Raw genomic sequence first — 57,671 nt, forward strand, 5'->3', positions numbered from 1 at the left:
GAAGAAGGGCGGTCGATAGATGAGATGGTGAAGAATACATTTAAGATATATACTCCTGATCAGGAAAAAGAGTGGGGCACTTTGGCAATTACGATAAAGGTTCAAGGGGGTGATTTTTAGCATGGATATTAATGGCTATTTATACGCAGCAAATATGACGAATTTACTAACGACGAACTCAAGATTGTAATATGAGCTGATAGTACATAAAAAGATAAATTTGTTAAGGAGATACAGATAGCAACTTTCTGTAAAGGAAGGAGAACTTCAAATGAATATAATACCACTTATCATATTTATTTTCCCCATAGGGTCCATTATATTAGGGGCCATTGGATATTTTATCTTCAAGAATATTTATATGACACCATTGATAGTAGCATTTATTTCTATTATTTTGACCTTTACGACATTTAATTCGTCGTTTTGGTTTTGGGTATTTATTTATACATTTCTTGCGTTTGTATCAGGGTTTATTGCTAAGGTGCTATTTTCAAAGAGAATGTATGAAGGAGATTGAATCCAATGGAAAACTCACCTGTTTTAAGCACCGAAAGATTAAACTTAAGAAAAATGAATAAAAATGATGTACAACATTTAATGGAAATATTTTCAGATCCGGTAGCTATGAAGTATTATCCCTCCACCAAAGATGAGCAGGAGACGAAGAAATGGATTAACTGGACGTTACGTAATTATACGGGTTATGGCGCTGGCCTCTGGATCGTTGAAGAAAAAGATACAGGCAAGTTTCTCGGGCAATGTGGGATTGTTTTACAAAAAGTTGACGGTGTAGTCGAAATGGAGATTGGATACTTGTTTGCTAGACGTGTATGGGGAAACGGATATGCCACCGAGGCTGCATTAGCTTGTAAAAAATATGGATTTGAAGAACTGGGATTGACAAGGATGGTTTCATTAATCGATGTAAATAATGAACCATCGATAAGAGTAGCGGAACGGATTGGGATGAAATGGGAAAAGCATATTAATAAATGGGATAAGGAGATAGCTGTTTATTCAGTGTGAGAGGAATATTAGAAATGAGAGTTAAAATACTGGAATCATATGCGGGTGCAACTTTCTGCAGTTCTTTTGGATGTGATGGCATTAATTGAGTATGAAGAAAACGATTCTAGTTAGTTCAATATGACAGAAAGGTTGAAAAGAATGGAAGGAAAAACTATATTTCAGAGATTCGGTTTTTATACGGAAGAGGAGCCGACTAGTATTTACCCTTTTTCACCTGTATACCGGATTACGCATGAAAAAGATGATGTAATTGTTAAGAAAACACAGCGTCCTATTGAGCGAGCGCACCGTTTGATTGAATATACAACCTATTTAAGAGATAATGGAATCCAAGTAGTTACACCTGTGAAATTGAATAGGCATAACCCCCAAACCATTGATGGAGAAATATACGTAGTTTATCCTTATATTGAAGGAACTACATATGCAGGGAAGGCTAGCGAAATTTATGAAGCTGGCAAGTTTCTCGGGAGAATTCACAGTCTTTCACCCGACGAAAATGTGTACCAATTGGAAGCATATAATGTCTATGACTTTACCATTGAAGAAGTGGAAGAAAGCATACAAAACATAGAAAAAAATGCATCCAAGCATGATTTTGAAATGGATAGTATCCAGCTCAAAGAGAAGTTAATCCAAATCGTATCCCAGCAGGAAGAATTGCAAAATAGCGGCTTGCTAAATATCGAAACACCCCATGATTTTAAGGCGAATAATTTAATTTACACACCAGAACCTTATTTGATAGATCCGGATAATGCTGCATGGATCCCGCGGATTTTTGATCTAGCATTGACCTTGCTTTTGTTTCATAATGAGTTGTCGTCTGCGCCTGATAATATATTTACCCCTGAGCAATGGCAGTTATTCCTGAAGGGCTACAAAGAGTCCGTTCATCTGACTGATTTAGAACGTTCGTACTGGGAAAAGGCAATAGAGCATGTCTTTTTAGATGAAGTGATGTGGTTGTTGGATGAAGCTGAAGAGGACTGGGCGGATTCGTCACAGCGGATGTTATTTGAGAGTCTAATCCGGGTCTTGCTTGATGCTTCAGATTATATGCTGGAATAAAATAAACCGCTAACTTAACCTAGGGGGCATCTGAAATGGAATTAATTTTATTTGGATTGGCAGCGTTTCTAGTGGTTTTCTGTCCATTATTGCTATTTTTAGAGGAGTGTTACAAAGATTCAAAGAACCTGAAGAGCTGCTAAAGAAACGAATAGAAGACTTGGAAAGCAGAGTGAGTGAGCTGGAGAACGGGAGGAAATAGTAAATCATGTTCTGAAAAATTGTCTGTAGCATGCTGAAAGTAACGAAGGGGGATTTCATATGCCAACTTGCCAGAATTGCGACCATGAATGGAGTTGGAAACAAACATGTAAAAAATATTTCACATTAGATACTGGAATGACCTGTCCGTATTGCGGGGAGAAGCAATATGTTACTTCGCGTACAAGAAAAAAATCCAATATGTTACTCTTTATACCACCTGCCTTAATGCTTCTTAATATCTTTTTTGGTCCTTCACTTGTTGTTTTATTTATGTTGTTAGGCTCTTTTCCGTTAATGGTTGGGCTTTATCCCTTTTTGATCGAACTAACCAGTAAAGAAGAACTTCCTTGGTAGGACTTATGTAGCTAGAGGAGGTACGTTGAATATCCAAAGAGAATACCCCAATTTGTGGAGGGAAAACCATGTTAAGAGTCCCACTGGAATTATTACGCATTGTTTTTATATTTTTACTATTAGGCGGTCTGTTATGGGTTCTAATTGGTAATATCTATCAATTTGATGGGGTAGAAAATTATCAATGGCTTCCGGGTATTGGCATTTACATAGCGCTTTTCGTTTTATATCGTAATAGATTGCAATTTTCTGGATGGTACGTTGGAAAGGGCAGAAGGAAACTGTCGGTGAAAATTTCGAGGACGTTAATTGGAGTAGTTATCTTTTTGTTGGTTGTTCCGTTTATTATGCATGCTATTAATCTAAATTTATAGATGGAGAGGGGAGAACTTGATGTCAAGTAAAGCAAGGAAACGAATTGAAAATGAAGAATTTGAGAAGGCGCAGGAAATTTTACTACAATTATTAAATGAAAATCCGGATGAGGCAGAAGCTAATCACCTCTTTGCTGAAACATTTGATGCACAAGGTTTTGAAAGAGAAGCAATCCCATATTATGAAAATGCGCTCGCCAATAATATTGAAGGAGAACTTCGCGAAGCAGTATTTATACAACTGGGGAGCAGCTATAGATGTATTGGCGAATACGAGAAGGCAAAGGAAATATTATTAAAAGGATTAGAAGAGTTCCCTGATAATTTAGCTTTGAAAGCCTTTTTAGCAATGGCACTTTATAATCTGAGTGAGGAGGAAGATGCTGTAACGATGCTTTTACAAATGATAGCAGAATCGTCGGATGACCCCTGGTTGAAAAAATACCAAAGAGCCATAAAATTCTATGCAGTGAATTTGAATGAAACATGGTAGATACAGAATGCATCCAGTGGATTCGTGAATTGAGATTTAGTTGCATTAATTCTTGTTGTTTAAAAACCTCTATTTAATGGAAATATAGACATATGCAAGTACAATCCAGTGAAATGGAGGAGACAGCGATGGGACGATTGCTAAGAAGAATTATAAGATATGGACCACTTATATATCCTTTTGTAAGGAAGTTTTTAAATAAGAGAAAACAGAAGAAGGATGATAATCGATAGTATATAAAAGAGGTTAGAATCAAGAGAATATAAGGAGTGACTTCATATGATAACCATTCAAAAAGCAACACCGGAACATGCGGATGGAATTGCAAAAGTTTGTATTGATAGTTATTGGGCTACATACGGTGAACTGCTTTCAAGTGAATACATAAATAGGATGATAAAAGAATTTTATACTCGTGAAAGAATAATAAAAGAAGTTACAACAACGAGCAAAGGTTGGAATGGATGGTTTGTTGCTGTTGATGATGAGGAAGTTGTTGGTGCTGGTGCGGGCGGGATGATCAGCGAAAATCACGGGGAATTATTTGTATTGTATTTGGATCCCGAGCGCAAAGGTGAAGGATTAGGAACGAAGCTTCTTGACGCTGTTACGAATGAACTGAAAGAATATGGTGCCAAAGAACAATGGGTAAGTGTTACAAAATGGAATAATAAAGGGATTCCATTTTATGAAGCAAAAGGGTTTATTTATATACATGAGCAGGACGAGTACGGAATTATTGAAGGAGAAGATTATCAGGCGTTGAGGTATCATAGGGTGCTTTAAGGAGGCATGTTCTGAGGAAAGAAAAAGGAAGAATGTATTTAGAGCGTTGCTGATGACCAAAAAATATGATTCGACAAAAACCGGGAAGTGACAGGCACCTACCTACCTGTTTCAATTTTAAAGTTAATGTAAGAAATAGAGACTTATATTGCGTAAATGGAATTGTAAGGCTATTTATATTCTCAAATGACTGAATAATCGATTTTAGTTAAATAGTAATGTTTGGTATTATTTTAATATTAGTTTAAAGAGAGTACAAAAAGTTTAGGGGGAAATCGTAATGAAAACAAGTAAATGGAGACTACAGGTAATTATATTTTTAGCACTTGCGCTTATGTTTGTTTTGGCAGCTTGTGGAACGGATGGTAATGGTAATGGTAATGGTGACGGTGATAATGCAGAAGGAAGCGATGATGAAGGCGGTGATGTGGAAGAGAGCGAATTGGAAGATACATATACGGTTGTATCCGATAATTCCTTTGTGCCTTTTGAATTTATGGAAGACGGAGAACTTGTAGGGTTTGATATTGACCTGATCAATGCCGTTGCAGATGAGGCTGGTTTTGAAATAGATATGGAAACAACCAACTTTGACGGTATTATTCCTGGATTACAGACAGGACAATTTGATATTGCTATTGCGGGGATCGGTATAACGGAAGAAAGAAAAGAAGTAATCGATTATAGTGATCCATACTTCGAATCCGGCCTGGCAATCGGAGTGCCTGCAGACAATGAAGATATCGAAGGAATTGAAGACTTGGAAGGAAAGGAAATTGCGACTCGTCTAGGTTCAACAAGCGCAACTTATATAGAAGAGAACATTGACGGAGCAGAGGGTAATGAATTTGAACAGTTGGACCAAGCGTACTTGTCAGTAGAAAATGGTAGTACAGATGCTGTTTTGTATGATGACCCGAACGTCCGGTACTATATTCAAACCGCAGGAGATGACTTAAAAGTAGTTGGTGATCTGTATCAAGCGGAAGATTATGGTATTGCAATTACCCCAGGTAACGAGGAATTAGTAGAAGCCATCAACGAATCCTTAGCAACATTACGTGAAAACGGCACATACGAAGAAATCTATGAAGAATGGTTTGGCTCAGCAGAATAACTAAGATAGATACAGTTATATACAACAACTCAGAGGTATGCTTCAATGAAAATAACGGACAGACTAAGGCTTATCTCCGAATATATAGATAGGCCTTAGTTTTATTTTATTGATTTATTACCATGCCTTCTTTGTTGGATGAGAAATGCCGAGTTTATCTCATGTGGTGTGCGAATATTTTTAAAGAGAGGTGAAAATTTATGACGAATTTTAATTGGGCAGGTGTAGTTGACTTCTTACCACAATTAGGAACTGGCTTGTACTACACCCTGTTAATATCTGTCGCTGGTCTATTAATCGGATTTATTTTAGGTGCTATCTTTGGACTTGGCCGGATTTCCAACAATAAAATTATTTATGGTATTGCCAGTGTATATATTGAAGTTGTTCGAGGTACCCCAGTGCTGGTACAAGCAATCTGGATATTCTTTGCGCTACCGTTAATTACCCAATACAATATGGATTCCATCACGGCAGGTATCTTAGTTATTGCGTTGAACTCAGGGGCTTACATTGCTGAAATTGTACGTGGTGCCGTGCAGTCTGTTGACAAAGGTCAGATGGAAGCGGGACGCTCTCTGGGGTTAAATGAAAATCAGACGATGCGTCACATCGTTTGGCCACAAGCATTTAAACGTATGATTCCACCACTAGGGAACCAGTTTATTATAAGTATAAAAGATACATCCTTACTATCCGTTATTCTTGTTCCAGAACTTATGTTTCAGGGAAGAAATATAGCAGCCAATCATTTTAACGCGGTTGAGATTTACACAGCGGTGGCTGTATTTTATCTTGCAATAACATTAACCTTATCCCTTGTGTTGCGGGTTATAGAAAGAAGGTTGGATATCCAATGATTAAAGTACAGGATTTACACAAAAGCTTTGGAAAAAATGAAGTGTTAAAAGGAATCAATTGTCAGATTGAACCATCGGAAGTTGTCTGTGTAATTGGTCCAAGTGGATCTGGCAAAAGTACGTTTCTCCGTTGTTTAAATATGTTGGAATCAATTACGAGCGGTGATGTAATTGTAGACGGTGAGAACTTGAAAGATTCGAAAACAAATATTAATTTGATCCGTGCAGAAGTGGGTATGGTATTTCAACAGTTCAACTTGTTTCCACATAAAAAAGTAATTGAAAATATCATGCTTGCTCCGCAAAAAGTTCGGAAACTTAGTAGTGAAGAAGCGCGCGAACGCGGGGAGAAGCTGCTTGAAAAGGTAGGCTTAGCTGAAAAAGCTGATCAGTATCCTAGTCAGCTTTCAGGAGGGCAACAACAACGTGTTGCAATTGCCCGAGCGCTTGCAATGGAACCTAAAATGATGTTGTTTGATGAACCGACTTCGGCTCTAGATCCTGAACTAATCGGAGAGGTTCTTGAAGTTATGAAACAGTTGGCTAACGAAGGAATGACAATGTTTGTCGTAACACATGAAATGGGTTTTGCCAGGGAAGTAGGCGACCGTGTTTTGTTTATGGATGATGGGTATATAGTTGAAGAAGGAAAACCCGAAGAGTTGTTTACAAACCCACAATCCGATAGAACAAAGGAATTTCTGCATAAAGTATTATAAAGTAATTAAGGCAAGCGTTCAGCATAAAACGCTTGTCTTTATTTGCAGTTAACAAAGTATAAAAACTTTCTTACTGCATAAGTGCAACTAAGGTTGTCACCTAAAGGCTTGGTGACAACCAAGTTTTCTAAATCTAACTTATTAGAAGGCATATCTAAAGCATAAATGTTAAGCTTAAATGAATGAGAGGTGTTTTTAATGAATACTATTCAATTGGGAAAAAATAATTTAGAAGTCTCTGAAATCTCTCTTGGATGTATGCGAATGAGTGGGCTTTCAGATATAGATGCAGCGAATGTGATTCAACGTGCAATGGAACTTGAAATTAACTTCTTTGACCATGCCGATATTTATGGTGGGGGAGAATCTGAGAAAAAATTTGCAAAAGCGATTGAAATGAAACCTTCGATTCGAGAGCGTATGTTCCTACAATCAAAAGTTGGTATTCGGGAGGGGTTCTTTGATTTTTCTAAAGAACATATTCAAAGAGGGGTCGAAGGTAGTCTGGATAGGTTGAAGACAGATTATATCGATGTATTATTGCTTCACCGTCCTGATACATTGGTTGAACCAGAAGAAGTTGCTGAGGCCTTTAAAGAATTGAAAGAAAGCGGTAAAGTGCGTCATTTCGGGGTCAGTAACCATAATCCAATGCAAATTGAACTCTTGAAAAAGTATGTGGATCAGGATTTGATCGTAAATCAGATGCAACTCAGTGTCATGCATACTGGTATGATTGATGCAGGTCTACAGGTTAATACGAAAGCTGAAAATGCTATTAATCGTGACGGGAGTATTCTGGACTACAGTCGTTTGAATGATTTGACGATTCAAGCATGGTCACCATTTCAACACGGTAACTTCGGTGGTGTATTTATAGATAATGATGCGTTTCCAGAAATCAATGCGAAATTGCAGGAAATTGCTGATAAAAAAGGTACAAATAAATCGGCGATCGCCGCTGCATGGATATTGCGTCATCCAGCAAAAATACAAACCGTTGTAGGAACAATGAATCCGAATCGTTTAGCAGAAATTGCAGAAGCTTCTAATACAAGTCTTACGAGGGAAGAATGGTACGAAGTGTATCGTGCTGCGGGAAATGAACTGCCTTAATAGCTGAAATAGGCATCAAAGTGTTATTTGTTTTAATCGTGGCTTTAATATGTTATTATATAATCTTGTGTGTAATATGTGTGGACGAAAAATCACTTGAAATTATAGGGGTTTACCCTAGTGATCAAACTGCTATGTACTCGTGTAATAGAGTGTTGAACACGCACTAAATAGTTATTTATATTATAGAAAGAAGGAAGAATATGGTTCATAATCAAGTGCCTCCACGATCAGGGGAACCCAGTATCAATAGAGTACCACTAATGATCGTATTAATTTCAGGTGCATTTGTCGCTATCCTGAATCAGACTTTATTAGGCACGGCATTGCCCCATATTATGGCTGATTTGAATTTGAATGCCAATACGGCTCAGTGGCTTCAGTCTATTTTCATGCTTGTTAATGGAATTATGATACCAGTCACTGCTTTTTTGATCGGACGATTTACAACAAGAGGATTGTTTCTCACGGCCATGACTATTTTCGGTCTAGGGACGTTGATTTGCGCAATTGCACCAACTTTTTCCGTATTAATGGCAGGAAGAGTTCTTCAAGCAGCTGGTGCAGGTATTATCATGCCGCTGATGCAAACGATACTGTTTCTTGTCTTTCCTGTTGAAAAACGCGGAACAGCTATGGGAATGTTTGGATTAGTTATTGCTTTTGCTCCAGCAATAGGCCCTACTCTATCTGGTTATCTAGTACAGAATTTTCCATGGAGAAGCTTATTTTATGTAATCATGCCAATTGTTATCATTGATATTATCGTAGCTTATTTCATTCTTAAAAATGTTACAAAACAGACGAATCCAAAAGTAGATGTTTTATCAATTATGCTTTCGACCTTAGGGTTTGGTGGTTTGTTATATGGATTTAGTACTGCAGGTGATAGTGGATGGACGAGTGCGCAAGTTATTATTTCCATGTTTGTTGGTGCTATCACGCTTACATGGTTTATTTTGAGGCAGCTGAAATTAGAAACACCAATACTTGAATTTAGGATATTTAAATATAAAGTATTTACAATCACAACCATTTTAGGTATGACTGTGTTTATTGCTATGATTGGAGCGGCAGTTGTTTTACCGTTACTCATGCAAAATATGCTTGGCTTTACCGCATTGGAATCTGGGTTAGCGTTAATGCCAGGTGCGATCTTAATGGGAATCATGAATCCTATTACAGGAAGATTATTTGATAAATTTGGTGCCAGATGGCTATCGATTATTGGATTGTCTATTTTGACCATTACAACGTTCATGTTTACAAATCTAACGGTTCAGACAACGTTTAGTTATATCGCAATTGTCAATGCCGTGAGGATGCTCGGGGTTGCAATGGTAATGATGCCAGTAACCACAGCTGGATTAAATCAGCTTCCAGAAGATTTAATCCCACATGGGACAGCGATGAACAATACGATGCGTCAAGTAGCAGGTGCAGTTGGGACAGCGTTGCTTGTAACGGTAATGTCATCTGCAGCTATACCTGATGAGGGTGTACAAGGAGCGATACATGGCGTTAATGTATCCTTTATCGTTGCAGGAGTCACTGCTATTGTCGGTCTTGTATTAGCTTTCTTTATTAAAGGTAAAAGTCGAGCAGCAGAGTCGAACTAAATAATCGGTGAAAAAACGAGCATATCATTATGCTTGTTTTTTTTACCAGTCTTCTTCTTTTTTTACTTTATCTTTATCCTTTCCTTCTTTTTTCAAGGAACGAACGATGGCTAGCATCATCAAAATCATAATGATAGAAAATGGGAGGGCGGTTATTGTTGAGATTGCTTGCATACCATCCAATCCGCCACTAAGTAATAGCACGGACGCAATGGAAGAAATGAGCAGACCCCAAACGACGAGAACTGTATTTTTGGGATTTAGATCCCCTGATGAAGAAAACACACCAAGTACGTATGTTGCGGAATTTGCCGATGTAATGAAAAAAATACCTATTAGTACAAGGGAAGCCAGATTAAGAATAAATCCTCCCGGTAATTGTTCAAGCACAAGAAATAAACCAACTTCAGGTGTCTCATATATATCTGAGGCAAAATTAGCATTTTCATTCATTTCCATGTGAAGACCTGTTCCTCCAAACGCAACAAACCATAGAGCGGTTACCAATGTAGGGACAAACAACACACCTAGGATAAATTCTCCCAGCGTACGACCTTTAGATACTCTCGCTATAAATGTTCCGACAAACGGGCTCCAGGATATAATCCATGCCCAGTAAAATAATGTCCATTCTCCCATCCATTCATTACCTGAATAAGGTGTGGTGTTGAAACTGAGATTGATAAAACTGGAAGTATAATTCCCTAATGTTTTTGAAAAATGTTCAAAAATAAAGACAGTTGGGCCGATGATAATAATCGTTAGTAATAAGATTGCTCCAAGACCAAGATTGGAAACACTTAAATATTTCATTCCCTTATTTAATCCAGATACAACAGATAATAGAAAGATAATAGTTACGACAACGATAATCGCCATTTGAACGACTGCATTATTTGGGAGACCAAAAATTTCAGTTAATCCACTACCGAATTGGAGGGTGCTCAGCCCAAAAGAGGTCGCAATACCAACAGTTGTAGCTACAATCGCAATAATGTCAACCATTTTCCCGGGCCACTTATGTATGTTTTCCCCGATTAATGGGTAGAAGGACGAACTAATTAAGCCAGGAAGGTTTTTCCGGTACTTGGCAAAAGCTAAACCGAGTGCAACCACTGCATAAATCGCCCATGGATGAAATCCCCAGTGAAATATACTCCATAATAATCCAGATTCCGCAGCTTCTTGCGTTCCTTCTTCTATATCGCCAGGAGGATTTGCGAAATGAGATAAAGGTTCTCCAATACCCCAAAATACAAGCCCAACTCCCATTCCAGCAGCAAAAAGCATCCCAATCCAAGTGAAGTAGGAGTATTCAGGTTTTTCATCCTTTCTTCCTAACTTCATGTGACGATAGGGGCCAAATCCTAAATAGAAGCAAAAACCGACGAATAAAGCGGTAGAAAGTACATAAAACCAGCCAAGATTTTCTGAAATTTGATCCATAAGACTTGTTGTCATTACGGTCATGGATTCAGCTGAGAGCATCCCCCATAACACAACACTAAAAACAATAATAGCTGCTAGTATGAATACGATATTGGATTTTGCCAAATTTATTAGTTTTTTCATGTCTTCCACTCCTTGATACTATATTAAGGGACTTCCACAATTTACGGGAAAGAAAACATGAAATTAGTAGGGCATATCTATTGTTTTAATAATCTTCTATCACAGAAGGCTAAGTTTTCTAAATGTAACTCAAATTATTGTATGGACGTAATATCAATCTTTTGACAGAACCTATATGAAATGATATATTTATATTTAATTAAAGATATCTTAATTAAAACAGTTTCGTTTTTAGTTGGAAATAGTAAGCGAAGTTTGATACTCAATTGGAGGGACTTATAATGAACGAACTAAAAGGAATGCACCACGTAACAGCGATTACGAGTAATGCGGAGAAGAACTATGAATTTTTTACGTATGTTTTAGGCATGCGTTTAGTAAAGAAAACAGTGAATCAGGATGATATTCATACCTATCATTTATTTTTTGCAGATGACACAGGCAGTCCAGGTACAGACATGACGTTCTTTGACTTCCCAGGCGCTCCCAAAGGAGTGCATGGTACGAATGAGATTTCAAAAACGTCATTCCGAGTACCAAGTAATGAGGCATTAGATTATTGGGTGGCCCGTTTCGATCGTTTAGAAGTAAATCATACCGGCATTAAAGAGCAATTTGGTAAAAAAGTGCTTTCGTTCGTCGATTTCGATGATCAGCAGTATCAATTGATTTCAGATGAGGGCAATGAAGGAGTTGCTGCTGGTACGCCGTGGCAAAAAGGGCCAATTCCACTTGAGTACGCCATTACCGGATTAGGGCCAATTTTTGTTCGTATCGCTAATTTTGATTACTTTAAAGAAGTAATGGAAAAAGTGCTGTTATATAAAGAAATCGATAAGGAAGGCTCCTTCCATTTATTTGAAGGCGGTGAAGGAGGAAACGGTGCGCAAGTGGTAGTAGAATATAATGCAGTCCTTCCACAAGCTAAACAAGGGTTCGGTACCGTTCATCATGCGGCATTTCGTGTTGAGGATCGTTCCGTTCTAGAAGAATGGAATAAACGCATGAAAGATTTCGGATTTCAAACATCAGGGTTTGTCGATCGCTTCTTTTTCGGTTCCTTGTATACACAAGTTGCACCACAAATTTTATTTGAATTTGCAACAGATGGTCCAGGGTTTATGGATGACGAACCTTATGAAACACTTGGTGAAAAATTATCATTACCGCCAATGTTAGAACCAAAACGTGATGAAATCGAAAAATCAGTTCGTCCGATTGATACAGTGAGAAGTACGATTGAATTCACCAAAGAATAATTGAAAAATAGATAGGCATGAAAAAGGCGCTTTCCTCTAATGGGGGAGCGCCTTTTCTTTTTAATGATCAAACTTTGTTTTCATCAATCTTAGTGAATTGAGTATAACAATCAACGTGGCGCCGATATCAGCAAATATAGCCAGCCATAGCGTCAGCCATCCTGGAATGACAAGCAGAAGTGCAGCCGCCTTTATTACAATTGAAAAAGTGACATTTTGTTTGATAATGGCTAATGTTTTTCGGCTCAGGGCAATGGTATATGGAAGATTCGCCAAATCGTCAGCCATTAGTGCAATATCAGCCGTTTCGAGCGCTGTATCGGTTCCGGCTCCACCCATGGCAATGCCGACTGTTGAAGTTGCTAATGCAGGTGCGTCGTTTATACCATCACCAATCATTGCAACATTTCCATTTTGTTCGTTTAATTTTTTAATCGAATCTAATTTATCCTGTGGTAAAAGTTCCGCTTTGGTCTCACTTATGCCTAACTGCTTTCCAATTGCTTTTCCTGTTGCAACATTATCACCTGTTAGCATAACTGTTTTTTCAATGCCGAGTTTATGGAGTTTTTGAATGACAGAAAGGCTACTTTTTCGAACTTGGTCTGCTACCGCAATTAATCCCTTTATTTCTTGCTCGGTTCCGAGTAGCATAACCGTCTTACCCTGTGTTTGTAGTTCTATAATTTCTTGATTGAGATCAGTTGGAATCGAAACCATCTCTTCAAATAAGTTGGGTTTACCAATAAAGTACACCGTATTATTTATCGATGCTCTTGCTCCTTTTCCTGTAATGGATTGGAAGTATTCTGCCGTGTACATATTAGCATGACTTGCTTCAGCTTTACGAGTTATGGCTGAGGCAAGCGGGTGTTGTGAAAAGGATTCAATCGCTGTTGCAACGCTTAAAAGTTCCTTGTTCGACATTTCAGATACATTTACTATATCCGTAACTTCTGGTTTTCCTTCTGTTAGTGTTCCGGTTTTATCAAAAGCGACTACTTTCAATTTGCCTGTTTCTTCTAAATGGATTCCACCTTTAATTAAAACACCTTTACGTGCCGCATTTCCTATTGCGGTTACAATGGCAACTGGTGTTGAAATAACCAATGCACAAGGGCAACCCACAACCAGCACGGCTAATCCACTATAGACCCACGGATACCAATCCGCTCCGAATAAAAGTGGGGGGATAATGGCAACCAACAAAGCAACCACCATGATGGCTGGTGTGTAATATCTCGCAAATTTATCAACAAATGCTTGAGATGGTGCCCGTTCAGCTTGAGCTTCTTCTACTAAGTGAATAATTTTAGCGATGGTAGTGTCTTTCGCAAGTTTAGTAACACGAACCTCTAGGGCACCTTCTTCGTTTAAGGTTCCCGCAAAAACTTCATCACCAATCACTTTATGGGCAGGGATGGATTCGCCTGTTATCGAAGCCTGATTAATGGAGGATTGACCGTTAATGACTTCACCGTCCATCGCAAGCTTCTGTCCAGGTTTGATCAGCATAATATCATCAATTTGTACATCTTCCACATCGATTTCCATCGTTTCATTTCCACGTCTTATCGTTGCCTTATTCGGGGCAATATCCATCAAAGACTTAATGGACTGGCGGGCTTTATCCATCGAATATCCCTCTAAAGCTTCACTCACTGCAAATAGGAATACAACGACCGCACCTTCAGCCCATTCCCCAATAATAGCTGCACCAATAATAGCGACAGTCATTAATGTTTTCATATCAAATTCAAGTTTTGTCAGATTCTTTAATCCAATTTTGAATAAGTCATAACCGCCAATAATGATAGATAATCCAAACGTTCCAATGGTTAGAGGGCTATTTTCTCCATATTGAACGAGAAAAATAAATCCAATCACGATAAAGACTAAAGAAATCATGGCCGTACTATTTTCCCTTTTTTTCCAAAAGGAGTTCTTTTCCTCTGGTTGTCTTTGTCGCTCCGGAAACACTTTAATCCCGTCGAATGCACCTGCTTGTTCCAACTGGTCGATGGACGCTTCTCCTTTAACAGTGATTTTAGCTGCACCAAAATTAAGCTGTACATCATCAACCGTATGAATATTACGTATGTTTTTCTCAAATTTAGCTGCACAATTTGTACAGGATAAACCCTGCAAACGATATACGTTATTTTTATCCATCATGCTTTTCACCTTCTTGGGCATGTATAATTGCTATCGATACAAGTTGTCGAACATGGTCATCCTCAAGCGAATAGAAAACTAACTTTCCTTCTTTTCGAAATTTGGCTAATCCCATATTACGTAGTAACCGTAAATGATGAGAAGCTGTTGCAGTAGTAGAATCAATAATATTGGCAACATCGCACACACATAATTCCCTTTCTAACGTAAGAGCGTAGGCAATTTTTAAGCGGGTTGCGTCTGCTAATGCCTTGAAAATCATTTCTACTCCATGAACTTGTTCCATCTTTGGTTGAATGTGATTTACTTTTTCCACATCAAAACAAAAGGTGTCGCATGTATCGTTGGATTTAGTTAATACTTTTTCTCTGCTCATCCTTTTCACCTTCATTCAAATGATTGTTTGATTATAGTGTATAGGATGTAAAAATAAAAAACAATCAAATGAAAGTTTGAGTGAGAGGTTTTATTGATATATTTTCGTTGAAGCAATATTATCTCTCACTGGGTGAGTTTTATTACAGTTTAACGGGCAATCAATCATGAATGAAAACTTCACCAATAATGATGAAACAAAGCTAAGTGTGGAATAATTTTCATCTGAATCTACTCAAGCAATCAGCGTCGTGAATCGAATAATTCCTACCGTGAAGGGGAGAATAATTGCAAAAGTTTTACATTGGTGGAACATGAAATGGAAAGTAAAATAACCGCTTCAGAACTTAATAACCTCAGCAACACCTATCTTGGAAACTCAACGGCTGTCGTGGATTGCTGATATTTATTAAAATAATTGAGGTTACTTTATACTTTGCTAAATATGAGATGAAGGAAGTTGGTAATTTGTTGAGTCAAGCAGGTTACCCGCATTCTGAAGGTTTTACAAATGAGGATTTCACGTATACAGCACGGGCTCTTTGCCTCAATGTGGTGGGAAGTTATCCTTCATTGAGGCAATTTTGTGCCGTGTTATTTGTATCGTCATGGGGTTACAAATCACACCATGCACCAATTTCATAATAGTTGAGTGGCCGAGGTTTTACAAATACGGATAGAATATGTAGCCCCTCTATTGCATTGGTCATAGAGGAGCTACATGCGAACGTTACTTCGCCTCAGGAACTCCAATTAATTCTGGTACCGTAACAAATTCAATACCATCCGCCTGTAATTTGGATATGATTTCATCTAACGCGCGAGCCGTGGATGATAGGTCCTCATCCTCAAAACCAGAATCCCCCGCGTCATGCATGAGAATAATGGATCCTGGCCCTGTGTTGCTTAATACATTATCGATGATTACTTCTGTACTAATTTGTTTCCAGTCTAAGGAATCTACATTCCAACCAACTACTGTGTGATTCATTTCGCCTAATGCTTCTACCAACTCTTCATTCAACATGCCATAGGGAGATCGGAAATGCCTGGGTTGAAATCCGATAACATCTGCAATCGCATCTTCTGTCTCTCTTACTTCCCACTGTAATCGTCCTATCCCTTCTTCCTCTTCTGGCAAGTTAGGGTGCGAATACGTATGATTTCCTATTGCATGGCCTTCTTCATGAATCCGGTTTACAAGATCGGGATGCTCTTCTACTCTTGAGCCTACGAGGAAAAAGGTAGCCGGAACGTCATACTCTTCCAAAACATCTAGTACTTCAGGCGTAAATCGTGGATCTGGTCCATCATCAAATGTTAGGGCGACCCGATCTTCTTCAAGAGTACCACGTAATACTAATATATCAGGGTACAGCCTTTGTAGTTTCTCATTAGAAACAGGATGAGGTTCCCGTACCTCTTCCTCAGTTCCACCTTCAAGCGGGGGTTGATTCTGTACGAAATCAATGTTTTCTTGTTCATTTTGCTCTTCTTGTTGATCCTGCAATGGCGCTGTTTTCGGCTGATCAGGAGTTGCATCTTCATCAGGTGTCGATTGATCGTCTTGTGCACAAGCACTCACGAAAAGAACTAGCGCAGCGATGAAGAATATTTTATATGGTTTTATTTTACAAAGCATTTTAACCTATACCTCCAAATTTTAAAAAATAGTTGTTATAGGCTGTGTAACCTTTGGATAAAACATACAGTATCTGTGTTAGTTAGGAGTTTTAATATGATTAAAACCTCTAATGGAGATTCCAATAGAGGTTTTATCGTAGTTTAATGGGCAGGTTGACTAAATACGCGATGTCCTAGGAATGCGCGTGAATGCTCGTCCCACTCTGAATGAGGTTTTTTATATTAGTTTAGCGTTATTTTTCCTCGGGAATTCCAAGTAACTCTGGAACGGTAACAAATTCAATACCGTCCGCCTGTAATTGCGGAATGATTTCATCTAATGAGCGGGGCGTATCGGATAAGTCCACTTCCTCTGTGTCCACGTCACCTCCATCATGCATGAGAATAATGGATCCTGGAACGGTATTGCTTAACACATTGTCGGATATCTCTTCTACACCAAGCTCTTTCCAGTCCAAGGAATCTACATCCCAGCCGACGACTGAATAATTCATTTCGCCTAATGGTTCTACTAATTCTTCATTTAATGCACCATAGGGTGATCGAAAATGTTTAGGTCTGAAACCAATAATATCGTTAATTACATCTTCTGTATCCTGTACTTCTGACTGCAATCTCTCCACGGCTTCATCCGCTTCTGGTAAATTCGGATGCGTGTACGTATGGTTACCTATTGCATGACCTTCTTCATGAATCCGGGTTGCAAGCTCTGGATTTGCTTCTACTCTTTCTCCCATTAGGAAAAAAGTAGCTTTGACGTCATGTTCTTCTAATTTGTCCAGTACATCTGGCGTAAAGCGAGGATCCGGCCCATCATCAAATGTTAAAGCCACTCGATCGTCATCAGGAGAACCTCGTAAAACTAAAATATCGGGATACTCATCTGCCAACTTCTCATTAGAAACAGGATTCGGTTCCCTGATTATTTTCTCTGGACCCCCATCAAGTTTAGGTGGATCCTGTACGAATTCTTGTTCATCCTCTTGATCGGGTTGGAACTGCATTGGCAGCAAGGTGTTCGGTTGATCATGAATAACATTTGGTTGCGTTTGCTCTTCTTGTCCACATGCGCTTATGAAAAGAAACAGCGCAATGATGCATAAAATGTGATAGCTTCTTATTTTAAATTGCAATTTGACCTATACCTCCCATAGGAACTTAGTTGCTATAGGTTGTGCTGTTTTTGGGATAAACATACAGCATCTTTTCTAGGGGGGACTCATTATGCTTTACTATCTGATAAAAAAGGAAGGATTAGCTCTATGGCTATTCCTTCCAATAAAAACGCTTGTTCATTTATGGCTCTTCACCAAAATCTATGGTTGACAAACTAGGTGTAATTATGAATTATAGTGCCGCTGCGGAAAAACACTACGCTTTCCGTGGGCTTGAGCTCAGCCTTCGACGCACAGGACGTGCTAGTGCAGGTGTTGCGACAGGACGTCGCGAACTTAACCTGCCTCAGAAAAAAGAAGTTCACTTTTTTCCTGTGGGGTCTTCCCACTGCGCATTCCCACAGGACAAGGAAGGCTACGGCAGCATTGCATCGCACGAAGAAAATTGGTCCTGAATTTTCGAGGAGTCTACGTGTTTTTCCTCCGCTAGATAGTCCTATTACCATAATTATTCATTAATTTCAACCATTAATTTTGGTGTTGACCCTCATTTATTTTGCAAAATTATTTTACTGCTGCGTTATTTTCATCTTTCGTAACGACATCTACTTTTCCTGTACCTGGATCAATGACTAATCCGTGGACGTTAACTTCTTTTGGTAGAAGCGGGTGGTTGCGTATGATTGCTACACTTTGTGCGATAGATTCTTCGACGGTATCGAATCCATGGAATTCTTCATGTAAATCTATCCCACCGTGTGAAAGTGTATGTATGGTTTCTTCTGTAATACCGCGGTCTGTCATACCTTTTGTTAACGCCTCTGTATCAACTTGCGACATGCCACAATCATGATGGCCAATGACGATAATCTCTTCTGCTTTTAATTTAAATACTGCAACCAGAATACTTTTCATAATGCTATCAAATGGTTTACGGATTATCGCACCCGCATTTTTTAACATTTTCACATCGCCGTTTTGAATGTTTAAAGCTCTTGGGAGTAATTCGACTAGACGTGATTCCATACAGGTAAATACAACCATTCGCTTATTTGGATAGGTATCTGTTTCATACATCTCATATTTTTTTCCTGCTACAAATTCTCTGTTGTATTCGATCATTTCTTCAAGGGGCATCGAATTCATCTCCTTTTGCGAATTTTTATTGGCAGTAAAGAAAGTATATCCATACTTCTTTCTGCATAAGTGCAACTAAGTCAACTTGCGAAAGGGCTTGGCAAGTTGCCAAGTTTTCTAATACAAACTATACCAGTTTTCTTCTAATTTAGGAAGATTCCTTCACTACACTCCTAGCGATGATAATGTACAAATAGGTTATCAATGCTGGATAGATCCGTGTTATGCTTGAAAGGAGAAAGTAACCCTTTCTGATTGTGACTCTTAAGAATTAATACCACTCTTCATTTTCTTAAAAAAATGAGGTAAGATAAAATGGCTTAGTATGGAGCATTAGTGTCTTATATATATGTTGTTAGTAGGAGGGATGGCATGGCTAAGAAAAAATATTATGTTGTATGGTCAGGGAACAAGACGGGGATCTTTGATACTTGGGAAGAATGTAAAAAACAGGTTCTAGGAGTAAAAGGTGCAAGGTACAAATCCTTCCCTTCAAAAGAGGAAGCAGAAATTGCCTTTAAAAATGGATCTGCTCCAATGAAAAAATCCATTCACAAAAAGGAATCATCAAGTAAGAAGCAGTCAGCAACATTTATTGAAGAAAGTATAAGTGTGGATGCTGCGTGTAGCGGGAACCCAGGAGTCATGGAATATAAGGGGGTTTATACAAAAGACGGAAAAGAGATTTTTCATTTTGGTCCTGTTTCTAATGGCACAAACAATATAGGGGAGTTCCTAGCAATTGTACATGCGCTCGCTTTAATGAAGGAAAAAGATAGTACGTTGCCTGTTTATTCAGATTCCAGAACAGCCATCAGTTGGGTTCGAAAAAAACATGTGAATACAACTATACCAAGGAATGAGTCTACAGAATACTTGTGGAAAGTAATTGACCGCGCGATAACCTGGTTAAACCACAATACATATTCGAATAAAATACTTAAATGGGAAACAAAATTATGGGGGGAGAGTAAAGCTGACTTCGGGCGGAAGACCCCGCGGTAATATCGGGGTAAAACTCCAAAACTATTGATATTAGTTGTCTTACCTAGTTTTACCCTCAAATATAAGGGTAAAACTATTATAACACCAAAAATACACTTTCAAACAGTAACGGATTCAGTTTAGGGAGAGAAAATATAAAATAATATGAAATTCAGGGATACAAATCGCAAATGATTTTAGTATCCTCTTTTTTATACAGTCTTTATTTCAATTTATATAATGAAACAGCATACCAATTAACATACAAATTATCAGATGTACATAAATTTATGTACACTTGTTAATGTGTCTGCCAAAATGCTTGTTATTTTCGATGCTATTTACCGATATAATTAAAGTGTTAATTCGCAAAACCTTAAATGAAATTTCTGATTTTTTAGAGGGAGCGAAGTCATTATGTTACAATGAATATAAAGTATTGGTATACAACAAACGGGCCAGATTGTTGAAAAATTACTAATGGAATGGAGGGTTCAATTTTGAACAAAAGAACAAAAAGTATATTAGGATTCTTATCTATATTGACCGTAATAATAAGTGTAATCTTTTTCTTTATAATTAGAGGACCTAACGCGAATTTGACATTGGGCATTAGCGTGTTTACGGTGCTTTCCGTACTTGGAATTATTTTTGCCATAGTATCTAGAAAACTATGGTTTGTTATAACAGGAATTGTTCTGAATGGTGCAGTGTTGGTTTTCGCATATTTCCTTTTGCTTGCTGTAGGAATTAGTGAACCGTAAAAGATTGTTCCTGAATAGGAGCGCCATTCCGGAATAAAACCTGGTGCCTAATCCTGTGGAAAAGGGCCAGTTAACTTTAAAGGGGGGTTAAAGAAATGAATAAGTATGACCAAAATATCATTGCAATATTTTTCATTGTGATTATCACCTTATTTTTATTTGCATATTGGCTTGATATAAACTTTGGATATGGTCAAATGTTTTTAATTTTAGCTGGAGGATATGGTATATACCTCAACTTTAAAGCAATAAAAAAAGAGCAAAAACCAACGTAAGGAATCTACCGCAAACGGGCGCGATAATGGAACAAGGTTGTGCCTCAAACGGGCCATTTAATGGAACAATTAACAGAATAAAATGGTTAAGTATTCTTGTGAAAATTGTGCGGGAAGGAGGGGAAATTGTGAAAAGGTTAGTGATTATAACAGTTGGTAAGACCCACAGTGGAAAAAGTACTTTTGCAAAGGATTTAGAAAATGAGTTAGATAATTCTTTTGTTATGGACCAAGATAACAATGCTGAATTTATAAATACATATTACAAAAAGTTGCAACCCAAATCGGGACCTAATACTCTTAAACATTCTATCTCAAAGTTAATTGTTGATTATGCTAAAGAACACACTGATTTGCATATTATTGCTAGTAGTGCAAATCGAACTAAAAAAGGGAGAAAGTATTTACTGGAAGAAATTTATCCTAAAGATGAGTTTGTCCGTATCATAGTTCATTTTGATATTCCAGATAAAGTTCTGCATTGGCGAGTTACTAATAGTAAACGTAGTACAGATATATTTAGAGGTGCTTATTCTAATTTTGAGGAAGTGTTATTAAGGCAACAAGCTGAATCTCAATTAGAAGATGTTGTGGATCCAGTGGAAGGGGAATCGGACAGTTTATTCGTAATTAAGGATAACTTAGAGGTTGATTCTGTAATAAAAGAAATTGTTCATATTTCCAAAAGCTATAATTGATTACTTCCCGTTTTACGTCTAGCTATACCAGTAATATTAGAAAGGACAATTCCATTATCGGGCGCTTTTCTGTAATAAAAATCAGTACGGTGGGGTGGGGATATGAAAAAGTTGTGGATTTTTTGGTGGAGTGCTAATGCTTTTTGGATTGTCATTTTTGCTGCAGGTACAGCTTTTGTTTGGCTTCGAGATGTTGATGGTGCTGGTGTTACTCAAACACCTGAGTTAAAATTAGTGGCTTTTATAGTATTATTGGTTGCGTTTATAATTCCACTAATTATTCAGATTGTATGGCTAATTGTTAATTTGAAAAAGGGCAGAGAGAATTAAGTAATCGGGCGAAATAACCGAGTAAATGTCTGCCGCAATAGGGTCATTTCGTGGAATAACTAAAGCCCAATTTATCTCCTTAGATTAAGGGTAAATTGGACTTAATAACAAAGAGCGTTGTTCCATTTCTCTTTTAATTAGCCTAATAAAATCTGGAGCTAAATTTAATGCCTTTGCTTGATGGTAGGCTTCAACTAGCAAATCATCAGATAGGTTATTCATCCTGCACCTAATTTCCTAATCAGTCTTTGTTTATACACCATATCGCTAGGAATTATTTTTCGCAACCCATTTAAGAAAATCCCTTGTTCCGTTATAGGGCCATTTAACAGAATAACTCATTGTGAAAGTGATGGTAATTTGACATAATTGTTATTAAGTTAAATGGCAGAATTGTTCAATAGGAAAAGAGGGGATTTCTGATAGGAGCAAAAACAAATAAGATTTACATTTGGTTATATTTCATAACATTTTACGCTTTATGGTGCATTAGAGAATTATGGTTGGTTCAATATTTGGATTTAATGGATCCGGTTCCAAGGGCATTATTATCAGCTATTATTAAAATAATTATTTGGCTTATTCCTGTATTTTTATTAGTTATAATGGTTGAACAACGCAATCCATTTTCCTATTTAGGGTTACGTCATAACTTGGGAAAAGGGTTAAAATGGGCAGGATGGACATCATTAGCCTTCTTATTATATTTTGTTATTTTAAATCTTGTAGTATTAAAAAAAGAGATTGATTTTAATATTGGATTCAATGAATGGCTTAATACTATTTTATTAGTCGGCATAATTGAAGAAATTGTTTTCAGGGGCTTTCTGTTAAGAAAATTTATTGAATACTTTAACTTCTGGAAAGCAAATATAATTGTCTCATTACTTTTTGTGTCCATTCATTTTCCTATTTGGTTTTATAAAGGATTGTTTGAATACCCTTATATTCTAAACTCCATAATAACGGCTTTTGTTTTGAGTGTTATATTTGGATTTGTATATAAGAAAACTAATTCTCTTTGGTCAGTAATTATCATACATTCTTTGTATAATTTGTTAGTTTCAATATTTTATTAACGGGTGCGATTGTTTAGTAATACATTCAAGAAAATGGCCAATTGTTGAACAATGTAACTTACAAATGGGTTGGGGAGCCCGAATTAAATTAATTTTTTAATATAATGCATTAATTCCAAAGGAGAGGAGATTCTTATGAAAAGGATTTTTGTTGGCTTCTTAATTATATTTATATTAAGCGCGTGTTCCAAAGGAAAAGTTGATACTACTGAAGAGGAAGATGATGAAATTATTGATATGGAGGACGTAGAGGTTCCTAGTGAAATATTTACATCTGAAAAGCAAAATAATAAAATTGACGAAGAAGAAATGAAATTAAGCATAAAAACATATCTAGACAGCCATAACGAATTAGATGAGGCTAGTTATCCATTTCAAGATGCTATGTATGAAGAGAAAGGATTAAATAAAAATGAATTAGAAAAGTTAGCTAAAATTACCGAACTTACTAAAGAAAATGATGAAAATTTTTCTAACTATATCTCAAATAACACTTTGCCTGAAGGTTATCAAGGAGAGTCTGTAAGAATTAGCCAGTACATTACAGCTTACAATGTGCTTCTTTATGAGGTAGATGAAATGTTCAATAATCTTATGGATGACGCAAATAAAGGCGAATTACCAGAAATAAACATTACATCAATAATGAATAAAGCTGATGTGGTGAATGGAAGAGAACAGAAAAAAATAGAAGAGTTTCTTGATGAGAAAAATATTAAAACAAAAGCATTTGGACGGGAAGGTTCAGAAGAATAAGAATGAGTTACTAGAATATCTTATTTTTTTCCAGAATAGGGTGCGATAACCGAATAAATTTGTTAAGCAAAAAGGCCATATTGTTGAAGAAAGTTTTCACGTATTCCTGTAGAATAATAACTAAAAATATGGAGAATTACATCTAAACTAGCGTAGCAAATGAGTTGAAATAAGTTGAATTGGAGGGGATTGAATGGAAATAGAGGTCTCTGGTTTAGGCACTGGTTTAATTTTGTTATCTGTTGGATTAACACTTATGGGATATTTTATAGGAAAAGGTTTGCAGAATTTGGGTCGTTCTGAAAAAGATTATAATTATAATCTTTTTATAAAAGAAAGTGATTTGGAATTTTATTTTAACCTAAATAAAAATGAGATCGAAGAATTATTAAGTAAATATCCTAATGCTCCTAAGATAGAGTTGAAAGGAACAACATATTATCCGTATAAGCAATTTATGGAATGGATTTCTTCAAATGAAACTTACAAATAATGAGTTTATTTAATTATCTGATGTTTAACTGCAATATCTATAGAGATGAACGGTGAAGAACGATCTTCCTTAATCGGGCCATTTTGTTAAATAGACGGGTATCGAAAAAACGTTAAAAGAATTAGATTTAGAAAATATATTAAATGAATCAAGTAAATTTATATATCGGGGTGGGCAAATGAAGAAAGTCTATTACACTTTTAGAGAATGTGGTGGTTTAAGTATAGGATTAACTATTTTAGGTTTGATATCATTTGCTGTTTCAACAGTGTTTTTCTTCATCGGGGGTGGGAAGTGTTAACCAGATCCTGGGCGTCTGCAAGTAGTACCTATTCCATTTAGTGTGTTTTTTTCTTGTTATTAGGGATTGTTTTGTTTCTAATTAACATATGTATTCATAAAATTTGTAAGGACGTAGCAACGCTGTTAAAAGAGATTGAGGATAATAAATCAATGACGGCAAAAGTTAGTAATAACTCTTAATAATTCATTGGATTATTCATTTATCGGGCCATTTAATTGAATAACTCCTTGTGAAAACAACAGGGGGCTGAAATAACTATTATGATAAGGGTAGGATTATGGAAGATTAAGAAAAGGTGTAGAAAAGCATTTCACTGAAAGGAGTGATTATTTAGGTTGGGTATAATAAGACACGAATCATCTTATGGTGCTTACGTTGTTACTGCCTTATTCTCTTTTATTACTTTTAAAACGATTAAAAAAATCGAAGCAAAAAAATTGGAATTGAAAGATGAGATTCAACTGCAAAAGGAATATAAGAATGGTATCTAAACAATCTTATAAGAATTATCTTGTCTTTTAATTTTCTATATGAGGGCGTGATAACCGAAAAAAACATTGCCGTAATCGGGCCAGATTGTTTAACAAAAAATATTGAGCTAATCTACAAAAGGGGTGAGTTCAATTCTCGCAAAAAATATCCCTAATGTTTATACAATACTTATTGTACTTTACGTTGCAGTATTTATATTGGATAAATTAGTATTTAAAGATACTCTTTTGGAATGGGCTGGCGGGAAGAGTTTTAATAATATGCAGGGTAAAGAATGGTATCGAATGCTTACAGGCTCACTTTTCCATCAAAACATATTGCACCTATTAGGTAATGCCTATGGTATATATTTTGTTGGTATTATTCTTGAGGATAAAATTGGGAGTTGGAAATTCCTAGCTATTTATTTAATCGGAAATATAGCTGCCTATATCGTTTATGCTATATTCTCAAACTACACAGAAGGCACTGGAGCGTCTCCAGGAATTTATGCACTTATTGCTTGTATAATTATCTTACACCTGTATAACAGAGATTTTCTTAATTTACAATTTGGCAATTGGCCCGTGAATTATACTTTTGCTTATTTAATATTGGGTAACCTTTATGGGATGGGCGCATTTATTGTACATATACTTGGTTTCAGCTTTGGTATAATTATTACGTTAATACTTTTGATTTTAAGAGTACTTATCTAGCAATTTAGTTCCATAATAGGGCGCGATTGTGGAATAAAAATGTTCAGAAAAAGGGTGCTTTAGTTTAAGGCGGACAGTGTTAATAAGTTGAAAAAACGCTCAGATTAAATTCTGAGCGTTTTTGCTTGTTATTTATACTACTATTTCGCTGCCATTAGATATGTTAATGGGTGTTTATTTAATCTGTTATTCACATTTTTCTCCCCCGTAACTGAACCCGTTATTCAAACAGATGTATTTTTTTAATCACAAATCCCACTCATCATCTTTCGAGATAGTGGGGAGGGGGACGATGTTTTCTTGGTTTGTTTTGTTGACTTTCTCTGGAAATAATTCTAGGAACTCAGTTGGATCATCGAATGCTTTTTCAAAGGCGTTTTCCACTCTTTTAGTCCGGGAAGTTCCTGTGTTTAATAAATTATCAAGTTTAAATCCAGATCCGCTGTATGAAAACAATTGATACAATAACGTTTGCAGTTTGTCACTTTTAGCTTTTTCTTTTGAAAGTGAATCATTGTTTTTTTGTTTTGCACTGGTTAAATTTACAATTTTAATATCTTTTTCTTGTATAACATCCAATAAAGCTCTAAGCTGCTTTTCCATTGGAACTAAATACTTAGATAACTCTTCTGGATTGTTTGCGTATTTATCAATTAAGTCCTGAACGTCGACAATATCAATGTTATCTAATTCACTTATTTGATAGCTTCTTTTTTTCACCGTGTTAAATTCATCAATTAATTGTCTTCCACGACGGTAACTTCGTTTCCAATAATCGTGACTTAATTTGTAAGGGAATAAACCATTTTTATATTCTTCCAAGGCGTAGTGGTACATATCAATAGGTTTCACCAGAGAATTTGGACTTTTATTTTTTTGATATTCTACGATTAACTTTTTAACAACGGAGTCATCATAATCGGATTTGGGTCTGGCCATTTATTTATCCCACCTTATTGAGTTATAAATCTGGTTTAGTCTTGCTACATCGTTTATTTCTTTTTCAATTCTATTAGAAGTCGTTTTAATTTCTCTTTTGGTATTAGGTTCAATGTTAATTTCTGATGTAACATCAGAGTGTTTATTCAATTGAATGAGGAAATTTACACTTTTCTGTAGCGATCTACTGGATTCTTCTAACTCCTCTTTTATCAAAGCTTCGTTTTCTTCCAACTCGATCATATCAATTTTCCAAAAAGGGCAATGGTAGCACCCGCTAAATTTTGGCTCAAAACCGTTAGGACAAGATACTTCGGGATCTGTGCAATAGCCCAATTTTAGTTTGTTTTCCGAATTGCAATCACCAGTAGCCCAAGTGTCCAAATACAATTCGTTTAGTTGTTCGGTTCCGCCTAAATCATTGGTTTCACCATACATCGATGTTAAAAAAAAATTATCAGCTAAACGCTTCACTTCAGAATCAACCCAAAATTGTACGTGATTGTAATAAGTGTATTGAGAGTATAATGATGTGTGTCCAGACAAGCGAGCAATTTCTATTCGATCATAACCTTGCAGCATCATAGATATAATTGAAATGTGCCTCGTATCATTCAAGCGTAATATTCTGTATATGTCATAATTATCTTCTTTACTTGGTACCTCTGCATTAAAGTTGATAATTAAATTATATTTTTTAAAAAGAACATCTTTATAAAATTTTTCAAGCAAGCTTTTTAATGCACTAGAATTTGTTTTCATCTTATCTATTTTTAAATAGTAGCCTCTGAAATTAACCTTTTTTAAAGACTTATAAGAAATAAGTGTCTTTGTATCACCTGATGACTCAGTTATTTGGATATAATGCTTTATATATTCAAATATTTCCTCCGAAACACTGATTTCATCTATAATTTGGATGTTATTAATGTTTTTTTGTTTCAATCTAGGGATGCTTAGATAATACTTGCCATCTCTTTTATCAATGCAATCGCGCTTTATATTAGTGAATTCAGAAGGCCTCATAGGAATAATGCTTGTTATTTTCCACCATAAAAAAACCGGATAATATAAAATTAATTCGTTCTCTTTATTGGAGTCATTCTTTGCTTCATTATACCATTCATCCAAATAATAAGAGAAGGTGTAAACGTCTTTAGAAGAAGGTATCTTTCTGACGTTTTTATTTTTTTCAGGCTGCTTAATACTTTGTACAGAAGAATAATATTTTTCAATTTCTGAAATAGGATAAAAGTGGTAGAAATTCTCTAATGATATTAAAAAATTTGATAAGGTAAATTCAGATATTGCTTGAATGTCTCCATTTACTTTTATCGTTCTGTCATCCATATTATTAACGAATTCTTCAAGTAAATTAGGTGAAAATCCTTTCGTAGATATAATTATTTGTTTCAGTTTGCTTAAAAAGGCATCTGCTGTTCTAGGAGATTGTTCAACAAAAATATCGCAACACCAACATTTTATAACATCTACTATTGAATCAGATATATGTCTATTGTTAAATTGAAAAAACGATTCAATATCATCGAATTTTAAATTAATGTTACTTTGTTGTAAGTTATAAAAAAATGACCAATCATCATTTTCATATTTTATGCTTTTTGCGGCATACCTGTAATCATAATTACCATTATTCATATCCTCTAATATATTTTTAGCTTGCTCTACGGAGTTTTTTACATCGAATATGTCATTTGGCAAAACTTCTAATTCTTCTACATCCATTTCATCGATATCAAGGTTTATATTCAATTATTTTTCTCCTAACTTTATTGTTTTATAAGATTCAACCAATTTTTTAGGTGGTAATTGTTCTTGCATTTTTTTAATACGTTCTCTTCCACCAGGTAAGAAATCATAAATAATATCTTTTCCGAACTTTTCTTTCGCGTATTTAATCGTATCAGAAATCACATATAATTGATTTGCTTGTCTTTTCTTTTCGCCAGAGCTCATTTCATCAAAAGAAATGATGTTTTCAATCTGTGATACATATTTATCTAATAATTCAGCTAATGCATATACATTTGGAATGCTAAAAGGGCAATCGCTACAATTTAAAGTAGGATTAACACATTCTCGCTTAATACATTGATAATTCTTTTCTTTCGAAGGCAATTGATTTGTTAACATATCATAGTAATCTCTTTGCAATTCTTCATTGTCTTTAGAAAGCATCCAATTCGCTACATCTTTTTTTTCCTTAGATATTCTATTCACAAAACCAGCAGTTGCTTCTAATTTATAAACATCGCCAAAATTTTGTTTTAGGTCTAATATTTTATTTGTTTCTTCTTCTTTATCGGCAGAAGAGGAGAATATAACATCACTGAATATTTTATATACATAACCAAATTGATCCCTTGAAAATAATTGTTCTGTTAACTCATCTATTTGTTTTCTACTCAACTTAATATAAATGTTAGTTGTACTTTCATTAAAGTGACTCCTGGATTGTTTCGCAGCGGACAGCCCATCCTTAAATTCATTATTTGAGTTACTATTGATCACGGACCAAATAAGGGTAGTCAAGGTACGGTTCATTTTTCTATTTTTGAATTTCAATTTATTGTTAGGAAAATGACTAAAAAATGCACCTTTGGAAACACTGTTAACTGTTTTGTCACTAGAAAGATATATTAAATTTCCATCGTCAGAATTGATGTTCTCCAGCCTTAATTCACAAATGGCCATTGCAGTAGCAAAAGGGATTTCCAACTGCTTGGAAATGTTAAACACACCCTCAGCACCGGTTTTATTGATGTTAATAATATGTCTTCCCACTTGATAAATAATATCTTTCGCTTCACTTTCAGATAAGTTATTGTCGTAAAACCATTCCAAACCGGTGATACTAGTTCTAGATAAATTGATCCTGGGAAGTTCCTCAATAACTGTTTCGTGCCTCCAATTGTTATTCAAAAGCGTTAAAATATAAAGCCATACACTAGCGTAATGATAAGAATTTTTACCTTTTAGAAAGTTTATTGTATCCTTGGATGCTGCTCTCTTGTGAGTTTCAACATCTTTGGCGAAGTTATAAAACTCTTTATATTCATCTAATGAATAACGATCTTTATCCAATTCTCGCTTTGGTTCATACGTATGATACGGATTGTTCAATCTACTAAAAATAAATTTTGTGTGTTTATCATTTTCTTGAAAAGATTCGTGTATCGATTTCAAAAATTGATACATATGAAATCGATGAGATACATTTAATTGGTGATTCAACAAATTTAAATTAATTTCATTTGTTGTCATAGCGTATATCTCTTTATCAATATTATCAAAGATGGATTTTGTTATTTCACTGAAATTGCTAACCCGATCAGCTATCGTTTTTTTACTTCCTTCACTTTGAATAAGATAATTTCTTACATAGCTAAACCAAAGTTCTTTTGTGTTTTGTGCATAAAGGTAATCATTTTTGTAGTTGATGTCTAAACGATAAATGAACGTTTCGAAAGGTGTATCTAACTCAACTTTGTTCATCTCTCTTATTTCTCGTTGTTTTAAATAATAATGGACATCTTCTTTATTCCACAAAAAGGCGTTTTTATCAGCTGGTATAGACGCTTTTAAAATAGGAGGGAATGGGATTCTTTTAATTCCCACCTCATCCTTTTTAAAACTCCTTTTGAGTAATTCTTTTGCTTCGCTTGCTAAATAATAATAGTTAAATAGATTTTCCATTTCCGATTGTTTTTTTGATAGGAATTCCATATCTTTTATGAGGACAAAACGGCTTCTACCACCCTCGGTTACATTAACATCAAAGTCATCAAGTGCTTTATTTAAACTTGTTAAATTAAGCCCTAATTGTTTTTGAACAAAAGACTTGGTCACATAATCAGAGTTATTTTTTAATTCTACTTCAGTCATCAACTTCTTAAAGGCTTCATTTTTAAAGATAACTTCTTTTTCAATGAAAAAACCGTCTGCTGTTGTTTCTTTTAGTTTGATGACTTCTATATTATTTCTTTCTATAATCCTATTTAAAGCTGTTTTAGAAGCTTTATTTCGAAGTGTGGACAAAGATATATATTTTTGCTTAAAAGGCTCTATACACCGCTTATTTATTCCTATTTTGGTCTTTAATCCGTCTTGTAACAGTTTTTTATTCTTAAAATAAATAGGCTGAATATTTAATTCAGGGTAACTGGATTCTAATTTTTCGGCTACAAACAAAGGAGTGGTGCTTGTATATTTCATCCCTATTTCTTTCAAGAAAGTTTCAATGGAAACTAAACTATCTAATTTTCCCAAAGTTAACCACTTCTTTCCACGTTTTACTGAATTCAGGCAAATTTATATTATTCATTGAATCATTGTCCAATGTGAGAGTTTCTATTGCTTTATTTATATTATCTAAAGCAGTCATTGAGTCTGTATAATCTAAAGCAGAATTAATGTTCGAATCTCCTCTCGTGATTGCTGTTTGTTCGGCTGTGAAGTTTGCTGCTACTAACATATTGGTGAAGGTACCTCTTCCTATATGCGTACTCCATTTTGTTTCTTTTAAGTCTAAATAATCTTGTAATCTACCTGATGTCCTGCTTAGGTTTTCCAAATACCTTCCTTTCACTTTGTTGAATTTTTTAGAGAATGTAGCGCCTGAGAGTGCAAGCCCGTTGTTTTCATTAATAAACAAGGCTTTTGGGTTTGATAATTTATTTTGTTTTTCTAACTTATCAAGGTAATCAAGATGTTTTTTGTAAAGCCAGGTAATGACTGGATCCAATAAAACAACTTGATCACGAGGCTTTTTCACATCGATATTTGCAGATTTTGTTAAATGAGAGAACAATTCATCTTGATTATCTCGAATTTCTAAAACAATCCCTTCTTCTCCATATAAACTATTACCTTGCGGTTTCACTGAAGATCTTTTTAAATTCACACATTCGCCAAGACGTAGGCCGCCATAAAACAAAAACCCAATACCTAATGCAATAGATGGTTCATTCAAATAAGCAGTCATAATGAATTCACGAGTTAACTGAACCCTATTTTTATTTGAACTAGTAATGATGTCTTTTTTCTTTTTCAGCTTTTTAGTTGACCCATCACCTGGTAAAACAACGTCTTTAAATTTCGAGATTAAAACCGGCTTGTTGTTAACATCTTTGTGTTTAAATTTTATTTTGGTGTTCAAAATTTCATTTTCGTTTAAAAAATGAAACAATCTCGTCAAATACATCATTTTAGATTCTATGGTTTTCTTTGAAATATCTTTTTCTTCAGTTAGAGAACTTAAAAATGAACTTCCGTGTTTTAGTTCTAGTCCAGGAATACCTTCTTTTTCTAATTGTGCAAAATCACCATCTCCATCTGCTACTCTGTCTAAAACGAAGTTCAAGAACTGGGTGACAGCAATTGCTGGATGTTTCTGATGGCTTAATGATTTTCCTGTATTAAAATACTCCTTATTAATGAAATCTGTGATAGGGTGTGGGTAAACTATGTCTACGCTTTCTTTGTAATATCCAATCAGTATTTTTCGCGTATTCTCAAGTTTTTCTCCTCTTCGCAATTCAATATTCGTTTCTCTCACAACAAAACGATCTTTTCTCAACAATTATCACCCGCAATTCAAAAGTTGTATATGTAAATCATAAACGTTCTAACTCATTACTTATTACTATTTTGTTAACAACTAGAGAGGGTGACCACCCTAATAATAAATCCACCTAGAATAGAAACTAATGTAGCTATTGAAGTAATAATGGCTAATGTTTGTGTAAATTGAAACAAGTTGTTATTCTTAAATTAAGAAACAGGTATATATCTTTGTTAAGAGATGTATAATAAAATGATGGTTCTTGTCTTTATGGTCAGGCACTATATTTGAAAAAAGTCCTCTCGGTTTGGTCTCCGAGGGGATTTTTATTTTTAAATACTTCATTCTAAAAAACTATCCTATCCTGTAACCATACTAAATTGCCATTGATACCAATTGCACAATTGTAGCAAAAGAACAAATCCTTATTCCAGATAAGAGCTGATTGTTTAAGAATATATGAGTCGACCCGTTTTTAACCTTTTTCCGCTAGAGACCGCTTTATATCAAAAATTCCTATCGTTCCATTGATCAAAACACCTAATCCTAAAATGCCTGTAAGAATCCAATTATTTTCCCAACTTATGATTAAACTGCATAAACAAGTTAACGAAATTATTAATGCTCCATACTTCGCCCGCCATTTTTTTGATTTTGGGGAACTCCCATTACTCAAAATAACTCACCTCCAAACTCTACAGAGAAGCGAATGACCTATTCCGCAATCGTCCTGATTCTACATCAATTTAGATGCTATAATTAACAAAGTATCCCACAAACATAAATATAAAAAAGCTGAAAAACATAATCGTATTGGCAATTATTAACCAATGTTTTTTTATCAATGCAGCGAACACTATCCCGATTGGGGCAATAACAAAAGTTATCATCCATAATGGACTTGAAATCTGAAAAGCTATATTGGGAATCCAAACAAGAACACAAATAATTAAACAAATTATAGATAACACTTTAAACCTCTTGTTTTTGACCAACTTACCTCCCCCCCTTTTATGAAATACCTGTTCAGCAATCGCGCCCGTTTGTTTAAGTATAATTCATCACAATACCTCTTTATATTTAACAACATATGGTGTGAGCAAAAAACCAATAATTCCTATAAGAAATCCTATACCAACCATTACAAAGGTGTTACCTAAAGGATAAAGAACATAACCAAATATAAATATTGGCAAAAGACTCATAGCTCCAACTGTACTTTTACCCAAATTGGTTATCTTATGTTTCGTACCACAGTTGTCACATTCAATTGGTTCATATGCCGGCCAAAACGATTTAAAGATTTTACTCCAACTAAATTGTGAATTACAGTTTTTACATTTTTGCAAATTACTCCTCCTTAATACGTAAAACTTTCGCCGTGGCCCTATTGCGGCACATTTTATTCGATTATCGCGCCCTTTTGTGGAAGAGATCATTAATCTTTCCGCTGCTTTTTATTTAATCCTTTTCTATTCAGAAATTGATCGACATCTTCAGCTTTTTCTCCAGCTTTTATATGATAAGTAAGATCGCTTTTATTAATATAGATTAAAAAATGATCTTCATCCCTATTGTAGAAATCAAATTCATCCCATTTATTAGTCATATTTCGTTGTCTTCTTGGATCATTAGGAAGATATGTTATATGGACTTCATCATCAGTTAATAGAGCTTTATATTCTCCTAAAACACCTAAATCTCTTGAAGTATGTCTTTTATTAATGCTTTTTATAGTATCTTTTTTATGTTCTCTAAGAGCAGGAATTGGGCAAGCAATTAACAGAATAAGAACCAAGATCAGATAAGAGAGTATTCCTTCTTCAAATATTTTATTGAGAAGGTAAGCAACAATTAATGATACTATTAAAACCGAAAGAAGGGTCCATCTTCGGCTCTTTTTGATATTTTGGCTGAAATAATAATAATTCCCTGCGAACTTTTGTATATCTCCTTCGTTCTTTACATAATCCAATTCAATTTCCATATATAATCCTCCATTAGAACAAATACATCATTCCACAAAATGGCCATACAATGGCAAATTTAGCGGTACCTTTTATTCCAGAAATACGCCCGATTGCTTAATCCTCGAATAAACATATTACACTAACCCTTATGATCATTTTTTGTCCTTTTGAGAGATCGTACAACCAACCAGGTGACGAAACCAACCAAGGAGACAAAAATGATCAGCGAAACATTGGCAGTACCTATGATTTCCACTCTATCCCTCCTGTTATTGCTGTCCTACGATATATGATTATTCCAGATTAGCGCCCGTTAGCGAAAGAAAACAGCATATATTATAAAACCTACAATGAGTACAAGGATTAGTATTCCAGTTCCTTTCCAACCAAGTCCTCCAACTAAATCAACAAGACTTCCATTACTTGTTCTATTTGTCGCATCATTAAAAACACCGCCTGGGTTATTGTTTTTCCATTCTTCTTGCCTTAGTCTTTCTCTTCTTTCTTCAGGAGTTTCGTTATCACTGCTCATTTTATACCCCCCTAAAATAATTTATGTCTTATTCCGCAATATGGCCCGTTTGTTGCATAAAGCTTGAAACCCAGAATGTTTAATTCAATACCACCATTATTACAATCTTTAGATTTATTTTAACATAAATATTTAGAATACCTGGTTAAAATTATTAAAATACGTCTCACTTTTTGCTTTTGCGCAATGATGATAAATTAGCTTTGATATTAGATGGGTGAAAATTTTTATTGTCACCTGTTATTGATCGTGCTAATAAGAATATAAAATATTAACCTTTTCATTCAAACGTTGTTATTCCAGAAAAAAATAACGTACCAAATCACATTACATTTAGTAAGCTATTTATTATGTGATTTTATATTTTCTTCACCGTAAGTGAACTACTTAATTTTTATAGATTTCCTCTTTTTTTGTTTTTACCCCAAATTATATATCAGGGTATAACCTATGACCTTTGCTACACAAGGTAAGGAAGTATATTTCACCATTATTTTTCTAGTTTCACCCTGAAGTGAGAGGTTAAGGGCGGAAGGGTTAGAATATTCCGTTATCTTATGAGAATTATGTATCTAAAGAAGATGGATATATTTTCTTAGGCACATTAAAGGAGGTACTGAAGTAATGTCAAGATATATGAAGGAAATTCAAATCTATGAAGAAGATATTTTTGATTTTGAAGTCAGTCCTTTTGAAATGCACCACGGTCTATTCCTTAGAAGTGAATTAGAAAAACACTGGGAGAAAATGGACAGCAACGAGCAATTGCAATTATTATCAGCAGATCTTAAAGTTATTAAAAATGCTGATAAGATTGTTAATCATCTAAGAGAAATATACGACTTTTCCTCGTCTAATAAACCAGAATCAGAGTGGTGGTGGCATTTAGATAAGGTTTCGAATTGAAAATTAAAAGTAAAAAGCCATCCACTTTATACCAAGAGGGATGTCGATTTATAATTTAAAAACTGTAAGAGATCTACTTTTGTGGATTTCCTCTTTTTTATTTCACCCTGAAGTGAGGGGGCAAGGACGAAAGTAAGTGAAAGTCATTTACACAGGATAGTCTGGTGTCTATATTGGATGCCATTCTGCCTACAGAAGTCGCCGAAATTTGAAAGCCTGTTAAATAGGGGCAACATAAAAATGGAAGGAATAGCTCCATAGCTATTCCTTCCATACGTCTGTTTAGTCAAAAGATTTTGCGCCAATATAGCTGTCTTGCCAATAATCATAACTCATGGTTGTTACTTCTACACCAGTCTCTGCAGTACCGGCGTGGATCATTTCGTTGTTACCAATATAGATCCCGCTATGAGAGACGCCATCTTGATACGTATTTTCAAAAAATACAACATCGCCAACGCTTGGATCGTCAACATGTGTGCCATTATTAGCCCACATATCCGCATGCGTTCTATCTAAATCTATGCCCGCTTCTGCGAACACATAATTGATAAATCCACTGCTGTCAAAGCCTGTTTCAGGGTCTGTTCCGCCCCATGTGTAGGGAGTACCTACTAAGCTTTCTGCAATAGATACAATTTCAGATTGGGAAGATGTTGTTGTTGTATCTACTTCTTGGTCAGGTGCTTCTTCGATTGTTAAATCACCATCGTTAGAAGCAGTGTTTAATGATAGAGCGTTCGTCGTTTCTGGTCCCACTATCCCATCAACTAAAAGGTCTCTATCTGTCTGGAAATCTCTAACTGCTCCGTCTGTGTTCGGACCAAAAATCCCATCCTCATTTAGATCATATCCTTGGTCATTTAACGCTGTTTGTACATCTCTAACAGCTTCCCCACGATCTTCTATGGATACTAAATCAATAGTAACGTTGCTCGTTTCCTTTTTATCAACTTGTTCATTTACTGGTGTATTATTCTGGTCTGCTTCTGCATCTGCATCTGGCCCTCCATAAGCAAAGACACTTCCTGACAAAATCGGTGTAAAAACGAGTGAAGTAACAATAGCGGTCGAAACTATATACTTTCGTACTGAGTGATTACTTTTTAACATTATGTAGCCTCCTAGTTGAATTTCTATCACGTCTTCTATTCTAGCAAATAAAATAGGTTTATAGATTATGGGGAGGCTACATATAAATAACAAATAGTTACAAAATATGACGATATGTAATGTTGTGATTTGAAACTACTTATATTATGGAGCTATTATCAAAACTAAAGTTCTATCATCTTAAGAGCGACAAGACCCAATGAGTAAGAGGGATGAATCCGGGATTGAAAAAGGTACATATAAATTCAAAAATACAAGTTTCCTTCCATTGTTAAAAAATGATAACCTATATAATAATAGATACCTAAAAAGAGGGCTGTTTAATGAAAAACATTGATGCTATTTTAGAAGCGTTTTTAGAAGAACAGAGTAACCGGCTGAAGCAAAAAACATACCGAGATTATGATGATGTGATACATTTTTTTCAGGTTTATCTAAACAGTTATGCCGCTAATTATTTAGATGAAGATGAATGGAAGAAATGGGAGGCAAAATTTGATGAGGATGAGGATGCTTTTACCAAGATGTTTGGAGTTGAAAAGCTGTCGTCTACCAAGTTTAGCGAATTTCTGGATTACTTTATCATTCGTAAAGTGATGAGTGGCGAATCATTTATGGAAATTGCTGTACGTGTAATGAAGAAATTGAATAAGTGGCTGTATGATAACAATTATACTGATCTAGCTACTTATAACGATTTAAGAGAATATTTTGGTGAGGCAAAAGACCTTCCTAAAGTTGAAAAAATGGCTGATTTGATATTTCAACAAGCGAGGAAAACTCAGGAAAAACAATTTGATGAGATAGAGGAAGGTTATTTTTCTGTAAAGGCTATTGAGCAGGGGGAAATTTGGTTGGATGAAACGTTTGGAGATAAAACGAATATAGGACCAGTTAATGTTTCAAAACAAATTTCAGATTTATACCAGAAAGGGTGGCAGATAAACTTAGTCATCGGTAAAGATCAGGGGAAATGGCATATTTTAGAGAGCGAAAATGTCTACCCTTATTAAGGTGGTTGTGCAATCAGTGAATTTTTTTACAAAGTAAATATATTTTCATGAAAAAGCTTCTTTTGCGCAAAATAATAAGAGAAAACGAAATGGAGGTTTTTTCATGAAGGAAAATAAGCAAACCAATGATAAATACACGGTTGCAGGAACGGATATTGAGGCAATTACAGAACAAAGTCGGCGTTCTGGGCTGTCTTATAATGAAGCAAAGGAATTCATTGCTAAATCATCAGGAGGTCATGGCACGAATATCTATAGCGATACCGATGTAGAAGCGGTTAAGAGGAAAAATCAGCAATCCGGGGATAGGTAAAGTGCTATCTATTGTGACTAGATTACGTATACAAAAGTTTTGGGCACTTGGGCACACTGTCATTTGAATTGTTAATTTCATGATGAAGTGATTCTTTCATGGAAGCAATGATTGAAAAATGTGCTGGAGAAACATCAAAAAAACAGCCCCCACGTGAAAAGGGGGCTGCATATATCTATTTGTGTTTATAACCTTTCTCCATTTTGGATACTAATAAAGGGCTTATTGTGAATATCTCATTCTGTAAAGAAGAATTCCACCGCCTGTTGCAAGTAACACACTGCCGATAAGCAACAACATATACATGTTTGTTGCTGTATCAGGCAAGGTTGCGCCATGTCCACCAGGTGCGGTTCCACTACCACCTGAACCGTGCCCATGTCCACCAGGTAATGTGCCATCCCAATCTGAACCGATCCCGTCACCACCAGGTAATGTGCCATCACCATTTAAATCATCTTTTCTCGGTGGCGTTTGATTCTGATCTGAACCGGAATCACCGTCATCTCCATTACCGCCGTTTTCGTTATTCGGATCTTCAGGGAGTCCTATGAATTCCTCACCCATCAAATCGACAATCCGGTCTTCTCGTTCAGGATCGACAATGCCACCCAGATAGTCGTCTTCAACCATGTAATCTCTTAATTGCTCCCAGTCAATTTCTCCGATATCCCTTACACGGCCATCATTGTGAGCCTCTTCAAACGTTTCAAATCCGTCACCGCCCTGGCCGGTAAATCCGTTCGTCGTAACTTGATACTCCCCATCAAGCCGAATTTCTTCCAGTTCACCATCATTCTCAACATACATTTGAACGACGCGGTTACCTGGTTCTTCATCACTGTCATAGTAGAATTGCATACCGGACACGTGCAGGAATCCGCCATTTTCAGCTGGTGCCTGACGAACACTGTACTCCAGAATGTCTTTGATCTCTTGACCTGTCAGTGTTACGATAACCGGATCATTACTGAACGGCAGAACGTTGATGACTTCGCCGGTCGTAATCGCTCCTTCATCAATCGGTGCACGGATACCACCACCATTTTGAAAGGAAATGACCGTATCAGGGAATTTTTCCTGTGCCTTGGCGAGCATAGCGTCTGTCACCAAATTGCCAAGTTCTGTTTCGTTAGCTCGGACGCTGTCATCACCAGGCTCATCCTGACGCGGGTTTGTCAGATCTTTCATGGCCTTTGCGCCAATTTCCTCATTCATTACCTTATCCACTTGTTCCTTATACGGGGCAAGTGCTTCCGTGGCTTCTGGATCTTCAGCAAAACCATCCACTTCAAGCAATTCACCTTCGTACGCGGTTATTACACCGTTCGCATTAAATGTCACATCCAGTGTACCGAGATACTCCGCGTATTCTCCAGCCTGGACAATAATTGTCGGATCTGTGGCTTCCCCGTTAGCATCTTCTGTTACAACTTCAGGTATATGCACAGGCTCCTCCAATACAGAATGGGAGTGCCCGCCTACAATTACATCAATGCCATCAACCGCTTCAGCAAGGCGCAAATCATTGCCTACTTCCGGTGCACTGTCGAAACCAATGTGAGTCAGTGCGATAATTTTATCAATTCCCTCGTCTTCAAAATCCTGCACTGCCTGTTCGGCCGTTTCAATGAAATCATCAAACGTAACTTCCGCCGGGCTGGCAATATTCGCTGTATCCTCCGTATCCAAACCGAAAATTCCGACCTGTTCACCATCAATTTCCTTAATAATACTATCGTAAATTTCCCCGTTTTCCGGATCGTCAACCAAGGATTGATTCGTTTCAAGCCCGCTCATAAAAGGATCCTGTGAAAAGTCGATGTTCGTACCCAAGAACGGGAAGTTAGCATTTTTAACGAACTCCGACAGTGATTCATGACCACCTTCTTCATCACCTAGATCAAATTCGTGGTTCCCGAAAACCATGGCATCCAGATCCATCAAGTTCAGCAATTCCAAATCAGCTTGCCCCTTGAATTCATTGAAATACAAGGTACCGGAAAAAACATCACCTGCATGTAAAAGCAAGGAGTCGGGCTTGTCCTCTCTGAATTCTTTGATTGCTGTCACCATTTTCGGCAGTGGTTCGACACGTGCATGGGTATCATTCATATGCATAATCGACAGTTCAAAATTATCTTCAACTTCTTCAGCTGCCTCTAGATCAATCTGCGTTAAAATCGGATCATGATCACTCGCACGTCCATGCATATCCGTGAAATCAGCATTGACATGCAGCACGTCAATCTCCGTCACATCAGCCAAGTGATCAGACACAAGAACATGGTCAAGCACCTGTGAATTGCCCTGATAAAGATAGGTGTACCGCTCTTCCTCAGGCACAGACATCATGGCATTGGTCAGTTCATCACCTTTTAGAATATCCAGTGTCTCTGTAAATTCAAAGTCATTCATATCCCCTAAAACAACAACATTTTCATTCGGATTGTCTGCTTTGATATCCGAGACAAATTCGTTAACGATACTTGCCATTTCATGACGCTGGGATTCACTTCCCTTTACCGGCGGCTGATTCTGCCCAAATTCACCATCATCACCGCTTTTGGAGTTAAAATGATTGTTTATGACAACAACACTTTCCCCATTAAAATCAAATTGGGCTGCAAGTGGCTTTCGTGTATTCTCAAACGAAGCTTCATTTGGCGCTATACGCCCTGGATTCAGCATCAATTGACCTTCACCATAACCCGTTGGATCCGTGGCTGTTCCATGTTCACCGTCCGTCAGTGACACACGTTCCGGATTGTAAAGGAAACCAACGCGAATATTGCCATGCGGTGCTCCGCCATCCTGGTTGTATTCGGGATCAATATTTGCATAGTCGTAATCAACTCCGCCTTGATTCTGAATTTCATCAATCAGTCGTTCGTAACTTTCAGAGGCATCCGCATCATCAGGGCCCTGATCTTGTCCATTATTGTCCATCACTTCCACAATGCCCACAATATCCGGATTTTCCATATCACTTACAAATGCACGAGCAATATCTTCCGCTTTTTGTTGTGAAGTCTCACTTTCATTTGCAGAAAAGTTTTCCACGTTATAGGTTGCAACCGTCAGTTGGTCTTCATCTTTCGTGATCGTTGTTTGCTCCGGCTGTGTATCTCCTTCTTCAAAAGCAGACTCCACGTCTTCCAAATCAGCGTAGACTTTGTAGTTCCCGAAACCGTAATTCACTACGCCCTCAATCGGTTCTGTGAATTGATCCCCTGTTTTGACCGCAAAATCCCTCGCGTTATCGTTAGGATGAAGTTTATACTGAATGGTTTGCGCATTCGGTCCTGCTTCCGTTAAACGGACACCGCCATTGGCTGTTGTAGCTTGTGGTGTAAATTCTTCTGTTGCCACAACCAGGTCACCATGTTCCTGTGGTGCCACTGCCCGTGATGGTGCTACTTCCACACGCATTCCTTCCAGACTTTCCCAATAATCAATCGCGTAATTATCTGGTTCAAAATTGTCAAACCCATCGGCACCAATAATGCTTTCAGGAATATCGCTTGATGTTAGCGCAATCGGTGACGGTAGCTCAACATCGCCTTCGATCACTTCAACTTCTCCACCCCAGTCGTCACGCGCAGCAATCTGTGTAACCGATAAATCCGTTTCCGTTCGATCATCATACCCATCAATATGATATTCATCGACTTCCCCGGTTACATGGACGAGATTACCGACATCGACAGTATCTACATTGCCTGTGTAGACAACGATGCCTTCAGATGTTTTTTTATTCCCATCATAATCCGCTTCAGGCGTTTGCATATGAAAATAATGTGAACCTCTGATATCATATTTATACGTGACAATCCCTTCAACATCCTGTACCGTGTTGCCATTCATCGGTGATTCGTGTCCTTCTCCCTGAATATCGTGAATCATAACACCCTCTTGCGCGTCATAGACCGAATAGCTAAACTCAGCTATGTTGCTTGATGTTATTCCATCTTTTTCAGCTATCGCTTTGATTATTACGTCCTCATCAACTGTTATCGGATCACTGTATAGTTCCCCATTTTCTGATGGGTCACTGCCGTCTGTCGTGTAGAAAATGTCTGCATCCTCTGTGGCAGTTTCCAGTGTAATATCCGATCCAGCCGGAATAGTTCCTGGATCAGGGCTGGCTGCAATAGACTGGACAGTAGATGCGTCACCGACAATATCCGCCTGGCTGCGCGGGATGATCTGTTGATCCGCATCAAACTGTATCACCATCCCAGTAATAGAATCATATGTGATACCAGTTTCCAAGCTTAGTTCACCTGTTTCATCACGCACCACAAACGTATTCCCGGCTTCATCCTCAGCTGTATAATTTGCCCAATCACCGCCATCCTCGACATCGGTAAGTGTTACATTATCGATGACAGCTAGTTTCGATTGATGGCTTTCCAGCTCATTGCCATTAAGACTCAAAGGATCTGGAATGCCTGCATCAGTTGTTTTTTCCTCAACAGTCGCATTATCCAGCTGCAATAATCCCCGGTAGTCATTCAAACTGCCGGTCACGGTGATTTCATCGCCCGATTGCACATCAAGGCTTGTTGGGCGCACAGCAATCGCCGCCGTATCATCCTGAATTTGAATGGTATTGTTTAACTTAGCTGTGACAACACCTTTCGTTTTTACTTCACCGGTGGCTTGCTCTCTTACATCCGCAATGGACTGCAATTCTAACGGTTCATCCGGATCTTCGGAATTATCAGAAGCAAATCTCATGTCGTTCGGTTCCTTCAGGCCATTATGCGTATGATATTCCTCCATAATACCGGTGACTACAATTTCTTCCCCCAGATTATCAGGATTAGAATTCAATCCGAACGCTGCCCGGTAATCGCTAGAAACCTGAACAAACAGCATATTATCGATATCCGTTTCACCGGCTTCGTCTGCCAGTGCAACATTATGATCCTCTCTGAAATCATGATCTGATACATTTTCGGGACTAATGATATACCCGACAATATATCCCGCAACTGTCTGCTCACTACCATCATTATCCTTGTCAATAGCCTCCCCGACAGTGATTTCATCGTCCGATTCATCAGCGTATACGCTCACGGGCCCCGCTGCAGGCGTTAGTATACCTATCATCAATACTAAAATCATCATCATACTAAAATATTTTCTTCTGATGCGTGCTTGCATATTCTTCTCCTCCTCTGGATTTTTACTGATTCATTCGAAAAAAGCTACATTTGTCTCCACACGTAAGCCTATTTACTGACGGGCATATTGGCCTTGATCATCATCACTATCTACCGGATAGGCATATGTCACAAAACGCTCGGGTGCATTCCCGACATACTCAAATGGATAGCACGTTGTAACAACAAGAACTTCCTCCCCGGTTTCCCCGATAACGGACGTATCATCAGCTGAAACAATTTCAGTCTCTTTAATTTCATATGTATAAGTTCCATAAGGTGTCGTAATTTGATAGTGATCACCGATCTCTATTTTATCGAATTGACGAAAAACAGTATCACGATGCCCCGATAAAACGATTTGATCATTTTGACCGGGATAGACTGAATTTGTTAAATGACCAACGCCCTTTGCCAGAGCATCCGGATCAGCACCTTCGACGACAGGCAACACCTTGTCCAGTTTAGGTATCTCTAGCGTAGCGAAAGCATCACCATCTGGTGCCTCGAAATCAGCAGAAGATTCGGGGTTCGCACCTCCACTGTTACCTACCGACTGCTTTGCAATTGCTTTTTCCGCCTGTTCCAATGAATCTTTTTGAGCTTGCTCATGAGAAACGTATTGATAACCAAATACCATAATACAAACACCCCCAACTAAAAGGAGCATGTAACTTAACCATTTCATAGGACAAAACCTCCAATTGATTCGGACTTCCACAGGATGTGGTGACTTCTGTGTTGGCTATTGACGTGTACGGTTTTAGCAGAAGTTCCCCTTGCAAATACTAAGTTACGTTTCACCTCCTATACCTACCATAACGAACGAATGTTAATGTAGTATAAATAGAATGTAAAAATAATATAAAGTTGGCAGGATTGAATCGTTCCTTCTTCTACAAATGACATTCCTACTTATACTGTTTTAGCGATATCGTACAAATACTGTTATGGAAGATGTTTAACCAAATTCGTTAGAAAAATGCATCTATTCTAACATAAGTAATTTTACATAAATTTACCAGATGTAAAAAGTACTAAATTTTTATCAAGTTAAACGATAACTGGACTAAAAGTTTCATAAGTTAAGGCTTATAGCAGGTAAAAACTTATCGACCAAACGAAGAAGTGCAAGCATTCATTTAAGATAGTATGGAGCAAGTAGCTTTATAGTAAAGATAGGATTACAAAATTAATTGAGGGGAGGTAGAAAATGAAATGGAAATGGTCAATTAATACAAAGCTGCTGTAATTCAGGCTGGCTCGGAAATGTTTGCTATCTTTCAATTGAATATCGATGAAACAAAACAGACATAAAAGGTGTAACGATCGTAAACCTAGTTAGTTTATTCCATGCAACAAAAGGATATAATAAAGGAAAAAAGACTGGAAATGAGGTATTCGGTTGCATGGATGTGAGTGAAGACAATTATACCGATTCACTGCAAGTTAAGTATTCAAGCCGCAATTTATGGTCTGGCATCCTTTTTGGGATAGGGCTTGCTGCATTTTTGGATGAAGTGATTTTTCATCAGCTGCTAAATTGGCATTATTTTTATGATGGATCAACGACCCAAATTGGTCTTCTGTCTGACGGATTTTTCCACGCGTTTAGCTGGTTTGCTACTGTTGGATCGTTATTTATAGTCGCCGATCTACGGAGTAGAGCCGGATGGTGGGCAAAAAGGTGGATCGGCGGTGCTCTGATTGGCTTGGGTGGATTTAATCTCTATGACGGGATCGTCCAGCATAAAATTATGCGGATACATCAAGTGCGAAATGATACCGGTAACCTGCTAATGTATGACATTGGCTGGAATATGGTTGCCGCTATCATTTTGATCGCTGGGATTATAGTGGTAGTTCAAACAGGAAAAAAGATGAAAGGAAATAGAAGCTGATATGCAAAACCATCACCTGCCCGTGATTGCAGAATGGGCGCTTGCCTTTCCTTTTCTGGTAGCTTTGATTGTTTACACCGGAGCTTTGTTAATTTCGGCAAAAAAAGGAAGGAAGTGGCCGGAGTTTCGCACACTCCTTTGGTTTACCGGTATATTTCTCTGCTTGATTTCTGTTGCTGGTCCGATGGCACAACTGGCTCATACTGACTTCCGAATACATATGATAGGGCACCTATTTCTGGGGATGCTTGGGCCGCTACTGTTGGCGCTCGGTGCTCCAGTGAAGCTACTACTCCGTTCTCTTCCTGTTCAACAAGCGAAAAATCTTACACGGTTTCTTCGTAGTCGGGTAATCGGATTATTGAGTAATCCTGCTGTGACAGCGACCTTGAATATAGGTGGGCTCTGGATTCTCTATACAACTGATTTATTCCGGATGATGCATGAGAGCACACTTCTTCATGTTATGATTCACGTCCACATATTTCTTGCGGGTTATCTTTTTACGATATCACTGATTTATGTAGAACCGATTCCGCATCGTACCAGTTATCTATACCGTAGTTTCATATTGGTGCTGGCACTCGCCGCCCACGGCATTCTATCGAAACGTATATATGCCAAGCCGCCAGAGGGTGTTCCCGCGAATGAAGCAGAAGCGGGTGGAATGCTAATGTATTATGGTGGAGACGCAGTAGACCTGATGATTATCATTATTCTGTGTTACCACTGGTACCGATCCACAAGCCCTAAGAAAATGGTGAAGAGAAGAGATCTCCCGAGTCCGGGATAACACCTAGCAGGCTGAGTGGAATATTTTTCCTTCCCTTCACCACAAACTGAAACGAATACGCTGACCTTATCTATATCATTGACCTCCTTTGGTTATATTACCATTAGGAGGAGGTGATAAAGTGGATAAGAAAAAAGAGCTAAATAAGGAAAATATTAAGACAAAGCTAGGCGGTATGGGTCTATATGGAACAACCTCTAATACAGAAATAGCAGGTTACAAGGCCTCCGGAGATATTGAAAATGCTGGGAGATTAGATAAAGGCTTCCAAAAACCGGAAGATGCTGATGATGTTACTCCAACCGCCTCTATCAAAGAAGGGGACCAAGAGGATTATTAACGGAATGCTTTTTATTCGTATATGCTGAATTTTAAAGGGGCTTTGCCATTAATTGGTTAAGGCCCTTTCTGTTTTTGGGTGGGTTATTGATATTTCCTTTCGCATCCGTTGATGGTTTAAAAGGCTACCGTTCACTTATTGGGAAGGTGAGGTTCTTCATTTTGGACAAAAACAGATTGGGAGGAAATACAAAAGGGACGGGTCGGTAAAGTACCCAGTAATATTGACTTTTTACTGGAAAATTTGGAAGAGATGCCGTTTGCAAAAAATATACAAGTAGATGAAGAGGACAGGTTGGATCATCAATTGGACGGTTACGAAAACTTTCTCTATTATTTTGGTTACTTTGGACTTTGGGAATTCGAACCGAAGCCTATAAATTCCGTAAACGTGGATTATGTCAGGGGGACGGAACCAAAATCGATCAAGCTTATGCCACGGTTTAAGAAATTAATACCAGCTCTGGTGGAAGCATGGAATCCACCACAAGATCCTATAACCGATTCAATAATGGGTATGATGAGTATGTTTGGTGATATTCTTGACGGAGAAGAGGAAGCAGTGGAAGAGGCGGAAGAAGAATTAGAATCCCTATTTACTCTGCTGCAGCCTTTATTTGCGAAAGGCGAACTTAAGAACATCCTTCTTGTACCAGGGGAAGGCGAGTCGATAAACGGGAATTTTACATTAACCGCGTCACTCCATTCATCTTGTTGGCGTAGGTTGCGGTTGCCGGGTTCTGCTACATTGCTGGACTTGCATGAGGTGATCCAAGAGGCCTTCGGATTTGATGATGATCATCTTTACAGCTTTTTTATGGACGGGAAGCGGTTCAGTAAATACTTTTATAATTCACCAATGGATGTACAAGGTCCATATGTGCATGAAAAGCAGATTGGTCGCTTGAATTTGTATGAAGGAAAGCGTTTTGTATATTTGTTTGATTTTGGTGATGAATGGTTGATTGATATAAAGGTAGAGAAAATAGAAGAGGAAGAGGAAAAGCCCGCTGATATTGTTGAGAAAAAAGGGGAGGATCCCGATCAGTATGAGTGGTAGGAGAGCCTTATTTGGAAAACGGTATAGAATAGAAGGGGGCCTGAATTGTTTAGGTCTCTTTTTTTGGCGTCTATATGAAGGTTCAGATATACATAAAGTGTACGATAAAGAATATATAAAATCGTGCAGACCTTATACCGCTCAGTATTAGACTAAAATCAATAATTTAGCTTATCTATGCACCTATCGGTATTAAAATAACTACCTTTATGGAACACGGGGAGAACGTATAAAATGTATGAAATGAAGAACCCAATCAATACTGGAATCGTTTACATTAATTGGGGTCAAATAGTGTTGAATAAGTACTGTCACCGTTTTACAATTAAGTTAAGAAAGAAATGGAGGGATCCATTTGTTTGATCAAAGATCTTATAAACTCTTTGAAGAGATACTCAAGCATGATCATATGACAAAGACGGAAGTTATTAGAACATTAGATCTATCAGAAAGACAGTTCAATTATGATTTTGAAAAAATTAATGAAGCACTGCTTAGTATTGATATACCACAAATTGAGATGTCAAATCAATTCTTTATAATTGATCCCGAAGTAATAGAATTGATGCACTCTGAGCTTCCTTTAGATATAAATGCCAACCAGATTGTTATATCTGAAGAGGATAGAGTTTTTTTAATCTATTTGTATACTTTCATACGAAAGGAATCAATTTCCAACTATCATTATCAGCTAATGCTTGGGGTAAGTAAAAATACCGCCTTAACAGATGTGAAAAAAACTAAACAACTGTGTGCTGCGTGGGGTATTGAATTAGTGTACACGCGTATGGATGGTTATCATTTGGAAGGGAGTGAATTAGACAAGCGGCGATTGTCATCTTATTGTATTGACTATTTATTAACCCAGCCACTTGGCAAAGAAATAATTATGTTGTCATTGAAATCATGGGGTCAAGACGAGTGTTTTATTAGGATACAAGAGTTAATTGATGCGTTTTTAAAAGCAGAAGAAATAAAACTTGTGAAAAGCAGAAAAGCGGAAATGATTCTTCACCTAACTTTTATCAGCGTACGTAATAAGGGAAAAGAGTTATTTTTCACAGAATATGAAAAGCAATTAATACGTCGTCAAAGCTTATTTGAAAAAGGCACAGTGCTAGCGCAAAAGCTATTTGAACGAGAGGGGATTGAATCCTTTTACGTGACTATCGAATTACTTATCGCACAGGAAGAAGTGAAGCGTAATGATAATCCAGCATTAGAAGAATTAGCCGAGCAAATCATCAAGGAATTTGAAATGAATACACTGCTACCCATTAAAAATAAAAAAGCATTAAAGCAAAGCTTATATAATCACCTAGTACCTGCTTTTTTCAGAATTTCTTTTGAAAGCCCATTGGTTAATACATTGACAACAAGAATTAAAAATGAGTATACCGAATTATTCCAGTTTGTAAAAAAGTCACTAGCTCCATTATCTATGTGGACTGGAAAGAACATAAGTGAATCCGAAATTGGCTTTTTTACGCTTCATTTCGGAGGATATCTCGAAATGGATAAAAGTTCCAATGCGGAGAAGTTAAATGCATTAATTGTTTGTTCAAATGGTGTCAGTTCATCGATAATGCTCAGATCGCAATTAAGTGAAATGTTTCCGGATATTCAATTTTCCAGGGTCCACACTGCGGAACAGATACATGATATTCCGACAATTAGTTATGATCTATTATTTTCGACACTAGAAATTGAATCAGTTAAACCCGTATATATTGTCAAGCCCCTATTATCTCATGTCGAAAAAAACTATTTGATTCAAGCGGTGTCTTCAAAATTTCCCAGATTAAATTATAGAAACTTTTCTGTGGATCAGCTAATGGAAGTTATAAATAAACACACGGTAATAAAAGATGAGCAAAAACTTTTTTCTGAACTCGTCAATTTATTTTACTTACCAAAAACAGAAAAAGGGAGTTATAAACCAATGCTTTCAGAACTATTAACAAAAGATATGATACAATTCACGGATCAAAAATTAGAATGGAGGGAGGCTATTTCAGGTGCAGCGCAACCTTTATTGGATGCGAATAAAATCCAGCAGGAATACACTGATGAAATGATCAAAAATGTAGAAGAAATAGGGACATACATTCACATTGGTAAAGGAATAGCTATTCCCCATGCCAGACCGGAATCCGGTGTAAAGCAATTAGGGATGTCATTTTTAAGAACGAAGTCACCGGTTTTACTATTAGATAAGAAAGAACATGAAATTGATGTTTTTATTTGTCTGGCAGCAATTGATAATGAAGCCCATCTAAAAGCATTAGCACAGTTAACCAAGCTTTTAGGTGATGATATAATGCTTCAATCTATAAAAGAAGCGGAAACAGCAGAAGAGATTATTAAAATTATTGAAAAGGGAGAGGGAAAATAATGAAATTTTTAGCTGTATGTGGATCAGGATTAGGAACAAGTTTTATGGTGGAAATGAATATTAATCAGGTGTTAGAGGAATTGGGAGTTTCGGGAATAGAAGTATCCCACTCAGATTTAAGCTCCGCTACACCAGGGGATGCAGATGTTTTCTTCTTAGCTAAAGATATTGCCGAAGGGGGAGAACATTTAGGGGAAATTGTTGTTTTGGATAATATTATTGATATGGATGAATTACGAGAAAAAGTAAAAAAGGTGGCTGAGGAAAAAAATCTAATTTAAGAGATGATTGTTAAACGAGGGAGGGAATTTTCATGAATGGCTTATTAAGTACGCTGGTAGATATCTTAAGTGAACCTGCAATATTAGTTGCATTAATAGCGTTGATAGGCTTAATTGCACAAAGAAAAAATTTATCTGACACGATGAAAGGAACTACAAAAACTTTTGTAGGGTTTCTGGTAATCGCAGCTGGTGCAGGGATATTGGAAACAGCATTGGCTCCATTTGGTGAAATGTTTCAGGAGGCATTTAATGTAGCGGGTGTTGTTCCCAATAATGAAGCAATTGTTGCTTTAGCTCTAAATGAATACGGAACAAATACTGCTTTGATTATGTTCTTTGGAATGATTGTCAACGTATTAATTGCAAGATTTACTAGATATAAGTATATCTTTTTAACAGGGCACCATACCATGTACCTAGCCTGTATGTTTGCTGTCATTATGGCAGTTGCAGGATTTAATACAGTTCCGTTAATTGCGGCTGGTTCTGTAGCACTTGGTATCGTTATGACTTTATCACCAGCAATTCTACAACCTTTTATGAGGGAGCTTACAGGAAATGATAATGTTGCCTTGGGTCACTTCAGTGCGGTTGGGTACGCAATTAGTGGTTTAATAGGAAAGTTATTCAAAGGCAGCAAAAAGAATTCTACTGAAAACATCAATTTTCCACAAGGTCTTGGTTTTCTACGGGACAGCACGGTAAGTATTGCCTTAACCATGATTGTCATGTATTTTATTGTTGCTATAGTTTCTGGTCCGGCATTTATTGAGAGTGAATTAAGTGGTGGTACAAACTATCTCGTGTTTTCCCTCATACAGGGTGGTAGTTTTGCAGCTGGCGTATTTATCATATTATCAGGCGTTCGATTAGTGTTATCTGAAATTGTGCCGGCATTTAAAGGTATTTCCACTAAATTAGTACCTAATGCTAAACCGGCGCTTGACGTACCCATCATTTATACGTATGCACCAAACGCCGTTTTAATGGGCTTTTTCTCCAGCTTTATTGGTGGAATCGTTAGTATGATTATTATGTTTATATCAGGAGGTACGATTATACTCCCAGGTGTTGTGCCACATTTCTTTACAGGTGCAGCAGCAGGGGTACTAGGAAATGCAACTGGAGGATTTAAAGGAGCTATTGCTGGTTCTTTTGTAAACGGTATAATTGTCTCCTTCTTACCAGTATTCTTGTTACCGGTATTAGGAGATTTAGGATTTGCTAACACGACCTTCTCCGATGCAGACTTTGCGGTTTCAGGTATATTCTTTGGCTCTTTAGCAAATTATGCAGGTCCTATTGCAATCGTTATTAGTTTGATTGTTATCTTGGTATTAATGGCTATACCTTTTGGTAAGAAAAAAGTGAACACGGAAGAAAAATAATTCAAAAGTTCTTTTATTCAAATCAAAAAATATTGATATTAGGAGGAATAACAATGACTACATCTATGAGAGCTGTATCGGAATTATCGATTAACACAATACGCACACTTACAATTGATAGTGTAGAAAAAGCACAGCATGGTCATCCGGGAATGCCGATGGGGGCTGCTCCGATGGCTTACACTCTTTGGAGAAATATTATGAATATGAATCCACAGAATCCAAACTGGTTTAATAGAGATAGATTTGTATTGTCGGCAGGTCATGGTTCGATGTTACAGTACAGTTTGCTTCATCTTGCTGGCTATGAATTATCATTGGATGAATTGAAGCGGTTTAGACAGTGGGGTAGTAAAACACCTGGACATCCTGAATTTGGAATTACTCCTGGGGTTGAAGCTACTACTGGGCCACTTGGGCAAGGCATTCCTGTTAGTGTAGGATTAGCATTAGCAGAAAGACATTTGGCAGAAACATATAACCGAAACGACTTCCCAATTGTTGATCATTATACCTATACCATTTGTGGTGATGGTGACTTAATGGAGGGAGTTTCATACGAGGCTGCATCATTTGCGGGTCATATGAATCTTGGACGCTTAATTGTATTGTATGATTCTAATGACGTTAGTTTAGACGGAGAACTTAATCGTTCATTTTCCGAAGATATTAAACAACGATTTGAATCTTATCAATGGCAGTATCTGTTTGTAGAAGACGGGAACGATATAGAAGCTGTTGAAAATGCCATGAAAGAAGCAAAATCTGAGGAAAACCGTCCAACAATTATAGAAATAAAAACTACTATTGGTTATGGGGCGCCTTCCATTCAGGGCACTAGTGATGCTCACAGTGATCCTATGGGGAAAGATGAGGTTAATAAAGCGAAGCAGTTTTATAATTGGGATTATAAAAAGGAATTTCATGTTCCACAAGAAGTTTATAATGATTTCAGTAGTATTATAGGCAACGGGGAAAAGAAGGAAAAAGAATGGAATCAATTATTTGATCAATACCAAGTGAAATATCCTGAATTGGCCAGTGAATTCAAACGAGTTATAAAAGGTGAACTTCCTGCAGATTGGAATTCAAACCTACCTTCTTATACAGAGAAAGATACGCTTGCTACAAGAGCTTCAGCAAGTGAAGTATTAAATGCATTGGCAAATAATGTGCCAGAGTTAATTGGTGGATCGGCAGATTTGGATTCTTCGACTAAAACAAGATTAAAGCAATTTGATGATTTAAATAGTGAAAACTATGCTGGAAGAAATGTATGGTTTGGTGTTCGTGAGTTTGCTATGGGAGCTATTGCAAATGGATTAGCTTTACATCATTTAAGACCATTTGTAAGTACCTTCTTTGTATTCTCAGATTACTTAAGACCTGCCATAAGATTGGCATCTCTTATGGGAGTACCAGTAACATATGTGTTTACACATGATAGTATAGCTGTAGGTCAGGATGGACCGACTCATCAACCGATTGAACAGTTAGCTTCGTTTAGAGCAATGCCAGGTCTATCTGTTATTCGACCTGCAGATGCAAACGAAACAAAAGAAGCATGGAAAGTGGCGGTAGCACAAGCAGGAAAACCAACAATGCTAGTTTTGGGGAGACAGGGTTTACCAACATTGAAGGTTACAGATGCTTTGGCGGCAGAAGGTGTGCGGAAAGGAGCTTATGTTATTTCAAAGGCAAAAGAAAGCCCTATCGGTATTCTAATAGCTGCAGGGTCTGAGGTACATTTAGCGCTTGAAGCACAAGAAGAATTGGCTAAGGATGAACTATTTGTCAATGTCGTTAGTATGCCATCCTGGGATTTATTTGAAGAACAAACATCAGGATATAAAGAAAGTGTGTTACCAAGTAACCTAGAAAAACGTTTAACTATAGAAATGGGTTCTAAGGTTGGTTGGAGAGAATATGCAGGAAGCGCTGGGTCTGTGATGAGTATAGATACATTTGGGGCATCTGGTTCCGGAGATGAAGTTATTAAAAAATATGGATTTACTGTAGAGAATGTTGTTAAAACATTTAAAGGATTACATTAATATATAGCTTAACAAGGTAACCTAGTATTAGAGGTTACCTTGTTTATGTTGTTTGTATATGCAAAAGGAGATGTAAATAGTGTACCTTACTGAATATCATCATCATACGGATAACTCGTTTGATTCGAAGGCAAGCATGAATGGTGTTTGTGATCAAGCAATACTTAAAGGAATAGATGAAATTTGTTTTACTGAACATTTCTCTGTTAATCCCCGCGTCCCTACCTATGGACATATGGATTTTGATCGGTATTTTTCACAAATCAATGCCTGCCGTGAAAAGTATAAGGGAAGTTTGACAATCAAAGCTGGCATCGAGTTATGTGAGCCCAACCTGTTGACGAAGGAATATGAACAAGCATTAGAGGATTTGGATTTAGATTTTATTCTTGGTTCTGTTCATAATATCAATGAAGAGAAACTAAGGAAATACATGACAGGAAAAGAAATTCATGATGTTTACCAGGGATATTTTGAAGAATTGTATGAGCTGGTATCGAAAGCTGATATCGATATTATTGCTCATTTTGATTTAATGAAACGGTATGCAATGGATCCGCTTGGGAATTATAACTTTGTAGACTTTCAGGAGATAATCGAGCTTATTTTGCAAAAGGCAATTGAACGAGGGATTGGTTTGGAGATTAATACATCTGGCTTATCCAATGTAAAAGTAAATGAGGCATTTCCTAAAATGGATATTTTAAAACATTATAGATCACTGGGCGGAGAAATTTTGACGATTGGTTCGGATTCTCATCGTGCTGAAACAGTAGGATCTATGTTGGAAGATGCACTTTCTATGGCAAAAGAAGCTGGTTTTCAGTATGTTTATACATTTGAAAGGCGTGTGGCTAAAGCAATTAAGATAGAAGGTTTATGAAAGAAGACTGTGTTTGGATGCTTCTAATTTAATTGATAAATGTTGACTATATATAATATTTTTTTCAAAGGATGAATAGTAAGGTCTCACTGACATGAGGTTTACCTTTTTACATTATAGATCTGTTTTCCTATTCTCATTAGGAATTGGAGTATAATACAATGACGGATCTTACTTGTAAGAGAAACTGTTGAGAGTATTCAATAAATAAAAGCGATCGCCTTTTTAAGGTAATCGCTTTTCTGCGTGGGAATGTTTATTTAGTACATGTTATACCAAATAAGTTATCATGCAAGTAATCACGTCAAATATTTGATAGAATGACGTCATACGAAAGTCTGAAAGTCTCAAAAAAATAAGTTGGTGTGTTCATGAACAATAGACAAAAGGAATTACTTCATATTCTGTTGACGGATTCTGAAGAAGCTCTACCTGTTCAGACTCAGACTCTGGCTGATAAGCTTCGTTGCTCAGAAAAAACGGTACGGAATGACTTGAAGCATATAGAGGAATTTTTACTAGCCTATCCAAGTGCCCACCTTGTTCGTAAACCAGGTATTGGTATATATATGGAAATAGACGAAGAAGAACAGTTATTACTATTTCACCATTTGTTTCAAATGGAACCAAAAACGGATGAAGAGCGTGTTATAGAAATTGCTTACCAGCTGTTAACGAATAATAAACCGGTTACGCTACAAGAATTAGCAACCAAGTATTATATCAACAAGGCGACGATAAGGAAAGATTTGGAGAACATAGCGGACTGGCTGGATCGTTTTGATCTTACACTTGTTTCAAAGCAACGACTCGGAAATGTAGTCACTGGAACGGAGTTAAATAAACGCAGTGCACTTGCGCATCTATCGGAGCTTATTCCTTCCCTATCAAATGATCGAAATTATGTCATTGATTTATTCCAACCTTATGAAATAGCTAGTGTGAAAAAGGCATTAGAAGGTCTACGGACTAATTACGCACTTGCTTTTACGGACGGAGGATTTGAAAGCCTTCTTATCCATGCCCTTATTATGATTAGACGGATCAGACAGCGATCCCCAGTTGCGATTTCTGATTCAGAGAAAGCATCTACTTATCAATCAGATGCGTATGATCAGACGGGATGGTTTTTTAAACAATTGGAGGATGTATTACGTATTTCTTTTCCAGAAAATGAAAGGATTTATTATACGTGGCATCTCATTAGTTGCAAGAAAAGAGAACCCCCTACTCAGAGCTTTCTGTATGATGAGGGGGGCTTTTTATCGGATGTCGTCCGAAAACTTGCGACACGATTAAAGCAATTGACGATGACAAAGTTTGATGTGGATAAGGTACTGATCGATGGGCTTATGGTTCATATGCATGCTGTTATAAATCGAATAAATTTTGGATTTCCGATTAGAAATCCACTTTTAACAGATATTAAAAAGATGTATCCGTACATGTTTAGTATGATTGTATTAGTACTGGAGGACATACAAGAGGCGTATGATATAGATATTCCAGAAGAAGAGGCAGCTTATTTGGTTCTTCATTTCCAGGCATCGATTGAGCGATTACAGGAACAAGAGGTAATGATGAAAAGGGTTCTGATCGTTTGTCATATGGGTGTTGGGATGTCTAATTTGCTACAAGCGAAAATCCAACAGCATTATAAAGGAATGCACGTCTTAAGCTGTATTGGTAAATCAGAAGTAAGTGATTTTCTAAAAGATCATTCCGTAGATTTTATTATCTCGACGGTGTCACTAAAAGACATACCTGTCCCTCATATTGTTATTTCCCCACTTTTGGAAATGAAGGATAAAGAAAGATTAAATCATTTTTTTCAGAAGTTGGAAAGTGAGCCTGAGAGAGAGCAGGCATCTCCTATACTATTATCATTAATCGATGAAGACATTATTTGCGTAAATGTAGATTTGGAACATCGGTTTGAAGTCGTAGAAATGCTTGCGAATTCCTTGTTAGATAAGGGGATGGTAGATACTACATTTGTGCATAGTGCATTGTTGCGGGAAAGGGCGTCTGCCACTTCAATCGGTGGAGGGATTGCTATTCCACATGCACGTCCTGCTACGGTTAACCATTCAGCAGTAGCTTTGGCGGTCATGAAGGAACCATTGGAATGGGGGACTGAAATGGTTTCGGTTGTGTTCTTGTTGGCCGTAACAGAGGATGATCAAAAGGTAACGAAAGAAATTATTCAACAGATCTCATCAATTAGTGAGCAACCGACTTTGATTAAAGCACTGTCTGAAGCTAAGGATATTTCCGAAATAATCCCGATTCTTAAGCAATAATCTATTTTTTCCATGACTCCGGTAAAAAAGAGAAATTTTTAATAGTTTTCTTTGGTATATAATATGGGAAACGTTTACTTATTATATACATGGGAGGAATACAGATGAAAGTCTTGGCGGTTACCGCTTGTCCAGTTGGTATTGCACATACGTATATGGCTGCGGAAAATCTGCAAAAAGCAGGTGAAGAGCTAGGCATTGATATAAAGGTGGAAACACAAGGATCGATTGGTGTGGAAAATGAACTTACGGCAAAAGATATTGAAGAAGCAGATGGTATCATTATTGCCAGTGATAAAGAGGTATCAAAAGAACGCTTTGCTGGAAAAAAATTAATTGTAACGGGAGTACAGGATGGGATACGACAGCCTGAAGAATTAATTAAGCGCGTGCAAAGTGGTGACGCCTCCATCTATAAAGGTGAATCTGATTCACAAACACCTGATGAGCCTAAGAATAAACGTAAAGAAAAGGAAAATCCCATTTATAAACATTTGATGAATGGTGTTTCGTATATGATTCCATTTATCGTAGTCGGTGGATTGCTGATTGCTATTTCGCTAACTTTTGGAGGCGAACAGACACCTGAAGGGCTTGTTATACCAGAAGATTCAATTTGGAAACAAATTGAAGCAATTGGTGCTGCGTCATTTAGCTTTATGGTTCCAATTTTGGCTGGGTTTATCGCGGTAAGTATTGCTGATCGGCCGGGCCTTGTTCCTGGTATTATTGGAGGATTTATCGCTGTAAATGGAAGCTTGTATGGAAGTGAAGCAGATGCCGGATTTATCGGCGGGATTATTGCTGGTTTCTTAGCTGGTTATGTTGTATTAGG

The 57,671-nt window shown here is 37.0% G+C and carries 55 protein-coding genes (2 of these 55 running past the window's edge); 38 read left to right on the forward strand and 17 right to left on the reverse strand.

What is annotated here, in order from left to right:
• From OLD84_RS05945 to OLD84_RS06005, 13 genes are all read left to right on the forward strand, one after another.
• On the forward strand, positions 1-120 hold the final stretch of the coding sequence (locus OLD84_RS05945; RefSeq protein WP_209463667.1) for an ASCH domain-containing protein. 234 nt of this gene lie to the left of the window's left edge; only the last 120 of its 354 coding nucleotides appear in the window; its start codon lies beyond the left edge, outside the window; the stop codon is at positions 118-120.
• Between the two features lie 151 nt (positions 121-271).
• A complete protein-coding gene (locus OLD84_RS05950; protein ID WP_209463666.1) occupies positions 272-520 on the forward strand; it encodes a DUF2651 family protein in 249 nt (82 codons plus the stop codon).
• A 5-nt stretch (positions 521-525) separates the two neighbouring features.
• Complete coding sequence (locus OLD84_RS05955; protein WP_209463665.1) at positions 526-1,029, forward strand: GNAT family N-acetyltransferase; 504 nt, start codon at positions 526-528, stop codon at positions 1,027-1,029.
• A 141-nt stretch (positions 1,030-1,170) separates the two neighbouring features.
• The gene (locus tag OLD84_RS05960) at positions 1,171-2,103 is read left to right on the forward strand and encodes a phosphotransferase enzyme family protein (protein ID WP_209463664.1); all 933 of its coding nucleotides are present in this window, start codon (positions 1,171-1,173) and stop codon (positions 2,101-2,103) included.
• A 261-nt stretch (positions 2,104-2,364) separates the two neighbouring features.
• Positions 2,365-2,661, forward strand: a complete 297-nt coding sequence (locus OLD84_RS05965) for a TIGR04104 family putative zinc finger protein (RefSeq protein ID WP_209463663.1) — start codon at positions 2,365-2,367, stop codon at positions 2,659-2,661.
• Between the two features lie 68 nt (positions 2,662-2,729).
• Complete coding sequence (locus OLD84_RS05970; protein WP_209463662.1) at positions 2,730-3,035, forward strand: hypothetical protein; 306 nt, start codon at positions 2,730-2,732, stop codon at positions 3,033-3,035.
• A 19-nt stretch (positions 3,036-3,054) separates the two neighbouring features.
• Positions 3,055-3,528 carry a tetratricopeptide repeat protein gene (locus tag OLD84_RS05975; protein WP_209463661.1) on the forward strand — a complete coding sequence of 158 codons (474 nt, stop codon included), beginning with the start codon at positions 3,055-3,057 and terminating at the stop codon, positions 3,526-3,528.
• Positions 3,529-3,807: 279 nt separating this feature from the next.
• Entirely contained in the window at positions 3,808-4,314 is a 507-nt protein-coding gene (locus tag OLD84_RS05980) for a GNAT family N-acetyltransferase (RefSeq protein WP_209463660.1), read from the forward strand.
• 280 nt (positions 4,315-4,594) lie between these two features.
• Positions 4,595-5,431, forward strand: coding sequence for a transporter substrate-binding domain-containing protein (locus OLD84_RS05985; protein ID WP_209463659.1), 837 nt, complete (start codon positions 4,595-4,597; stop codon positions 5,429-5,431).
• A 200-nt stretch (positions 5,432-5,631) separates the two neighbouring features.
• Positions 5,632-6,291, forward strand: a complete 660-nt coding sequence (locus tag OLD84_RS05990) for an amino acid ABC transporter permease (protein ID WP_209463658.1) — start codon at positions 5,632-5,634, stop codon at positions 6,289-6,291.
• A complete protein-coding gene (locus OLD84_RS05995) occupies positions 6,288-7,010 on the forward strand; it encodes an amino acid ABC transporter ATP-binding protein (RefSeq protein ID WP_209463657.1) in 723 nt (240 codons plus the stop codon). The genes OLD84_RS05990 and OLD84_RS05995 overlap by 4 nt, the downstream gene beginning before the upstream one ends.
• Positions 7,011-7,208: 198 nt before the next feature.
• Positions 7,209-8,126, forward strand: coding sequence for an aldo/keto reductase (locus OLD84_RS06000; protein WP_209463656.1), 918 nt, complete (start codon positions 7,209-7,211; stop codon positions 8,124-8,126).
• A 203-nt stretch (positions 8,127-8,329) separates the two neighbouring features.
• Positions 8,330-9,745, forward strand: a complete 1,416-nt coding sequence (locus OLD84_RS06005; protein ID WP_209463655.1) for a DHA2 family efflux MFS transporter permease subunit — start codon at positions 8,330-8,332, stop codon at positions 9,743-9,745.
• 42 nt (positions 9,746-9,787) lie between these two features.
• Here the strand turns inward: OLD84_RS06005 and OLD84_RS06010 are convergent, their stop codons facing one another.
• Positions 9,788-11,317, reverse strand: a complete 1,530-nt coding sequence (locus tag OLD84_RS06010; protein WP_209463654.1) for a BCCT family transporter — start codon at positions 11,315-11,317, stop codon at positions 9,788-9,790.
• Positions 11,318-11,598: 281 nt separating this feature from the next.
• On the opposite strand from OLD84_RS06010, the gene OLD84_RS06015 reads away from it, so the two are divergent.
• Positions 11,599-12,576, forward strand: coding sequence for a ring-cleaving dioxygenase (locus tag OLD84_RS06015; RefSeq protein WP_209463653.1), 978 nt, complete (start codon positions 11,599-11,601; stop codon positions 12,574-12,576).
• A 60-nt stretch (positions 12,577-12,636) separates the two neighbouring features.
• Here OLD84_RS06015 and OLD84_RS06020 read toward each other — a convergent pair whose 3' ends face one another.
• The 5 genes from OLD84_RS06020 to OLD84_RS06040 all read right to left on the reverse strand — a co-directional run bounded on the left by OLD84_RS06020 (position 12,637) and on the right by OLD84_RS06040 (position 19,022).
• Complete coding sequence (locus OLD84_RS06020) at positions 12,637-14,751, reverse strand: heavy metal translocating P-type ATPase (RefSeq protein ID WP_209463652.1); 2,115 nt, start codon at positions 14,749-14,751, stop codon at positions 12,637-12,639.
• Positions 14,741-15,127 (reverse strand): ArsR/SmtB family transcription factor, encoded by a 387-nt coding sequence (locus tag OLD84_RS06025; protein ID WP_209463651.1) that lies wholly within the window; start codon positions 15,125-15,127, stop codon positions 14,741-14,743. Before OLD84_RS06025 ends, OLD84_RS06020 begins: the two co-directional genes overlap by 11 nt.
• 729 nt (positions 15,128-15,856) lie before the next feature.
• Positions 15,857-16,768, reverse strand: coding sequence for a polysaccharide deacetylase family protein (locus tag OLD84_RS06030; RefSeq protein ID WP_209463650.1), 912 nt, complete (start codon positions 16,766-16,768; stop codon positions 15,857-15,859).
• A 235-nt stretch (positions 16,769-17,003) separates the two neighbouring features.
• Entirely contained in the window at positions 17,004-17,903 is a 900-nt protein-coding gene (locus OLD84_RS06035; protein WP_209463649.1) for a polysaccharide deacetylase family protein, read from the reverse strand.
• Positions 17,904-18,449: 546 nt separating this feature from the next.
• Positions 18,450-19,022: a beta-class carbonic anhydrase gene (locus tag OLD84_RS06040; RefSeq protein ID WP_209463648.1), complete on the reverse strand. Its 573-nt coding sequence runs from the start codon at positions 19,020-19,022 to the stop codon at positions 18,450-18,452.
• A 372-nt stretch (positions 19,023-19,394) separates the two neighbouring features.
• On the opposite strand from OLD84_RS06040, the gene OLD84_RS06045 reads away from it, so the two are divergent.
• The 5 genes from OLD84_RS06045 to OLD84_RS06065 all read left to right on the forward strand — a co-directional run bounded on the left by OLD84_RS06045 (position 19,395) and on the right by OLD84_RS06065 (position 22,073).
• Positions 19,395-20,027, forward strand: a complete 633-nt coding sequence (locus tag OLD84_RS06045; protein ID WP_209463647.1) for a ribonuclease H1 domain-containing protein — start codon at positions 19,395-19,397, stop codon at positions 20,025-20,027.
• A 479-nt stretch (positions 20,028-20,506) separates the two neighbouring features.
• Positions 20,507-20,770 carry a hypothetical protein gene (locus tag OLD84_RS06050; protein ID WP_245301612.1) on the forward strand — a complete coding sequence of 88 codons (264 nt, stop codon included), beginning with the start codon at positions 20,507-20,509 and terminating at the stop codon, positions 20,768-20,770.
• A gap of 95 nt (positions 20,771-20,865) precedes the next feature.
• Complete coding sequence (locus tag OLD84_RS06055; RefSeq protein WP_209463645.1) at positions 20,866-21,045, forward strand: hypothetical protein; 180 nt, start codon at positions 20,866-20,868, stop codon at positions 21,043-21,045.
• Positions 21,046-21,173: 128 nt separating this feature from the next.
• A complete protein-coding gene (locus tag OLD84_RS06060; protein ID WP_209463644.1) occupies positions 21,174-21,743 on the forward strand; it encodes an ATP-binding protein in 570 nt (189 codons plus the stop codon).
• A 102-nt stretch (positions 21,744-21,845) separates the two neighbouring features.
• Positions 21,846-22,073 carry a DUF3923 family protein gene (locus tag OLD84_RS06065; protein WP_209463643.1) on the forward strand — a complete coding sequence of 76 codons (228 nt, stop codon included), beginning with the start codon at positions 21,846-21,848 and terminating at the stop codon, positions 22,071-22,073.
• An 84-nt stretch (positions 22,074-22,157) separates the two neighbouring features.
• On the opposite strand, the gene OLD84_RS06070 is transcribed toward OLD84_RS06065, so the two are convergent.
• Entirely contained in the window at positions 22,158-22,295 is a 138-nt protein-coding gene (locus OLD84_RS06070; protein ID WP_209463642.1) for a sporulation histidine kinase inhibitor Sda, read from the reverse strand.
• 302 nt (positions 22,296-22,597) lie between these two features.
• Here OLD84_RS06070 and OLD84_RS06075 point away from each other — a divergent pair, with 302 nt between their 5' ends.
• From OLD84_RS06075 to OLD84_RS06095, 5 genes are all read left to right on the forward strand, one after another.
• On the forward strand, positions 22,598-23,152 hold the full coding sequence (locus OLD84_RS06075; RefSeq protein WP_245301614.1) for a CPBP family intramembrane glutamic endopeptidase: 555 nt from the start codon (positions 22,598-22,600) through the stop codon (positions 23,150-23,152).
• Between the two features lie 135 nt (positions 23,153-23,287).
• A complete protein-coding gene (locus tag OLD84_RS06080) occupies positions 23,288-23,908 on the forward strand; it encodes an NDxxF motif lipoprotein (RefSeq protein ID WP_209463640.1) in 621 nt (206 codons plus the stop codon).
• Between the two features lie 193 nt (positions 23,909-24,101).
• Entirely contained in the window at positions 24,102-24,401 is a 300-nt protein-coding gene (locus OLD84_RS06085; RefSeq protein WP_209463639.1) for a DNA-binding protein, read from the forward strand.
• 639 nt (positions 24,402-25,040) lie between these two features.
• Entirely contained in the window at positions 25,041-25,196 is a 156-nt protein-coding gene (locus OLD84_RS06090) for a hypothetical protein (RefSeq protein WP_209463638.1), read from the forward strand.
• A gap of 198 nt (positions 25,197-25,394) precedes the next feature.
• The gene (locus OLD84_RS06095) at positions 25,395-25,895 is read left to right on the forward strand and encodes a rhomboid family intramembrane serine protease (RefSeq protein ID WP_209463637.1); all 501 of its coding nucleotides are present in this window, start codon (positions 25,395-25,397) and stop codon (positions 25,893-25,895) included.
• A 246-nt stretch (positions 25,896-26,141) separates the two neighbouring features.
• Here the strand turns inward: OLD84_RS06095 and OLD84_RS06100 are convergent, their stop codons facing one another.
• The 7 genes from OLD84_RS06100 to OLD84_RS06130 all read right to left on the reverse strand — a co-directional run bounded on the left by OLD84_RS06100 (position 26,142) and on the right by OLD84_RS06130 (position 34,920).
• The gene (locus tag OLD84_RS06100; RefSeq protein WP_209463636.1) at positions 26,142-26,834 is read right to left on the reverse strand and encodes a hypothetical protein; all 693 of its coding nucleotides are present in this window, start codon (positions 26,832-26,834) and stop codon (positions 26,142-26,144) included.
• Positions 26,835-28,607 (reverse strand): site-specific integrase, encoded by a 1,773-nt coding sequence (locus OLD84_RS06105; protein WP_209463635.1) that lies wholly within the window; start codon positions 28,605-28,607, stop codon positions 26,835-26,837. It abuts the gene before it with no gap.
• Positions 28,608-31,124, reverse strand: coding sequence for a hypothetical protein (locus OLD84_RS06110; RefSeq protein WP_209463634.1), 2,517 nt, complete (start codon positions 31,122-31,124; stop codon positions 28,608-28,610).
• Positions 31,108-32,433, reverse strand: coding sequence for a site-specific integrase (locus OLD84_RS06115; RefSeq protein WP_209463633.1), 1,326 nt, complete (start codon positions 32,431-32,433; stop codon positions 31,108-31,110). The genes OLD84_RS06110 and OLD84_RS06115 overlap by 17 nt, the downstream gene beginning before the upstream one ends.
• A gap of 1,046 nt (positions 32,434-33,479) precedes the next feature.
• Positions 33,480-33,767, reverse strand: coding sequence for a TIGR04104 family putative zinc finger protein (locus OLD84_RS06120; protein WP_209463632.1), 288 nt, complete (start codon positions 33,765-33,767; stop codon positions 33,480-33,482).
• An 89-nt stretch (positions 33,768-33,856) separates the two neighbouring features.
• Positions 33,857-34,405, reverse strand: a complete 549-nt coding sequence (locus OLD84_RS06125; RefSeq protein WP_209463631.1) for a hypothetical protein — start codon at positions 34,403-34,405, stop codon at positions 33,857-33,859.
• Between the two features lie 296 nt (positions 34,406-34,701).
• A complete protein-coding gene (locus OLD84_RS06130) occupies positions 34,702-34,920 on the reverse strand; it encodes a DUF6366 family protein (protein ID WP_209463630.1) in 219 nt (72 codons plus the stop codon).
• 624 nt (positions 34,921-35,544) lie between these two features.
• On the opposite strand from OLD84_RS06130, the gene OLD84_RS06135 reads away from it, so the two are divergent.
• Positions 35,545-35,826 (forward strand): hypothetical protein, encoded by a 282-nt coding sequence (locus OLD84_RS06135; RefSeq protein ID WP_209463629.1) that lies wholly within the window; start codon positions 35,545-35,547, stop codon positions 35,824-35,826.
• A 282-nt stretch (positions 35,827-36,108) separates the two neighbouring features.
• On the opposite strand, the gene OLD84_RS06140 is transcribed toward OLD84_RS06135, so the two are convergent.
• A complete protein-coding gene (locus OLD84_RS06140; RefSeq protein ID WP_209463628.1) occupies positions 36,109-36,939 on the reverse strand; it encodes a C40 family peptidase in 831 nt (276 codons plus the stop codon).
• A gap of 323 nt (positions 36,940-37,262) precedes the next feature.
• Here OLD84_RS06140 and OLD84_RS06145 point away from each other — a divergent pair, with 323 nt between their 5' ends.
• Together OLD84_RS06145 and OLD84_RS06150 are read left to right on the forward strand one after the other, a co-directional pair.
• Positions 37,263-37,952 carry a hypothetical protein gene (locus tag OLD84_RS06145; RefSeq protein WP_209463627.1) on the forward strand — a complete coding sequence of 230 codons (690 nt, stop codon included), beginning with the start codon at positions 37,263-37,265 and terminating at the stop codon, positions 37,950-37,952.
• 103 nt (positions 37,953-38,055) lie between these two features.
• A complete protein-coding gene (locus OLD84_RS06150; protein ID WP_209463626.1) occupies positions 38,056-38,265 on the forward strand; it encodes a hypothetical protein in 210 nt (69 codons plus the stop codon).
• Positions 38,266-38,487: 222 nt separating this feature from the next.
• On the opposite strand, the gene OLD84_RS06155 is transcribed toward OLD84_RS06150, so the two are convergent.
• The gene (locus tag OLD84_RS06155) at positions 38,488-43,437 is read right to left on the reverse strand and encodes a 5'-nucleotidase C-terminal domain-containing protein (protein WP_209463625.1); all 4,950 of its coding nucleotides are present in this window, start codon (positions 43,435-43,437) and stop codon (positions 38,488-38,490) included.
• 72 nt (positions 43,438-43,509) lie between these two features.
• Positions 43,510-44,124, reverse strand: a complete 615-nt coding sequence (locus OLD84_RS06160) for a class D sortase (protein WP_209463624.1) — start codon at positions 44,122-44,124, stop codon at positions 43,510-43,512.
• Positions 44,125-44,845: 721 nt separating this feature from the next.
• Between OLD84_RS06160 and OLD84_RS06165 the strand changes: the two genes are divergently transcribed.
• The 11 genes from OLD84_RS06165 to OLD84_RS06215 form a co-directional block, all read left to right on the forward strand.
• The gene (locus tag OLD84_RS06165) at positions 44,846-45,337 is read left to right on the forward strand and encodes a DUF2243 domain-containing protein (protein ID WP_209463623.1); all 492 of its coding nucleotides are present in this window, start codon (positions 44,846-44,848) and stop codon (positions 45,335-45,337) included.
• Position 45,338: 1 nt separating this feature from the next.
• Positions 45,339-46,130, forward strand: a complete 792-nt coding sequence (locus OLD84_RS06170; RefSeq protein ID WP_209463622.1) for a cytochrome c oxidase assembly protein — start codon at positions 45,339-45,341, stop codon at positions 46,128-46,130.
• A 121-nt stretch (positions 46,131-46,251) separates the two neighbouring features.
• Positions 46,252-46,470, forward strand: a complete 219-nt coding sequence (locus OLD84_RS06175; protein WP_209463621.1) for a hypothetical protein — start codon at positions 46,252-46,254, stop codon at positions 46,468-46,470.
• Positions 46,471-46,722: 252 nt separating this feature from the next.
• Positions 46,723-47,529, forward strand: coding sequence for an IS1096 element passenger TnpR family protein (locus OLD84_RS06180; RefSeq protein ID WP_209463620.1), 807 nt, complete (start codon positions 46,723-46,725; stop codon positions 47,527-47,529).
• A gap of 355 nt (positions 47,530-47,884) precedes the next feature.
• On the forward strand, positions 47,885-49,924 hold the full coding sequence (locus OLD84_RS06185) for a BglG family transcription antiterminator (RefSeq protein ID WP_209463619.1): 2,040 nt from the start codon (positions 47,885-47,887) through the stop codon (positions 49,922-49,924).
• Positions 49,924-50,205 carry a PTS sugar transporter subunit IIB gene (locus tag OLD84_RS06190; protein ID WP_209463618.1) on the forward strand — a complete coding sequence of 94 codons (282 nt, stop codon included), beginning with the start codon at positions 49,924-49,926 and terminating at the stop codon, positions 50,203-50,205. Before OLD84_RS06185 ends, OLD84_RS06190 begins: the two co-directional genes overlap by 1 nt.
• A 32-nt stretch (positions 50,206-50,237) precedes the next feature.
• Positions 50,238-51,596, forward strand: coding sequence for a PTS ascorbate transporter subunit IIC (locus OLD84_RS06195; protein ID WP_209463617.1), 1,359 nt, complete (start codon positions 50,238-50,240; stop codon positions 51,594-51,596).
• Between the two features lie 53 nt (positions 51,597-51,649).
• Positions 51,650-53,650, forward strand: coding sequence for a transketolase (gene tkt, locus OLD84_RS06200; protein WP_209463616.1), 2,001 nt, complete (start codon positions 51,650-51,652; stop codon positions 53,648-53,650).
• A gap of 79 nt (positions 53,651-53,729) precedes the next feature.
• Positions 53,730-54,533 carry a histidinol-phosphatase HisJ family protein gene (locus OLD84_RS06205; RefSeq protein ID WP_209463615.1) on the forward strand — a complete coding sequence of 268 codons (804 nt, stop codon included), beginning with the start codon at positions 53,730-53,732 and terminating at the stop codon, positions 54,531-54,533.
• A 371-nt stretch (positions 54,534-54,904) separates the two neighbouring features.
• On the forward strand, positions 54,905-56,836 hold the full coding sequence (locus OLD84_RS06210) for a BglG family transcription antiterminator (protein WP_209463614.1): 1,932 nt from the start codon (positions 54,905-54,907) through the stop codon (positions 56,834-56,836).
• Positions 56,837-56,940: 104 nt separating this feature from the next.
• Positions 56,941-57,671, forward strand: the 5' end (the start) of a protein-coding gene (locus OLD84_RS06215; protein WP_209463613.1) for a PTS fructose transporter subunit IIABC. Its footprint extends 1,258 nt past the window's final position; only the first 731 of its 1,989 coding nucleotides appear in the window; it begins with the start codon at positions 56,941-56,943; the stop codon falls past the right edge of the window.

This window comes from Virgibacillus natechei (genome assembly GCF_026013645.1).
Lineage (GTDB): Bacteria > Bacillota > Bacilli > Bacillales > Amphibacillaceae > Virgibacillus_L > Virgibacillus_L natechei.

Bases quoted from the DNA above. Each gene is read 5' to 3' on its own strand.
- OLD84_RS06065 (WP_209463643.1), top strand. From the start codon at position 21,846: ATGAAAAAGTTGTGGATTTTTTGGTGGAGTGCTAATGCTTTTTGGATT.
- OLD84_RS06180 (WP_209463620.1), top strand. From the start codon at position 46,723: ATGCCGTTTGCAAAAAATATACAAGTAGATGAAGAGGACAGGTTGGAT.
- OLD84_RS06030 (WP_209463650.1), bottom strand. From the start codon at position 16,768: ATGCTTTGTAAAATAAAACCATATAAAATATTCTTCATCGCTGCGCTA.
- OLD84_RS06125 (WP_209463631.1), bottom strand. From the start codon at position 34,405: ATGGAAATTGAATTGGATTATGTAAAGAACGAAGGAGATATACAAAAG.
- OLD84_RS06170 (WP_209463622.1), top strand. From the start codon at position 45,339: ATGCAAAACCATCACCTGCCCGTGATTGCAGAATGGGCGCTTGCCTTT.
- OLD84_RS06190 (WP_209463618.1), top strand. From the start codon at position 49,924: ATGAAATTTTTAGCTGTATGTGGATCAGGATTAGGAACAAGTTTTATG.
- OLD84_RS06045 (WP_209463647.1), top strand. From the start codon at position 19,395: ATGGCTAAGAAAAAATATTATGTTGTATGGTCAGGGAACAAGACGGGG.
- OLD84_RS06145 (WP_209463627.1), top strand. From the start codon at position 37,263: ATGAAAAACATTGATGCTATTTTAGAAGCGTTTTTAGAAGAACAGAGT.
- OLD84_RS05985 (WP_209463659.1), top strand. From the start codon at position 4,595: ATGAAAACAAGTAAATGGAGACTACAGGTAATTATATTTTTAGCACTT.
- OLD84_RS05950 (WP_209463666.1), top strand. From the start codon at position 272: ATGAATATAATACCACTTATCATATTTATTTTCCCCATAGGGTCCATT.
- OLD84_RS05965 (WP_209463663.1), top strand. From the start codon at position 2,365: ATGCCAACTTGCCAGAATTGCGACCATGAATGGAGTTGGAAACAAACA.
- OLD84_RS06000 (WP_209463656.1), top strand. From the start codon at position 7,209: ATGAATACTATTCAATTGGGAAAAAATAATTTAGAAGTCTCTGAAATC.
- OLD84_RS06155 (WP_209463625.1), bottom strand. From the start codon at position 43,437: ATGCAAGCACGCATCAGAAGAAAATATTTTAGTATGATGATGATTTTA.
- OLD84_RS05955 (WP_209463665.1), top strand. From the start codon at position 526: ATGGAAAACTCACCTGTTTTAAGCACCGAAAGATTAAACTTAAGAAAA.
- OLD84_RS06140 (WP_209463628.1), bottom strand. From the start codon at position 36,939: ATGTTAAAAAGTAATCACTCAGTACGAAAGTATATAGTTTCGACCGCT.
- OLD84_RS05960 (WP_209463664.1), top strand. From the start codon at position 1,171: ATGGAAGGAAAAACTATATTTCAGAGATTCGGTTTTTATACGGAAGAG.
- OLD84_RS05970 (WP_209463662.1), top strand. From the start codon at position 2,730: ATGTTAAGAGTCCCACTGGAATTATTACGCATTGTTTTTATATTTTTA.
- OLD84_RS06150 (WP_209463626.1), top strand. From the start codon at position 38,056: ATGAAGGAAAATAAGCAAACCAATGATAAATACACGGTTGCAGGAACG.
- OLD84_RS06015 (WP_209463653.1), top strand. From the start codon at position 11,599: ATGAACGAACTAAAAGGAATGCACCACGTAACAGCGATTACGAGTAAT.
- OLD84_RS06020 (WP_209463652.1), bottom strand. From the start codon at position 14,751: ATGATGGATAAAAATAACGTATATCGTTTGCAGGGTTTATCCTGTACA.
- OLD84_RS06160 (WP_209463624.1), bottom strand. From the start codon at position 44,124: ATGAAATGGTTAAGTTACATGCTCCTTTTAGTTGGGGGTGTTTGTATT.
- OLD84_RS06075 (WP_245301614.1), top strand. From the start codon at position 22,598: ATGGATCCGGTTCCAAGGGCATTATTATCAGCTATTATTAAAATAATT.
- OLD84_RS06070 (WP_209463642.1), bottom strand. From the start codon at position 22,295: ATGAATAACCTATCTGATGATTTGCTAGTTGAAGCCTACCATCAAGCA.
- OLD84_RS05995 (WP_209463657.1), top strand. From the start codon at position 6,288: ATGATTAAAGTACAGGATTTACACAAAAGCTTTGGAAAAAATGAAGTG.
- OLD84_RS06195 (WP_209463617.1), top strand. From the start codon at position 50,238: ATGAATGGCTTATTAAGTACGCTGGTAGATATCTTAAGTGAACCTGCA.
- OLD84_RS06165 (WP_209463623.1), top strand. From the start codon at position 44,846: ATGGATGTGAGTGAAGACAATTATACCGATTCACTGCAAGTTAAGTAT.
- OLD84_RS06210 (WP_209463614.1), top strand. From the start codon at position 54,905: ATGAACAATAGACAAAAGGAATTACTTCATATTCTGTTGACGGATTCT.
- OLD84_RS05975 (WP_209463661.1), top strand. From the start codon at position 3,055: ATGTCAAGTAAAGCAAGGAAACGAATTGAAAATGAAGAATTTGAGAAG.
- OLD84_RS06040 (WP_209463648.1), bottom strand. From the start codon at position 19,022: ATGCCCCTTGAAGAAATGATCGAATACAACAGAGAATTTGTAGCAGGA.
- OLD84_RS06005 (WP_209463655.1), top strand. From the start codon at position 8,330: ATGGTTCATAATCAAGTGCCTCCACGATCAGGGGAACCCAGTATCAAT.
- OLD84_RS06055 (WP_209463645.1), top strand. From the start codon at position 20,866: ATGAATAAGTATGACCAAAATATCATTGCAATATTTTTCATTGTGATT.
- tkt (WP_209463616.1), top strand. From the start codon at position 51,650: ATGACTACATCTATGAGAGCTGTATCGGAATTATCGATTAACACAATA.
- OLD84_RS06135 (WP_209463629.1), top strand. From the start codon at position 35,545: ATGTCAAGATATATGAAGGAAATTCAAATCTATGAAGAAGATATTTTT.
- OLD84_RS06130 (WP_209463630.1), bottom strand. From the start codon at position 34,920: ATGAGCAGTGATAACGAAACTCCTGAAGAAAGAAGAGAAAGACTAAGG.
- OLD84_RS06025 (WP_209463651.1), bottom strand. From the start codon at position 15,127: ATGAGCAGAGAAAAAGTATTAACTAAATCCAACGATACATGCGACACC.
- OLD84_RS05990 (WP_209463658.1), top strand. From the start codon at position 5,632: ATGACGAATTTTAATTGGGCAGGTGTAGTTGACTTCTTACCACAATTA.
- OLD84_RS05980 (WP_209463660.1), top strand. From the start codon at position 3,808: ATGATAACCATTCAAAAAGCAACACCGGAACATGCGGATGGAATTGCA.
- OLD84_RS06085 (WP_209463639.1), top strand. From the start codon at position 24,102: ATGGAAATAGAGGTCTCTGGTTTAGGCACTGGTTTAATTTTGTTATCT.
- OLD84_RS06010 (WP_209463654.1), bottom strand. From the start codon at position 11,317: ATGAAAAAACTAATAAATTTGGCAAAATCCAATATCGTATTCATACTA.
- OLD84_RS06080 (WP_209463640.1), top strand. From the start codon at position 23,288: ATGAAAAGGATTTTTGTTGGCTTCTTAATTATATTTATATTAAGCGCG.
- OLD84_RS06100 (WP_209463636.1), bottom strand. From the start codon at position 26,834: ATGGCCAGACCCAAATCCGATTATGATGACTCCGTTGTTAAAAAGTTA.